The organism is Streptomyces sp. NPDC029138, assembly GCF_055564375.1.
In genome coordinates this window covers 1-54,470 of the sequence record NZ_JBVHWM010000070.1, presented here as the reverse complement: position 1 = coordinate 54,470, position 54,470 = coordinate 1, and the positions used below count along the sequence as shown (strand labels likewise).

The 54,470-nt window shown below is 69.7% G+C and carries 34 protein-coding genes and 3 pseudogenes; 16 read left to right on the top strand and 21 right to left on the bottom strand.

The window, feature by feature from the left end; translation table 11 throughout:
* Positions 1–92 precede the first annotated feature (92 nt).
* Positions 93–1,382 (top strand): ribonuclease D, encoded by a 1,290-nt coding sequence (locus ACZ4WH_RS36330; protein WP_468188925.1) that lies wholly within the window; start codon positions 93–95, stop codon positions 1,380–1,382.
* 6 nt (positions 1,383–1,388) lie between these two features.
* Here the strand turns inward: ACZ4WH_RS36330 and ACZ4WH_RS36325 are convergent.
* Positions 1,389–1,864 (bottom strand): annotated as a pseudogene (locus tag ACZ4WH_RS36325) (carbohydrate ABC transporter permease); the annotation flags it as partial.
* 344 nt (positions 1,865–2,208) lie between these two features.
* On the opposite strand from ACZ4WH_RS36325, the gene ACZ4WH_RS36320 reads away from it, so the two are divergent.
* Positions 2,209–3,426 carry a thiolase family protein gene (locus ACZ4WH_RS36320; protein WP_468188923.1) on the top strand — a complete coding sequence of 406 codons (1,218 nt, stop codon included), beginning with the start codon at positions 2,209–2,211 and terminating at the stop codon, positions 3,424–3,426.
* A complete protein-coding gene (locus ACZ4WH_RS36315; RefSeq protein WP_468188921.1) occupies positions 3,423–5,552 on the top strand; it encodes a 3-hydroxyacyl-CoA dehydrogenase NAD-binding domain-containing protein in 2,130 nt (709 codons plus the stop codon). The genes ACZ4WH_RS36320 and ACZ4WH_RS36315 overlap by 4 nt, the downstream gene beginning before the upstream one ends.
* Before the next feature lie 51 nt (positions 5,553–5,603).
* Here the strand turns inward: ACZ4WH_RS36315 and ACZ4WH_RS36310 are convergent, their stop codons facing one another.
* A complete protein-coding gene (locus ACZ4WH_RS36310; protein ID WP_468188919.1) occupies positions 5,604–6,620 on the bottom strand; it encodes a PLL family lectin in 1,017 nt (338 codons plus the stop codon).
* A gap of 73 nt (positions 6,621–6,693) precedes the next feature.
* On the opposite strand from ACZ4WH_RS36310, the gene ACZ4WH_RS36305 reads away from it, so the two are divergent.
* Complete coding sequence (locus ACZ4WH_RS36305; protein ID WP_468188917.1) at positions 6,694–7,089, top strand: PIN domain-containing protein; 396 nt, start codon at positions 6,694–6,696, stop codon at positions 7,087–7,089.
* Between the two features lie 482 nt (positions 7,090–7,571).
* Here ACZ4WH_RS36305 and ACZ4WH_RS36300 read toward each other — a convergent pair whose 3' ends face one another.
* From ACZ4WH_RS36300 to ngcE, 10 genes are all read right to left on the bottom strand, one after another.
* Complete coding sequence (locus ACZ4WH_RS36300; RefSeq protein WP_468188915.1) at positions 7,572–9,026, bottom strand: glycosyltransferase family 39 protein; 1,455 nt, start codon at positions 9,024–9,026, stop codon at positions 7,572–7,574.
* A 72-nt stretch (positions 9,027–9,098) separates the two neighbouring features.
* Positions 9,099–10,619: an amino acid permease gene (locus ACZ4WH_RS36295; RefSeq protein WP_468188914.1), complete on the bottom strand. Its 1,521-nt coding sequence runs from the start codon at positions 10,617–10,619 to the stop codon at positions 9,099–9,101.
* 138 nt (positions 10,620–10,757) lie between these two features.
* Positions 10,758–12,686, bottom strand: coding sequence for a 1-deoxy-D-xylulose-5-phosphate synthase (gene dxs / locus ACZ4WH_RS36290; protein WP_468188911.1), 1,929 nt, complete (start codon positions 12,684–12,686; stop codon positions 10,758–10,760).
* A gap of 193 nt (positions 12,687–12,879) precedes the next feature.
* Positions 12,880–14,160, bottom strand: a complete 1,281-nt coding sequence (locus ACZ4WH_RS36285) for a sugar ABC transporter permease (protein WP_468188908.1) — start codon at positions 14,158–14,160, stop codon at positions 12,880–12,882.
* On the bottom strand, positions 14,157–14,948 hold the full coding sequence (locus ACZ4WH_RS36280) for an ATP-binding cassette domain-containing protein (RefSeq protein WP_468188906.1): 792 nt from the start codon (positions 14,946–14,948) through the stop codon (positions 14,157–14,159). Before ACZ4WH_RS36280 ends, ACZ4WH_RS36285 begins: the two co-directional genes overlap by 4 nt.
* Before the next feature lie 200 nt (positions 14,949–15,148).
* Positions 15,149–16,222 (bottom strand): sugar ABC transporter substrate-binding protein, encoded by a 1,074-nt coding sequence (locus tag ACZ4WH_RS36275; RefSeq protein ID WP_468188904.1) that lies wholly within the window; start codon positions 16,220–16,222, stop codon positions 15,149–15,151.
* 169 nt (positions 16,223–16,391) lie between these two features.
* Positions 16,392–17,591, bottom strand: coding sequence for an ROK family transcriptional regulator (locus ACZ4WH_RS36270; RefSeq protein ID WP_468188901.1), 1,200 nt, complete (start codon positions 17,589–17,591; stop codon positions 16,392–16,394).
* 186 nt (positions 17,592–17,777) lie between these two features.
* Positions 17,778–18,701, bottom strand: a complete 924-nt coding sequence (locus tag ACZ4WH_RS36265; protein WP_468188897.1) for a carbohydrate ABC transporter permease — start codon at positions 18,699–18,701, stop codon at positions 17,778–17,780.
* Between the two features lie 14 nt (positions 18,702–18,715).
* Entirely contained in the window at positions 18,716–19,651 is a 936-nt protein-coding gene (locus ACZ4WH_RS36260; RefSeq protein ID WP_468188894.1) for a carbohydrate ABC transporter permease, read from the bottom strand.
* A gap of 141 nt (positions 19,652–19,792) precedes the next feature.
* Positions 19,793–21,235: an N-acetylglucosamine/diacetylchitobiose ABC transporter substrate-binding protein gene (gene ngcE, locus ACZ4WH_RS36255; RefSeq protein WP_468188892.1), complete on the bottom strand. Its 1,443-nt coding sequence runs from the start codon at positions 21,233–21,235 to the stop codon at positions 19,793–19,795.
* Positions 21,236–21,577: 342 nt separating this feature from the next.
* On the opposite strand from ngcE, the gene ACZ4WH_RS36250 reads away from it, so the two are divergent.
* Together ACZ4WH_RS36250 and ACZ4WH_RS36245 are read left to right on the top strand one after the other, a co-directional pair.
* On the top strand, positions 21,578–25,381 hold the full coding sequence (locus ACZ4WH_RS36250) for a GH92 family glycosyl hydrolase (protein WP_468188890.1): 3,804 nt from the start codon (positions 21,578–21,580) through the stop codon (positions 25,379–25,381).
* Between the two features lie 221 nt (positions 25,382–25,602).
* Positions 25,603–28,830: a tetratricopeptide repeat protein gene (locus tag ACZ4WH_RS36245; protein WP_468188888.1), complete on the top strand. Its 3,228-nt coding sequence runs from the start codon at positions 25,603–25,605 to the stop codon at positions 28,828–28,830.
* Between the two features lie 88 nt (positions 28,831–28,918).
* Here the strand turns inward: ACZ4WH_RS36245 and ACZ4WH_RS36240 are convergent, their stop codons facing one another.
* Positions 28,919–32,188, bottom strand: coding sequence for a GH92 family glycosyl hydrolase (locus ACZ4WH_RS36240; RefSeq protein WP_468188886.1), 3,270 nt, complete (start codon positions 32,186–32,188; stop codon positions 28,919–28,921).
* A gap of 413 nt (positions 32,189–32,601) precedes the next feature.
* Here ACZ4WH_RS36240 and ACZ4WH_RS36235 point away from each other — a divergent pair, with 413 nt between their 5' ends.
* The 5 genes from ACZ4WH_RS36235 (at position 32,602) to ACZ4WH_RS36215 (ending at position 39,064) form a co-directional block, all read left to right on the top strand.
* The gene (locus ACZ4WH_RS36235) at positions 32,602–33,006 is read left to right on the top strand and encodes a hypothetical protein (protein ID WP_468188884.1); all 405 of its coding nucleotides are present in this window, start codon (positions 32,602–32,604) and stop codon (positions 33,004–33,006) included.
* 74 nt (positions 33,007–33,080) lie between these two features.
* Positions 33,081–33,452: a J domain-containing protein gene (locus ACZ4WH_RS36230; protein ID WP_468188882.1), complete on the top strand. Its 372-nt coding sequence runs from the start codon at positions 33,081–33,083 to the stop codon at positions 33,450–33,452.
* Between the two features lie 35 nt (positions 33,453–33,487).
* On the top strand, positions 33,488–35,371 hold the full coding sequence (dnaK, locus tag ACZ4WH_RS36225) for a molecular chaperone DnaK (protein WP_468188879.1): 1,884 nt from the start codon (positions 33,488–33,490) through the stop codon (positions 35,369–35,371).
* A 2-nt stretch (positions 35,372–35,373) separates the two neighbouring features.
* Positions 35,374–35,823 (top strand): nucleotide exchange factor GrpE, encoded by a 450-nt coding sequence (grpE, locus tag ACZ4WH_RS36220; RefSeq protein WP_468188877.1) that lies wholly within the window; start codon positions 35,374–35,376, stop codon positions 35,821–35,823.
* A 502-nt stretch (positions 35,824–36,325) separates the two neighbouring features.
* On the top strand, positions 36,326–39,064 hold the full coding sequence (locus tag ACZ4WH_RS36215; protein ID WP_468188874.1) for a SpoIIE family protein phosphatase: 2,739 nt from the start codon (positions 36,326–36,328) through the stop codon (positions 39,062–39,064).
* A gap of 118 nt (positions 39,065–39,182) precedes the next feature.
* Here ACZ4WH_RS36215 and acnA read toward each other — a convergent pair whose 3' ends face one another.
* Entirely contained in the window at positions 39,183–41,900 is a 2,718-nt protein-coding gene (acnA, locus tag ACZ4WH_RS36210; RefSeq protein ID WP_468188872.1) for an aconitate hydratase AcnA, read from the bottom strand.
* A 369-nt stretch (positions 41,901–42,269) separates the two neighbouring features.
* On the opposite strand from acnA, the gene ACZ4WH_RS36205 reads away from it, so the two are divergent.
* Positions 42,270–43,799, top strand: a complete 1,530-nt coding sequence (locus ACZ4WH_RS36205) for a helix-turn-helix domain-containing protein (protein ID WP_468188870.1) — start codon at positions 42,270–42,272, stop codon at positions 43,797–43,799.
* A gap of 299 nt (positions 43,800–44,098) precedes the next feature.
* Here the strand turns inward: ACZ4WH_RS36205 and ACZ4WH_RS36200 are convergent, their stop codons facing one another.
* Both ACZ4WH_RS36200 and ACZ4WH_RS36195 read right to left on the bottom strand, forming a co-directional pair.
* Positions 44,099–44,542, bottom strand: a complete 444-nt coding sequence (locus ACZ4WH_RS36200; protein ID WP_103815990.1) for a PIN domain-containing protein — start codon at positions 44,540–44,542, stop codon at positions 44,099–44,101.
* Positions 44,539–44,799: a ribbon-helix-helix domain-containing protein gene (locus ACZ4WH_RS36195; protein ID WP_103815989.1), complete on the bottom strand. Its 261-nt coding sequence runs from the start codon at positions 44,797–44,799 to the stop codon at positions 44,539–44,541. The genes ACZ4WH_RS36200 and ACZ4WH_RS36195 overlap by 4 nt, the downstream gene beginning before the upstream one ends.
* 99 nt (positions 44,800–44,898) lie before the next feature.
* Here ACZ4WH_RS36195 and ACZ4WH_RS36190 point away from each other — a divergent pair.
* From ACZ4WH_RS36190 to ACZ4WH_RS36175, 4 genes and pseudogenes are all read left to right on the top strand, one after another.
* A pseudogene (locus ACZ4WH_RS36190) lies at positions 44,899–45,277 on the top strand (tyrosine-type recombinase/integrase); the annotation flags it as partial.
* Positions 45,273–45,827: pseudogene (locus ACZ4WH_RS36185) on the top strand (replication initiator); the annotation flags it as partial. The pseudogenes ACZ4WH_RS36190 and ACZ4WH_RS36185, both read left to right, overlap by 5 nt.
* On the top strand, positions 45,820–46,005 hold the full coding sequence (locus tag ACZ4WH_RS36180; protein WP_404041166.1) for a helix-turn-helix domain-containing protein: 186 nt from the start codon (positions 45,820–45,822) through the stop codon (positions 46,003–46,005). The pseudogene ACZ4WH_RS36185 and the gene ACZ4WH_RS36180, both read left to right, overlap by 8 nt.
* Positions 46,002–47,270 (top strand): tyrosine-type recombinase/integrase, encoded by a 1,269-nt coding sequence (locus ACZ4WH_RS36175; RefSeq protein WP_468188867.1) that lies wholly within the window; start codon positions 46,002–46,004, stop codon positions 47,268–47,270. Before ACZ4WH_RS36180 ends, ACZ4WH_RS36175 begins: the two co-directional genes overlap by 4 nt.
* 588 nt (positions 47,271–47,858) lie before the next feature.
* Here ACZ4WH_RS36175 and ACZ4WH_RS36170 read toward each other — a convergent pair.
* The 5 genes from ACZ4WH_RS36170 to ACZ4WH_RS36150 all read right to left on the bottom strand — a co-directional run bounded on the left by ACZ4WH_RS36170 (position 47,859) and on the right by ACZ4WH_RS36150 (position 54,084).
* Positions 47,859–48,155: a hypothetical protein gene (locus ACZ4WH_RS36170; protein WP_468188865.1), complete on the bottom strand. Its 297-nt coding sequence runs from the start codon at positions 48,153–48,155 to the stop codon at positions 47,859–47,861.
* An 11-nt stretch (positions 48,156–48,166) separates the two neighbouring features.
* Positions 48,167–48,952, bottom strand: a complete 786-nt coding sequence (locus ACZ4WH_RS36165) for a polymorphic toxin-type HINT domain-containing protein (RefSeq protein WP_468188863.1) — start codon at positions 48,950–48,952, stop codon at positions 48,167–48,169.
* Between the two features lie 13 nt (positions 48,953–48,965).
* On the bottom strand, positions 48,966–49,406 hold the full coding sequence (locus ACZ4WH_RS36160; protein ID WP_468188929.1) for an Imm26 family immunity protein: 441 nt from the start codon (positions 49,404–49,406) through the stop codon (positions 48,966–48,968).
* 51 nt (positions 49,407–49,457) lie between these two features.
* Entirely contained in the window at positions 49,458–51,731 is a 2,274-nt protein-coding gene (locus ACZ4WH_RS36155; protein WP_468188927.1) for an RHS repeat-associated core domain-containing protein, read from the bottom strand.
* 1,981 nt (positions 51,732–53,712) lie between these two features.
* The gene (locus ACZ4WH_RS36150) at positions 53,713–54,084 is read right to left on the bottom strand and encodes a beta family protein (protein WP_468188861.1); all 372 of its coding nucleotides are present in this window, start codon (positions 54,082–54,084) and stop codon (positions 53,713–53,715) included.
* Positions 54,085–54,470 lie beyond the last annotated feature (386 nt).

The following is a 54,470-nucleotide window of genomic DNA, read 5'->3' as shown; positions in this document are numbered from 1 at the left end:
CTCGCGGGGGGGTTTTCCCCCCCCCCCCCCCCCCCCCCCCCCGCCCCCCCCCCCCCCCCCCCCCCCGGTCCACACACGGATACCCTTGACAGGTGACCGACGCCCAAGACACCGCAGCAGACAGTTCCCTGCGCACCACCGGAGGCACCCCTCCGGACGACGCGGGTTCTTCTGTCATGGGGGCGCCGACTCCTTTGCTCGAACCGCGCGAGGGCATTCCGCCCGTGATCGCCGACGAGGCGGCCCTCGACCGGGTGATCGCCGCCTTCGCCGCCGGCACCGGCCCGGTCGCCGTGGACGCCGAGCGCGCCTCCGGCTACCGCTACGGCCAGCGCGCCTATCTGGTGCAGCTGCGCCGCGAGGGCGCCGGGACCGCGCTGATCGACCCTGTCGCCTGCCCGGACCTGTCCGGTCTCGGCGAGGCTCTGTCGGGCGTCGAGTGGGTGCTGCACGCGGCCACCCAGGACCTGCCGTGCCTGCGCGAGATAGGCATGATCCCGACCCGCCTGTTCGACACCGAGCTGGCCGGCCGGCTCGCGGGCTTCCCCCGGGTCGGTCTCGGCGCCATGGTGGAGGGCGTCCTCGGCTTCGTCCTGGAGAAGGGCCACTCCGCCGTCGACTGGTCGACGCGCCCGCTGCCCGAGCCCTGGCTGCGGTACGCGGCGCTCGACGTCGAGCTGCTCGTCGACCTGCGGGACGCCCTGGAGAAGGAGCTGGACCGGCAGGGCAAGCTGGAGTGGGCCCTCCAGGAGTTCGACGCGATCGCGGCCGCGCCGCCGGCCGAGCCGAGGAAGGACCCCTGGCGCCGGACGTCCGGGATGCACAAGGTGCGGCGGCGCCGGCAGCTCGCGGTCGTGCGCGAACTGTGGCAGACGCGGGACCGGATCGCGCAGCGGCGGGACGTGTCGCCGGGGAAGGTGCTGAGCGACGCGGCCATCGTGGAGGCGGCGCTGGCCCTGCCGGGCAATGTGCACGTCCTCGCCGGGCTGAACGGGTTCGGGCACCGGATGGGGCGGCGGCAGCTGGAGCAGTGGCAGGCCGCGGTGGACCGGGCCAAGGCCCTTCCCGACAGTGCGCTGCCGCAGCCGGGGCAGCCGGTGACCGGGCCGCCGCCGCCCCGTGCCTGGGCCGAAAAGGACCCGGCCGCGGCGGCTCGGCTGTCCGCGGCCCGGGCGGGGGTCTCCGCGCTGGCCGAGCGGCTCACCATGCCTCAGGAGAACGTGATCTCCCCGGACACGGTGCGGCGGATCTGCTGGGAGCCGCCCGCCTCTCCCGACGAGAGGTCCGTGGGTGCCGCGCTGGCCGGGTACGGCGCGCGGCCGTGGCAGATCGAGCTGGTCACGCCGGTGCTGGTGGACGCGCTGTCGGTGAAGGGCGCCTGAGAGACGTCACCTCGTCGCTCCTCGCACGAAGCCGTTGTGGATGAACCGCTGTAGTGCGAGGAAGACGACCAGGGTCGGCGGGATCACCAGGACCGTGCCTGCCGAGATGATCTCCCAGTGGGCGCCGTAGCGGCCGCGGAACCGGAAGAGGGACGTCGAGATCACGCCAAGATCCTGGGACGGCATGTAGAGGAGGGGACGTAGAAGTCGTTGTAGACGGCTATCCCCTTCACGGTCACCACCGTGGCGGTCGCCGGCTTCAGGAGCGGCAGGATGATCCGGCGGTAGACGGTGAACGCGTTCGCCCCGTCCAGCCGGGCCGCCTCGTCCAGGGAGACCGGGATCGAGCGCACGATCGGCGCCCAGCGGGTGTCGAAGAGCCCGAAGCCGGTCACGATCTGGAAGGTGGCCACCTGGGTGGTCACCCCCGGGACCAGCGCGGCCAGCAGGAACAGGGCCACCACCAGCTTCTTGAAGCGGAAGGACCGAGACACCGGCCAGCGAGGTGTTCGCGGAGAACGGCACACTGTTCGGCGCGATCACTGGGGACGGGCCGGGTTCGCACCCGGTCCCTACTCCGGTGCTGACGCCGAGGGGCTCGACGGCGCCGCCTCGGTGAGCACCGTTCGAGGCCGCCGCCGCGTCGGGGCCGGTCGCGCAGGGCCCCGCGCCCCTTTCGGGGCGGTCCACGGCCCGGCGTACGGGTGTGACGTTCACCGCTCCAGCTCAGAGGGCTGGGCAGTCACGTTACTCGTAAGTAGCATGGATCCTGAGCGCGCGCTCAGCGCAACGCAGCAGTGCCATCCCGCACAGGAGGAGAGCCATCGTGCCTCGTACCGTCAGGGACGTCGTCTTCGTCGACGGCGTCCGCACCCCGTTCGGCAAGGCGGGCCCGAAGGGCATCTACCACGAGACCCGCGCCGACGACCTTGTCGTGAAGGCGATCCGGGAGCTGCTGCGCCGCAACCCCGGCCTGGACCCGAAGAAGATCGACGAGGTCGCCATCGCCGCGACCACCCAGATCGGTGACCAGGGTCTGACCCTGGGCCGTACCGCCGGCATCCTCGCGGGTCTGCCGCAGTCCGTGCCCGGTTACTCCATCGACCGCATGTGCGCCGGCGCGCTGACCGCCGTGACGACCACCGCCGGTTCGATCGCCTTCGGTGCCTACGACGCCGTCATCGCCGGTGGCGTCGAGCACATGGGCCGCCACCCCATGGGCGAGGGCGTCGACCCGAACCCGCGGTTCGTGAGCGAGAAGCTGGTGGACGAGTCGGCCCTGTTCATGGGCATGACCGCGGAGAACCTGCACGACCGCTACCCGCACATCACCAAGCTGCGCGCCGACGAGTACGCCGTGCGCTCGCAGGAGAAGGCCGCCAAGGCGTACGCCAACGGCAAGATCCAGCAGGACCTGGTGCCGATCTCGGTGCGCCGGACCAGCCCGGAGGCCGGGGAGACCGGCTGGGGTCTGGTCACCGCCGACGAGCCGATGCGCCCGGGGACCACCCTGGAGAACCTGGCGAACCTCAAGACGCCGTTCCGCGTGCACGGCCGGGTCACCGCCGGTAACGCGGCCGGTCTGAACGACGGCGCCACCGCGTCGATCATCGCGAGCGAGGACTTCGCCCGCGAGAACGGCCTGCCGGTCAAGATGCGCCTGGTGTCGTACGCCTTCGCGGGCGTCGAGCCGGAGGTCATGGGCTACGGCCCGATCCCGGCCACGGAGAAGGCCCTCGCCAAGGCGGGCCTGTCCATCTCCGACATCGGCCTGTTCGAGATCAACGAGGCCTTCGCCGTACAGGTGCTGGCCTTCCTCGACCACTACGGCATCGCGGACGACGACGAGCGCGTCAACCAGTACGGCGGCGCCATCGCCTTCGGCCACCCGCTGGCCTCCTCCGGCGTCCGTCTGATGACGCAGCTGGCCCGCCAGTTCGAGGAGCAGCCGCACGTCCGCTACGGCCTGACCACCATGTGCGTCGGCTTCGGCATGGGCGCGACGGTCATCTGGGAGAACCCGCACTTCGAGGGGGACAAGTGAGCACCACCGCCGAGCTTCTGAAGCAGGCCTCGGACCTGTTCCCCGACGAGGTCGTCACCAGTGCGCACGTACGCCACTTCGACCTCCCCTTCGGCGCGGGCCGCTTCGCGCTGATCACGCTGGACAACGGCCTGGACCACACCAAGCCGACCACCTTCGGCCCCGCGTCGCTGGCGAACCTCGACGCCGCGATCGACCAGGTCGAGAAGGAGGCGGCCGAGGGTGAGATCGTCGGTGTCGGCATCACCGGCAAGCCGTTCATCTTCGCGGTCGGCGCCGACCTCAAGGGCGTCGAGCTGCTGAAGAAGCACGACGACGCGCTCGCCATCGGCAAGGGCGGCCACGAGGTCTTCAAGCGCCTCGCGGGGCTGGCCGTGCCGACCTTCGCCTACTACAACGGTGCCGCCATGGGCGGCGGCGTCGAGGTCGGTCTGCACTGCGCCTACCGGACCGTCTCCAAGGCGATCCCGGCGTTCTCGCTGCCCGAGGTCTTCCTCGGCCTGGTGCCCGGCTGGGGCGGCTGCACGCTGCTGCCGAACCTGATCGGCGCCGACAAGGCCGTCTCGGTCATCATCGAGAACTCGCTCAACCAGAACAAGCAGCTCAAGGGCCAGCAGGTCTTCGACCTCGGGATCGCCGACGCGATCTTCGAGGGCGCCGACTTCCTGGAGCAGTCGCTGATCTGGACCGCGCAGGTCCTCAAGGGCGACGTCAAGGTCGAGCGCCCGGTGATCGACCGCGGCGAGGCCTGGGACCAGGCCGTCGCCAAGGGCCGGTTCATCGCGGACTCCAAGGTGCACGGCGCGGCCCCGGCCGCCTACCGCGCCCTGGACATCATCGCCGCCGCCAAGAACGAGGACCTCCAGCAGGGCTTCGACGCCGAGGACCAGGCCCTCGCCGACCTGATCATGGGCGGCGAACTGCGCGCCGGCATCTACGCGTTCAACCTGGTGCAGAAGCGCGGCAAGCGTCCCGCCGGCGCCCCGGACAAGAACCTGGCGCGCCCGGTCACCAAGGTCGGCGTGGTCGGCGCGGGCCTCATGGCCTCGCAGCTGGCGCTTCTCTTCCTGCGCCGCCTGGAGGTGCCGGTCGTGCTGACCGACATCGACCAGGAGCGCGTCGACAAGGGTGTGGGCTACGTCCACGCCGAGATCGACAAGCTGCTCGGCAAGGGCCGGATCAACCAGGACAAGGCCAACCGCCTCAAGGCGCTGGTGACCGGTGTCCTGGACAAGGCGGAGGGCTTCTCCGACGCGGACTTCATCATCGAGGCCGTGTTCGAGGAGATCGGCGTCAAGCAGCAGGTGTTCGCGGAGGTCGAGGCGGTCGCCCCGGCCCACGCGATCCTCGCCACCAACACCTCGTCCCTGTCGGTGACGGAGATGGCGTCGAAGCTGAAGAACCCCGAGCGGGTCGTGGGCTTCCACTTCTTCAACCCGGTCGCCGTCCTCCCGCTGCTGGAGATCGTCCGCGGCGAGAAGACCGACGACGCCTCCCTCGCGACCGCGTTCGCCGTCGCCAAGAAGCTGAAGAAGACCGCGGTGCTGGTCAAGGACGCCCCGGCGTTCGTCGTCAACCGCATCCTGACCCGCTTCATGGGCGAGATCCAGAACGTCATCGACGAGGGCACCCCGGTCGAGGTCGCCGAGAAGGCCGTCGAGCCGCTCGGCCTGCCGATGTCCCCGCTGGTGCTGCTGGAGCTGGTCGGCCCCGCCATCGGTCTGCACGTCTCCGAGACGCTGCACGGCGCGTTCCCGGACCGCTTCAAGGTCTCCCCGAACCTCAAGGCGGTCGTGGAGGCGGGCAAGCGCGGCTTCTACGTCTACGACAGCGGCAAGCCGGAGCTGGACCCCGAGGTCGCCGCGCTGATGGAGCAGGGCGATGTCGTCCTGACCGAGGAGCAGGTGCGGGCGCGGGTGCTGGACGCGGTGGCGCAGGAGATCGGGCTCATGCTCGACGAGGGCGTCGTCGCGGAGGCCCAGGACATCGACCTGTGCCTGATCACGGGCGCCGGCTGGCCCTTCCACCTGGGCGGCATCACGCCGTACCTGGACCGTGAGGGCGTCAGCGAGCGCGTCAACGGCAAGCGGTTCCTGGCTCCGGGCCTGGCGAGCGTCCCGGCGTAACACCAGGTGATGTACGAAGGGCCCCCACCGCGGTGGGGGCCCTTCCGTGTGTCAGATCTCCCGCCACGCCTCCAGCGCCAGCCCCGGCTCGTCCTTGCGCCGGGTCAGCAGGAGCCGTCCGGTCGACGGGGACGACGTTGCCGCCACCACCCGGCCCTCCTCGTCCGTCGCGAGCGACACCAGCGCGTCCAGCGGGAGTTCGGGGCCCGACTCGGTCCACCAGGCGCCCGCCGACTCCCCCTCGGTCGGATAGGCGGCGAAGGCGACCCGGCGGCTCGCGGTCCGCTGGACGAGCAGGGTGCAGTCGTGGCCGTCCAGGTCACAGCGGACCGCCGACACCGGGCCGGGGCCGGCCGCGGGCAGCACGGTGACCGGCTTGCCGCCCGGACGCCAGGCGCACAGGTCGCCGGAGGTGTCGGTGTAGAAGACGGTCGTACGGTCCGGGGAGGTGGCCAGGGCGCGCAGGGTGCCCGGGCGGACCGGGGCCTGAAGCGCCTCCTGGAGCACGGGCTGGGCGCCCGGCTCCTCCTGACGCCAGTACAGCAGGCCCTGCGGGACGGCCGCGTACAGCTCGACCCTGCCGGACTCCCCCGTCACCGCCGCGAGTCCGTCCTGGACCTCCTTGCCCTTGAGGTCCCGCCAGGGGTCCCAGCCGCCCTTCTCCTTCTGGGCGAGCAGGCTCACACCGCCGCCCTTGTTGCGGACGAAGACATGGGCGCGGCCCTGGGCGTCCACGGCGACGGCGGGCGTGCCGGTGCGGTCGCCCTTCTTGTTCGGGTGGCCGATCGGATTCCAGTCCAGGGCCGCCAGATGCGGGCGGAAGTGCGTGGAGTGCACCAGTCCGGCCTCGCCCTTGACGGTGGGTCGCCAGGAGACCAGGTGGGCATAGCCGTCGGCGCCCTGGCCGACCGCCAGGACGGTGTGCAGTTTCTGCTCGCCGCCGACCTTGCGCGGGGCGGACCAGGGGCCGCCGGGGCCGCGCTCCGCCCGGCACAGGACGGCGTCGCCCGACAGCTGGTAGACACTGAGCCGGCCGTCTCGGCCGCGTAGGAGCCAGTCGCCGTTCACCGGTTCACTTTAAGCCGCTCGGGACCGGCACCGGGGCCGGCCCCCGGTCACGCGGCATGGGACCCTGGGGTCCATGACCGACCCCCTCGACCCCGTGAACTCCTCCCGCTCCCCTCTGCTCGTCGTGGTGGACGGCGCCAACGTCGTCGGTTCGCGGCCCGACGGCTGGTGGCGGGACCGCAGGGGAGCGGCCGAGCGGCTGCGGGACCGGCTGGCGAGCGAGGGCCTGCCCGGGCACGCGGGGCCCGTGGAGATCGTGCTCGTGGTGGAGGGCGCGGCCCGGGGCGTGGCGTCCGTGCCGGGCGTGCGGGTGGAGTCGGCGGCGGGCAGCGGGGACGACCGGATCGTGGAGCTGACCGCCGAGAACGCCGACCGGTCCCGCCTGGTGGTGACCGCCGACCGAGAACTGCGCCGCCGGGTGACGGACCTCGGCGCGGAGGTGACCGGCCCGCGCACGGTCCTGGACTGACCGGCCCTGCCCGCCCCCGGTGCTCCTGCCCGACCCCGGTGACAGGGAGGTCCACCCCTGTCCCACCGGCAGCCGGCACCCGGTCCTGGAGCCCACGAGACCACCGCTGCCCCGTCGGCACCCCGTCCGGGAGCCGGAAGGCCTCCACCAGCCCGTCGGCACCCCGCCCCAGACGCCAGCAGACCCCCACCAACCCATCGGCACCCCATCCCGGACGCCAGCAGACCCCCACCAACCCAACGGCACCCCGCCCCAGACGCCAGCAGACCCCCACCAACCCGTCAGCACCCCGCCCCAGACGCCAGCAGACCCCCACCAACCCAACGGCACCCCATCCCGGACGCCGGCAAGCCTCCGCCAGCCCGCGGTACCCCGCCACGGACGCCAGCAGATCCCCGCTACCCCGTCGGCACCCCATCCCAGACGCCAGCAAGCCCCCGCCAGCCCATCTGCACCCCGTCCCTGACGCCGGCAGGCCTCCGTCAGCCCGTCGGCGTGCGGGCGTACAGGACCGCGCCGTCGACTCTGGCCACCTCCGTGTAGCCCGCCGTCAGGAGGCGGTGCAGGGTGGGGAGGCGGTCAGGGGCGTACGGCTCGCCGCGGGAGTCGTCGACGACCAGGGCGGGGGCCTGTGCGGTCATCTCCCGCCGGAAGACGGGCCAGGCGCCGGCGACGGCGTACTTCTCGCCGACCTGGGGGCCGTCCCGGCCGCCGCTGTAGTTGGTGAGCAGGCCCGCGGTGAGGTAGCGGGTGGCGGGGGTGCGGCCGGCCAGCCAGTACGTCTCCGGGTGTATCCCCCAGACGAGGACCCGGTCGGCGGGTGCCGTGCGGTGCGCGAGGGCCGCCGCCAGCCGTTCGGCGTGGGCGAGTTCGGGGCGCGGGGCGAACAGGCCCCAGCCGACGAAGAGGGCGCAGCAGCAGGCCGAGGTGAGCACGGCGGCCACGTGCCCGTCCCGGGGCAGGACATGCAGCGCCGCGGTGGCCAGCAGGGCGAGCGGCGGGGTGAGTTGCAGGTAGTAGTGGCCGAAGAAGTGGCAGCCGAGGGCCACGGCGACGGCCGACGAGGCCAGCCACAGCCACAGCCACACCTCGGCCGCACCGGCGCGGGCGCCGCGCAGGGCCCGTACGACCGGCGGGATCAGCCCCGCCGACGCCACCGCCAGGATCGCGGCGTTGGTCAGCGCGCGGGCCAGGACGTGGAGTTCGGAGCCGGTGACGGAGGCGTAGGCGGCGGAGCCGGTCACCGTCCAGAACAGGAAACCGGCCGGGTCGGTCGCCAGGGCCGCGCCGAGCACGGGTGCGGCGCAGCCGGCCGCGAGCCACGGCAGGCCCGCGCGGGTGCCGCCCCGCTGGTGCAGCAGCCAGGCCACCGGCAGCAGGACCGCGCCGCCGGTCTGCTTGGTGAGGAACGCGGCGGCGACGGCGGCCCCGGCGGCTCCCCAGCGTCCCCGGTCGGCGCACCACAGGGCGGCGGCCGTCCAGGGCAGTATGAACACCTCGAAGGTGGCGGCCTGTGCGTCCTCGGGGTTGAGCCCGACGGAGACCAGCAGGTACAGCACCCCGGCGGTGCGCCCGGCGCGGTCGCCCCAGCGGCGGCGGGCCAGGGAGGCCAGCAGGGCGGCGGTGAGCAGCTGGGCGAGGACGGCGAGCACCCGCAGCGGGGTCAGGGAGCCGGAGCCGCAGAGCGCGAACGCGGCCTGGTAGAGCCAGGGCAGCAGCGGCGGTTTGCGGTCCACGACCGTGTCGTACAGCTCCCCGCCCTGGGCGAGCAGCCGTGCCTGTACGGCGAGGAAGCCCTCGTCGGGATTCCACAGCGGCCGGCGGAAGGAGGGCATCCGGGTGGCGCAGGCCAGGGCCGCCAGGAGGGGCAGCAGTCGCGCCCAGTACGCCGTCCGGGTGACCGTGGTCCGTGCGGGGGCGAGCGGGGCGGCGAGCATGGTCCGCACGCTATCCGGCCCCGCCGTCCCAGCCGAAGCGGGACATACGGGGCCGGGGCGCGAGTGTGCGGGCTACTCGGTTCCGTGCGGCGGGCGCATGACCTCGCTGACCGTGGTCTCCTCGTGCCGGCCGAGGCGGCTGTGCGAGCGGCCGTAGAGGAAGTAGACGAAGAAGCCGATGACCATCCAGATGGCGAACCGGATCCAGGTCTCGGCGGGCAGGTTGAGCATCAGCCACAGGGAGGCGCACACGGACAGGATCGGGACGATCGGGACCCACGGGGTGCGGAAGGCGCGGTGCAGGTCCGGGCGGGTCCTGCGCAGGATGATGACGCTGAGGGCGACGACGACGAACGCGAACAGCGTGCCGATGTTCACCAGTTCGGCGAGTTCGCTGAGGCTGGTGAAGCCCGCGACGATCGCGATGATCCCGCCGAGCAGGATGGTGGACCGGTACGGGGTGCGGAACCGCGGGTGGGTGTGCGAGAAGAAGCGGGGCAGCAGCCCGTCGCGGCTCATGGCGAAGAAGACCCGGGACTGGCCGAGCAGCAGGATCATGCACACCGTGGTCAGTCCGACGGCGGCGCCGAAGCTGATCAGGCCCGCGTACCACGGGTGCCCGGTGGCCTTGAACGCGTCGGCGAGGGGCGCCTTCACGGACAGCGCGCTGTACTTCTGCATGCCGGTGACGACGATCGCCACGGCGACGTACAGGGTGGTGCAGATGATCAGGGAGCCCAGGATGCCGCGCGGGACGTCGCGCTGCGGGTTGCGGGTCTCCTCGGCGGCGGTGGCGACGACGTCGAAGCCGATGAACGCGAAGAAGACCACGGACGCCGCGGTGAAGATTCCCATGACGCCGAAGTCGGAGGGTGCCCAGCCGAAGATCAACTGGATGAGGGGGGCGTTCAGGTTCCCGCTCGCCTGAGCGGGCTGCTCCTTCGGGATGAACGGCTCGTAGTTGCCGCCGTGCACGAAGAAGGCACCGGCGATGATCACGACGAGGACCACGGTCACCTTGACCGCGACGACGACGGAGGTGACCCGCGCGGACAGCTTCATACCGACGACGAGGATGGCGGTGAGCACCAGGACGAGGGCCGCGGCGAGGATGTCGAAGCCGAAGCCGGTGGCGCCGTCCCGGCCGGAGAGGGCCGCGGGCATGTGCCAGCCCACGTTGTCCAGCAGCGAGGCGATGTACCCGGACCATCCGACCGCCACCACCGCCGTGCCGAGCGCCAGTTCGAGGACGAGGTCCCAGCCGATGATCCAGGCGGGGAGTTCACCGAGCGAGGCGTAGGAGAAGGTGTAGGCGGAGCCCGCCACGGGGACGCTGGAGGCGAACTCGGCGTAGCAGAGGGCGGCGAGCGCGCAGACGACACCGGCCACGACGAAGGACAGGGCCACGGCGGGGCCGGCGGTGTTCTTCGCCGCCGTGCCGGTGAGGACGAAGATGCCGGTGCCGATGATGACACCGACGCCGAACACGGTCAGATCAAGGGCGGTCAGTGACTTCTTGAGCGAATGTTCGGGTTCCTCGGTGTCCAGGATGGACTGCTCGACGTTTTTCGTCCGGAACAGCGCGTTGCTCACGTACCTACCTCCCACGCTTGTCGTCCTCGACATGATCGAGAGGGCCGGGGTGCGTATTCCCCGGCACAGGCAGGTTCACGCAAACGGGCCGGTTCCGCCACCGGGGGAAGCGGCGGAACCGGCCCGTGGGGGCGTTTTCTAGTCGCGCGCGGGCTCCACGGAGTCCACGGCACCCGCCGTACGGTCGAAGCGGCCGTCCAGCTTGGAGACGAGCCCGGTGACCTGGCGGGCGATGTCGGGCGCGGTCAGCCCGATCTCGGTCATGACCTCGGCGCGAGAGGCGTGGTCGAGGAAGCGCGGCGGGATGCCGAAGTCGCGCAGCGGCACGTCCACGCCCGCGTCCCTCAGGGCCTGGGCGACGGCGGAGCCGACACCGCCGACGCGGCTGTTGTCCTCGACGGTGACGACGACCCGGTGCCGTTCGGCCAGCGGGGCCATGGCCTCGTCGACGGGCTTGACCCAGCGGGGGTCGACCACGGTGGTGGAGATGCCCTGCTTGTCCAGCAGCCCGGCGATCTCCAGGCACATCGGGGCGAGGGCGCCGACGGAGACCAGCAGCACGTCCGGCCGGTCGGTGCCCGGCTCCCGGAGCACGTCCATGCCCCCGATCCGGCCCACGGCGGGTACGGCGGGGCCGACGGCGCCCTTGGAGAAGCGCACCACGGTCGGCGCGTCCTCGACGGCGACGGCCTCGTGCAGCTGGGCCCGCACCTGGTCGGCGTCGCGCGGCGCGGCGAGCCGCAGCCCGGGCACGACCTGGAGGATCGACATGTCCCACATGCCGTTGTGCGAGGCGCCGTCGGTGCCGGTGATGCCGGCCCGGTCGAGCACGAAGGTGACGCCGCACTTGTGCAGGGCCACGTCCATGAGGACCTGGTCGAAGGCGCGGTTGAGGAAGGTGGCGTACACGGCGAAGACCGGGTGGAGCCCGGCGTACGCGAGGCCGGCGGCGGAGACGGCTCCGTGCTGCTCGGCGATGCCGACGTCGTACACCCGCTCGGGGAACCGCTTGGCGAACTTGTCCAGACCCACGGGCTGGAGCATGGCCGCCGTGATGGCGACGATGTCCTCGCGCTCCTCGCCGAGCTTGACCATCTCCTCGCCGAAGACGGAGGTCCAGTCGGCGCCGGAGGAGGCGATCGGCAGCCCGGTGTCCGGGTGGATCTTGCCGACGGCGTGGAACCGGTCGGCCTCGTCCTGGAGGGCGGGCTGGTAGCCACGGCCCTTCTCGGTCAGGCAGTGCACGATGACCGGGCCGCCGAACCGCTTGGCCCGGGCCAGCGCCGACTCCAGCGCCTCGATGTCGTGGCCGTCGATCGGGCCGACGTACTTCAGGCCGAGGTCCTCGAACATGCCCTGCGGGGCGATGAAGTCCTTCAGCCCCTTCTTGGCGCCGTGCAGGGTCTCGTACAGCGGCTTGCCGACGACCGGGGTGCGGTCGAGGATGTCCTTCGTCCGCGCCAGGAAGCGCTCGTACCCGTCGGTGGTCCGCAGGGTCGCCAGATGGTTGGCGAGCCCGCCGATGGTCGGGGCGTACGACCGCTCGTTGTCGTTGACGACGATGACCAGCGGCCGGTCCTTGGCCTCGGCGATGTTGTTGAGCGCCTCCCAGGCCATGCCGCCTGTCAGGGCCCCGTCACCGATGACGGCGACGACATGGCTGTCCCGCTCGCGCAGCTGGTTGGCCTTGGCGATGCCGTCGGCCCAGCCGAGCACCGTGGAGGCGTGGCTGTTCTCGATGACGTCGTGCTCGGACTCGGCCTGCGAGGGGTAGCCCGACAGGCCGCCCTTCATCTTCAGCTTCGAGAAGTCCTGCCGGCCGGTGAGCAGCTTGTGCACGTAGGACTGGTGGCCGGTGTCCCACAGCACCTTGTCCTTCGGGGACTCGAAGACCCGGTGCAGGGCGATGGTCAGCTCCACCACACCGAGGTTGGGGCCCAGGTGCCCGCCGGTCTTGGAGACCTCCTGGACGAGGAAGGTCCGGATCTCCTCCGCCAGCTGGTCCAGCTCCTCCAGGCTGAGCCGGTCCAGATCGCGCGGTCCCCTGATGCGGGTCAGCAGCGGCACCCGTGCCTCCTTGCAGTAGAGCTGATCGAGCTGTTGCCGGGCTTGGACGAGTCTAATGTTCCGTCCGCACGCCCGATGGCCGGGCGGGGGGTCATGACTCACGCGAACGGCTGTACCCTGCGGCCAGCCCGGACACGCCCTTGCCCGGCACCGTGGGACGGTGCCGGGCAAGGGCGTGGTGCGTCGGGCGCGCTCAGGCGCGGCCGGCCGACTTCTGGGTCTTGCGGGTGATCGAGTCGATGACGACCGTGGCGAGGAGCACGCCACCGGTGATCATGTACTGGATCGGGGTGGCGATGCCCTGGAGGGCGAGGCCGTACTGGATCGACGTGATCACGAGGACACCGAGCAGCGCGTTCCAGGTGCGGCCCCGGCCGCCGAAGAGGCTGGTGCCGCCGATGACGGCCGCGGCGATGACGTTCATCAGCAGGTCGCCGGAGCCGGCGCTCTGGTTGGCGGCAGCGATCTTGGAGGCCCAGAACAGACCGCCGACCGAGGCGAAGAGGCCCGCGATGGCGAAGACCGAGACGCGCACCATGGTGACGTTGATACCGGCGCGGCGGGACGCCTCCACGCTGCCGCCGAGCGCGAAGACCTTGCGACCGTACGCGGTGCGGCGCAGCAGGAAGTCGCTGCCGACCAGGACGATCGCGAAGAGCAGCACCGCGAGCGGCAGACCCTTGTACTGGTTGAACATGACCGCGACGGCGAACGCGGCGACCGCGAGCAGCACGGTGCGCAGCACGATGTCGCTGAGCGGGCGGGACGGGATGCCCGCGAGCGCGCGGCGGCGGTTGCCGAGGAAGGCCGACAGGAAGTATCCGGCGACCGCGACGAAGGCCAGGAGGTAGGCGGCGGCCACGTCCGAGAAGTAGTACGTGGTGAGCTTGCCGACCACGCCGTCGCCGTCGAGGTTGATCGTGCCGTTCGAGCCCAGGATCTGGAGCATGAAGCCGTTCCAGAACAGCAGACCGGCCAGGGTCACCGCGAACGCGGGGGCGCCGATCCGGGCGAAGAAGAAGCCGTGCAGGGCACCGATGGCCGCGCCGGCCGCGAGGGCGGTGAGGACGGCGAGCCACTCGTTGACGCCGTGCGTGACGCTCATCACGGCGGTGATCGCCGAGGAGACGCCGGAGACGGAGCCGACGGAGAGGTCGATCTCGCCGAGCAGCAGCACGAAGATGATGCCGACCGACATCATGCCGGTGGCCACCATGGCGACGAAGATGTTGTTGAGGTTCTCCGCGCCGAGGAAGGCGGAGTTCAGGCTCTGGAAGATCGCGCAGATGGCGATGAGGCCGACCACGACCGGCAGGGCGCCGAGGTCGCCGGCGCGCATCTTGCGCTTGAACTCGACGACATAGCCCGCGAAGCCCTGTTCACGCACGAGCAGGCGGGGGTCGACGGCGGGGGCGGCGTCGGCGGCGACGGCGGGCGCGTCGACGGGCTCGGCCTGGGTCTTGTCGATGCTCACTTGTGAGCCTCCGCGGTGGTGCGCGCCGCACGACGGGTCACGGCGTTGTCCGTGGCGCCGGTGATGGCGGAGATGATCTCTTCCTGCGAGGTGGTCTTGACCTCGAACACGCCGTTGTTGCGACCGAGCCGCAGAACGGCGACCTTGTCGGCGACGGCCTTCACGTCAGCCATGTTGTGGCTGATGAGGATGACCGCGAGGCCGCGCTCGCGCAGCCGCTCGACGAGGTCGAGGACCTGGGCGGTCTGCTCGACGCCGAGGGCGGCGGTCGGCTCGTCGAGGATGACCAGCTTGGGCTCGCCGAGCATGGAGCGGGCGATGGCCACGACCTGGCGCTGACCGCCGGAGAGCGACGCGATCGGGATGCGCACGCTGGGGATGCGGATGGAGAGCGTCTGGAGCAGCTCGCGCGAGCGGCGCTCCATCTCCACCTCGTCCAGGACACCGCGCCGCTTGATCTCACGGCCGAGGAACAGGTTGCCGACGACGTCGATGTTGTCGCACAGGGCGAGGTCCTGGTAGACCGTCGCGATGCCCAGGTTCTGAGCGTCGTGCGGCCGGTTGACCGTGACGGGGCTGCCCTCCCACTCGATGACACCGTCATCGATGGGGTGCACACCCGCGATCGTCTTGACAAGGGTGGACTTGCCGGCGCCGTTGTCGCCTACGAGGGCAACCACCTCTCCGGCGTGGACCTCCAGCTCTACGTCGGTGAGCGCCTGAACGGCACCGAATCGCTTGGAGACCCCGCGCAACGCCAGCACGGGCGTAGCGGACACGTGAACCATCTCCTTCGCCGCCCGAGCCTGACCCCGGCGGGAGGTTGAACATGAAGAGTGAGGGGCGTTCCGTCCGGCGCCCCGCCGTTGTGCTGCGGGGCTGTCGGCGGCGAGGCGCCGGACGTGCCGGCACGGGGCGCGCGGACAGTGGGCGCGCGCCTCCCGTGCAGGCCGGTGGGACCGCCTGCCGAGGCGGCCCCCTGGGGGTGTTACTTCAGGCCGATCTTGGCGCAGGCGGCCTTGTACTTGCCCGCGCAGATCTCGTTGACCGTGTAGTAACCCTGCTTGACGACCGTGTCCTTGATGTTGTCCTTCGTCAGCGAGACTACCGGGACGATGACGGCCGGGATGCCCTTCTCGGTGCCGCTGTCGACGGTGCTGGCGCCGAGCGAGCTGTCGACCTTGCCGGTCTTGGCGATCGAGACGGCCATCTTGGCGACGGTCTCGGCCTCCTGCGGGTACGACTTGAAGACGCTCATGTACTGCTCGCCCGTCACGATGCGCTGCACGCCCGCGAGCTCGGCGTCCTGGCCGGTGACCGGGGGAAGCGTCTTGAGGCCCGCGCCCTTGAGCGCGGTGATGACGCCGCCCGCCATGCCGTCGTTGGCGGAGTAGACGCCGACGATCTTGTCCTTGCCGAGGGCGGAGATGGCGCCCTCCATGTTGGCGTTGGCGTTCTCCGGCTTCCACTCCTTGGTGTCGTACTCCTTGCCGATGTTCACCTTGCCGTCGAGGACGTCGTGCGCGCCCTTCTTGAACTGCGCGGCGTTCGGGTCGGTCACGGAGCCGTTCATCATGACGATCTTGCCGGACTTGGCCTTGCCGCCCAGGGCCTTCAGCAGGGCCTCACCCTGCGTCTTGCCGACCTCGACGTTGTCGAAGGAGGTGTAGGCGGAGATGGGGCCCTCGGCGAGACGGTCGTAGGCGACGACCGGGATGCCCGCGTCCTTGGCCTTCTTGACGCCCTGCGCGACCGCCTTGTAGTCGACCGCGTCCAGGATCAGCACGTCGACCTTCTTGGTGATCATCGTGTCGATCTGCTGCGACTGGAGGGTCGCGTCCTGCTTGGCGTTGAGGTAGTCGACCTTGCCCTTGCCGTTCGTCAGCTCCGAGATCTGCTTCTCGATGATGGGCTTGTCGAACTTCTCGTAGCGGGCGGTCTGGTTCTCCGGCAGGAGCAGACCGACGGTGATGTCGTCACCCTTGTGGGTGGCCGTCTTACCGCTGTCACCGTTGCCGCCGGACTCCTTCGCGCTGCCGCAAGCGGCGAGCGAGACGGTCATTGCGGTGGCACAGAAAGCAAAGGCAGCACGACGCATGCGCTTGTTCACTCTTCAAACCTCCCTGACGAGGCCGCGTCGTTGCGGCCGAGGTGGCTGGAAGTCAACTCGGCCACACGTGCGACGTCAAGAAGTAAATCCTTAACGAGATGGCAACGGTGCCATCCGTTCTCTAAGTGAAGGCAGGGGTCGCCACGGGGAGTGCACCCTCCAAAAGGGTTGAATCGCCCATCTCGCTGAGGGCGAGGGCGAGCGCTCCGAGCACCTCCGCGCGGCCCCCAAGTGCCCCCGGAAGAACGGACAGTTGGCGCGCCGCGCTCGGAATGGCGTAGCGGCCGACGGACTCCCTGATCGGCCCGAGCACCAGCTCACCGGCCTCGGCGAGATCACCACCGAGGACCACCCGGCTCGGGTTCAGCAGATTGCAGAGATTGGCCACTCCACTGCCGATGTGGCGGCCGACGTCGGCGATCACCCGACGACAGCCCGGGTCACCGTCCCTGGCCAGCCGTACGACGCCTTCCATCGTCAGGTCGGGACCGTGGCTGGGCTGGAGCAGCGGGAGCACATAGCGCGCCGCAGCGAACGTCTCCAGGCAGCCGCGGTTTCCGCAGCGGCAGACCGGGCCGGATTCATCGAGTGTAATATGCCCGATTTCGCCCGCTGTGCCGCCGGGGCCGCGATAGATCTTCCCGTCGATCACCAGACCGGCGCCGACACCGCTCGCGACCTTGATGTACGCCAGGTCCCGGACGCCCTTGCCACTGCCCCAGACCAGCTCACCGAGGGCGCCGAGGTTGGCGTCGTTGTCCACGTGCACCGGCACGCCGAGCCGTTCGCGCAGCTCCTCGGCGGGCTTGGTGCCGCCCCAGCCGGGCAGGATCGCGGTCGAGCCGAGCGTGCCCGACTCGACGTCGATCGGACCCGGCACGCCGAGCCCCACGCCGGCCACCTTGGCCCGGTCCACGCCCGTCGCCGCGATCAGCCGGTTGACCAGCTGTTCGGCCCGGTCGAAGCCCTGGTCGGCGGAGGCGTCCACGTCCAGCGGCTCGGCCTCCTCGGCCAGCACCTGATGGGCGAGGTTGCCGACCGCGACCCGCAGATGGGTGTGCCCGAAGTCGACCCCGATCACGATGCCGGCGTCCCCGCTCAGGCTGACGCTGCGGGCTCGCCGCCCGCCCGCCGACGTGGGCGTGACCTCGACGGTTCCGCCGTCCTTCAGCTCCCGCACGATGTTGGAGACGGTCGCGGCGGACAGCCCGGTGGTCCGGGCGATCTCCGCCTGCGTAAGAGACCCGGCCAGGCGTACGGCCCGGACGACCCGCTCCAGGTTGGCTCGGTGCAGTGACGACTGCGACCCTGGAGTCTCCACGACGACCTCCTGAGCGCGGGGCCGCTTCGGCGAGGCCCCGTGTATGTCCAACTAGTGAACTCTAAGCTGAGCCGTTCGGGGTGACTCCCGTCAAGAGGTTGAACCGTTTCCGGGTACATGGACACACGCGCGCACGCCGCTCCGGAAGCCGGGAGCGGCGTGCGCACGGACGGTCGCGGAGCGCGGTTACTTCAGTGTGGCGGAGGTCAGACCGGCCTGCACCTGGCGCTGGAAGGACAGGTACACGACCAGCATCGGGATCATGGCGATGGTCACACCCGCGAAGAGAACGGGCAGGTCGGAGGCGTATCCCTGCTGCTGTTGCAGCTGGATCAGGCCCTGTGTGAGGACGTACCGCTCGGGGTCCGAGCCGCTCTGCGGCTGCATCAGGACCGTGGGCAGGATGAACTGGTTCCACTGACCCAACGTGTTGAAGATGCCCACGCTGATCAGTCCGGGTTTCGCCATCGGCAGCATCACCTGGAAGAAGGTCCTGGTGTGCGAGGCGCCGTCCAGGATCGCCGCCTCGAAGACCGCCGTGGGCAGCGTCCGGAAGAAGGCGTGCATGAAGAACACCGTGAACGGCATCGAGTAGGCGACGTAGACCAGGATCAGCCCCTGGTAGGTGTTCAGCATGTCCAGCCGCTTGACCATGAAGAACAGCGGGACCAGGGCCAGGAACACCGGGAACATCGCGCCGGCCACGAAGAAGTAGTACAGCAGCCGGTTGCCCCAGAACCGGTACCGCGCCAGCACGTACGCGGCCATCGACCCGAACAGCATGGTCAGCGGGACGGAGAACACCAGTACGATCACGGTGTTCAGGAAGTAGTCGCCGATGCCCTTGTCCCAGGCGCGGCGGAAGACGTCGACGGTCCAGTTCTCCGGCCAGCCGAGGGCCGAGCCGCCGATCTGGGCGTCGGTCTTGAAGGAGCTGAGCACCAGCCACAGCAGCGGCAGCACGATCAGCAGGGCCCACAGCGCGAGGAAGCCGTGGGAGAAGACGTTCAGGACCACGCCCTCGCCGCGCCGGTCACCGGGCCGGGCGGGGACCTTGGCCACCGCCCGCCCGGCGGGCGCGGGGGCGGTCTCCTTGATGGGTGCGCTCATCGACGTGACTCCGCTCAGAACTCGATGCGGTCGCGGCGGGTGGCGCGCAGCGTGACCACGGACAGGACCAGCGTGAGCAGCAGCATGACCACGCCCATGGCGCAGGCGTAGCCGCTCTTGCCGTAGTAGAGGAAGTTCCGCATCATCACCGTCGACATCACGTCGCTGTGGTGGTCGGGGCCACCGCCGTACGCGCCCATGTTCTGGGTCATCGACGAGACCAGGACGAACATGTCCATGGCGACGATGCCGAGGTAGACCCAGGCGGTCTGCACGGAGTCCCACAGCAGCGGCAGGGTGATGCGGAAGAAGGACTGGCCACGGCTCGCCCCGTCGATCAGGGCGGCCTCGTAGATGTCCCTCGGGACGGACTGCATGGCGGCCGAGAACAGCACCAGGTAGAAGCCGACGCCGTGCCAGACCACGACCAGCATCAGCGCCCACAGGACCACGTTCGGCTCGTTGAGCCACTCCACCGGATCGGCGGCGTCGACCAGGCCGAGCTTGATCAGGAGGCCGTTGAGCAGACCGCCGCCGTCACTGCGGTACACCGCGTTGAACAGCACCGCGAGGATGGCCAGCGACAGCACCTGCGGAAAGAAGTAGAGGATCTTGTAGAGCCTCGCCCCGGCGACCCCCTGGACACCGCCGGCCCGGCCGCGCCCGCCCGCGTTCAGCATGAAGGCGAAGAACAGGGCGAGCAGAATCGTGATCACCGGGATGAAGACGAGGAAGAGGATGTTGTGCCAGATGGCTTCGAGGAAGACATCGTCCTGGAACAGCGCCCTGTAATTGTCCAGACCAACGAACCGGAAGGTCTGCGACTGCCCCTTCCAGTCGGTCAGCGAATAGCCGAAGGTCTGGATGTACGGCCAGATCACGAAGATCACATAAAGCGCCACGGGTACGAGGAGAAACCCCGCGACGAACCGGTACTGCCCTTTGCGCATGGCCTTTTTCCTGCCCTGTGGTGGAGCGCCCCGAAGGGGCACGGGGCTGTGCCGATATGCGGCTCCGCCGCGTGGCCGCGAGAGACCACGACGAACCGGCACCCGCGAACGCACCCCGCACCCCTACGGCGCCCAGGCGAACTAATCCCGGTGATTCTTCTTCGACGCAGGGTCCTTGGCCTGCTTGTCCACGGCCGCCTGACACCTCTTCAGCCACTCCTTCGGCTGAATCCGCTTGGCCATCAGCTCATTGGAGGCCGCCTCGATGGCGGTCCCCATCTCGCCGTACCACTCGGTGTACAGGTACCGGAAGGTGTTGCCGCCGGCCGCCTTCGACGCCTCGACCGTGGACTGCGTACCCGGCCGCAGCTGGACGCCGGGATCGACGCCGTCCTTGAGGATCGTCAGCGAGTTGGCCTGCTTCGCGAAGAGCGTCGACCACTCCTTGGACAGCATGCGCCGCATGAACTCCTTGGCCGCGGGCAGGTTCTTCGCCTTCGCCGGGATGATGAAGGGCTCGCCCGAGCCGGCCCGGATCGCCTCGAACGGCAGCTTGCTGCCGGGCAGCAGCGGCATCGGCAGGAACTTCATGTCGAAGTCGGTCGGCGTCTGCTTGAGCTGCTCGTTCTCCAGCCAGGAGCCGGAGGTGATGAACACGGCCTTGTACTGGTTCCAGCGGGTCTGCGACTCGGTGTGCGTCAGGCCGTTCGTGCCGGGCATGAGATAGCCCTTCTCGACCACCTCGTAGATCGCCTCGATGGCGTCCTGCGCCGCCTCGGAGCCGACGAACGCCTTGGGGTCGAGGTTGTCGATCGCCTTCATGGCGTCCAGGCCGCCCTTCTTGGCGATCAGGTCCATGATGGCGACGTTGATGTAGTACGGGTACTTGCCCTGGTGCGCTAGGCCGCCGATGCCCTCCGACTTGGCGTCCTTGCAGATGGCGAGGAAGTCGGCCCAGGTCTTGGGCTCCTCCCAGCCCTTCTCCTTGAAGAGCTTGCCCGAGTACCACAGCCCCCAGACCGTGTAGATGTAGTTCAGCGCGACGATCTTGCCCTCCTGGAGGCCCGGGTCGAGCGTGCCGGGGATCAGGGTGTCGCGGACCTTCTTGGCCGGGTCGTCCACCGAGGGCGCGTCCAGCACCTCGGCGAGGTCCAGCAGCTGACCGTTCTTGTACAGGACGTCGATATTGATCTTCTGGGCGCCGGAGTCGTCCACGATGTCCGGCGGGTTGCCCGCGTTGAACCGCGGCTGGAGCTTGCCGGTGATCTCCTGGGTGCCGGTGTGGGTGGAGGTGATGCCGAGCTTCTTGCCGAAGTCGGCCTCCCACGCCTTGGCGTAATCGTCGCCGTATCCGCCCTTGAAGACGACGACGTCGAGCTTGCCGCCCTTCTGGGCGCCGAACGGGTTGTCCTTGGACGTCTTGCCCTGGGCGCCGCCCTCGTCCGAGTCGTCGCTGCCGCCGCCGCTGGCGCAGGCGGACAGCAGGCCCATTCCCGGGGCCGCGACCAGACCGAGTGCCGCGGACCGCTTGATCAGATCACGACGTCCTACACCTTCGGCACCGTGGTGCGCAGTGGATCCCATGCTCAAGTCCTCGCCTTCTCCAGGACTCAGGCGGTGAACCGGATCCTCCCCGGCACCGCTGTCGGGTAGTGCTGGGTCGTGCTGGAAACGCCGACAGGTATAGTCCACTTTCCGCCAGCGGAGCAAGATCGAATGCAGGGTTGGCGTTGGGTCTTTTCCGAGTTGAGACCTCGCGGAAATATGAAGGCCCGCGGAACGGCCCGCCGGAAAAAGTCGCGACATAACTCCCTGAATGCCACGGTCAACACCCTTGACATCACGGGCCACTTGACCACCTACTGGTTCCTGCGCCCCGTAGTTGACAACGTTGTCCGGAGGGGGCGCAGGAGGGGAAGTCGGTAGATGCAGCGGAGAACGCGGCACAGATGGGGTCCGGCGGCCGTCCTCACGGCCGCCTTTGTCATGGCCGTCGGCGCGCAGGGCGCGGCGGTCGCCCTGCCGGCCAAGGCTCCGGCGGCCGACCGGGAGTTCGCATCCTCGTTCGAGGCGGGCGACCCGGCGCCGGACTGGCTGAACACCGTCGACACCGGACGGGACGGCACCAAGCGCGCCTCGGGCGTCGACGGCGGTTACAGCACCGGCATTCCGGGCAATGTCACCGACCATGTCACCGAAGTCCGGGCCAGCGGCGAGAACACCGGCGCCGGCGAGGTCAAGGAGAACCTCGTCGACGGCGAGCCCGGCACCAAGTGGCTGACCTTCGAGCCCACCGGCTGGGTGGAGTTCGACCTGGACAAGCCCGTCAAGATAACGACGTACGCGCTCACCTCGGCCAATGACTTCGGTGAGCGCGACCCCAAGGACTGGACCCTCAAGGGCTCCACCGACGGCAAGGACTGGAAGACGGTCGACACCCGCTCGGGCGAGACCTTCGCCGAGCGGTTCCAGACGAAGTCGTACGACCTCGGCGAACCGGCCGAATACCAGCACTTCCGGCTGGAGGTGACGAAGAACGACGGCGCCCCGGACATCCTCCAGCTCGCCGATGTGCAGTTCTCCACCGGCAGCGGCGGCGGCCCGGTGCCGCAGGACATGCTGACCCTGGTCGACAAGGGCCCGAGCGGCTCCCCGACCGCCAAGGCGCGGGCCGGGTTCACCGGAAAGCGTGCCCTGCGCTACGCCGGCCGGCACACGGCGTCCGGCCGGGCCTACTCGTACAACAAGGTCTTCGACGTGAACGTGAAGGTCGGCGGCGACACCCAGCTGTCGTACCGCGTCTTCCCGTCGATGGCCGACGGCGACCGCGACTACGACGCCACGAACGTCTCCGTCGACCTGGCCTTCACCGACGGCACCTATCTGAGCGGCCTGAACGCGCTGGACCAGCACGGCTTCCCGCTCACCCCGCGCGGGCAGGGCGCGTCGAAGGCGCTGTACGTCAACCAGTGGAACAACGTGGCCGCGCGGATCGGCTCGGTCGCGGCCGGCAAGACCGTCGACCGCATCCTGGTGGCGTACGACTCCCCCGACGGCCCGGCGAAGTTCCGCGGCTGGCTGGACGACGTGACCCTCAAGCCGGTCGCGCCCGAGAAGCCGAAGGCGCATCTGTCGGACTACGCGCTGACCACCCGCGGCACCAACTCCAGCGGCAGCTTCTCGCGCGGCAACAACTTCCCGGCGACGGCCCTGCCGCACGGCTTCAACTTCTGGACCCCGGTGACCAACGCGTCCTCGCTGAGCTGGCTGTACGAGTACGCACGCGCGAACAACGCGGACAATCTGCCGACGATCCAGGCGTTCAGCGCGAGTCACGAGCCGAGCCCGTGGATGGGTGACCGGCAGACCTTCCAGCTGATGCCGTCGGCCGCGTCCGGCACCCCGGACACCGGCCGCGAGGCGCGGGAGCTGCCCTTCCGGCACGAGAACGAGACCGCGCGGCCGTACTACTACGGCGTCCGGTTCGAGAACGGCCTCAAGGCCGAGATGGCCCCGACCGACCACGCGGCCGCCCTCCGCTTCACCTATCCCGGTGACGACGCGAGCGTGGTGTTCGACAACGTCACCGAGCAGGCCGGCCTCACGCTCGACAAGGAGCACGGGACCGTCACCGGTTACTCGGACGTGAAGTCGGGCCTGTCCACGGGCGCGACCCGGCTGTTCGTGTACGGCGAGTTCGACAAGCCGGTCACCGACGGCTCCTCCAGCGGGGTGAAGGGCTTCCTGCGCTTCGACGCGGGCGCCGACCGCACCGTCACCCTGCGCCTGGCGACCTCGCTGATCAGCGTCGACCAGGCGAAGGACAACCTGCGCCAGGAGATCCCGGACGGCACCTCCTTCGACACGGTCAAGGACCACGCCCAGCGGGTCTGGGACAAGCTGCTCGGCAAGGTCGAGGTGGAGGGCGCGACCCCGGACCAGCTGACCACGCTGTACTCCGGCCTGTACCGGCTGTACCTGTACCCCAACTCCGGTTTCGAGCGGGTCGACGGCAAGGACCGGTACGCCTCGCCGTTCTCACCCATGCCGGGTCCGGACACCCCGACGCACACCGGCGCGAAGATCGTGGACGGCAAGGTGTACGTCAACAACGGCTTCTGGGACACCTACCGGACCACCTGGCCCGCGTACTCGTTCCTGACGCCGTCCCAGGCGGGCGAGATGGTCGACGGGTTCGTGCAGCAGTACAAGGACGGCGGCTGGACCTCCCGCTGGTCCTCCCCCGGCTACGCCGACCTGATGACCGGCACCTCCTCGGACGTGGCGTTCGCCGACGCCTACGTCAAGGGCGTGAAGTTCGACGCGAAGGCGGCGTACGACGCGGCCGTGAAGAACGCGACCGTGGTCCCGCCGACGTCCGGCGTGGGCCGCAAGGGCATGTCCACCTCGCCGTTCCTCGGCTACACCTCGACCGACACGCACGAGGGCCTGTCGTGGGCGATGGAGGGCTACGTCAACGACTACGGCATCGCGAAGATGGGCGAGGCGCTCTACAAGAAGACGGGCGAGAAGCGCTACCAGGAGGAGTCGGAGTACTTCCTCAACCGGGCCCGGGACTATGTGAACCTGTTCGACGCCAAGGCCGGCTTCTTCCAGGGCCGGGACGACAAGGGCGCCTGGCGCGTGGACTCCGCGAAGTACGACCCGCGCGTGTGGGGCTACGACTACACGGAGACCAACGGCTGGGGCTACGCCTTCACCGCCCCGCAGGACAGCCGGGGCCTGGCCAACCTGTACGGCGGCCGGCAGGGCCTCGCCGACAAGCTGGACGAGTACTTCGCCACCCCGGAGACGGCCTCCCCCGACCATGTCGGCTCCTACGGCGGTGTCATCCACGAGATGACCGAGGCGCGGGACGTCCGGATGGGCATGTACGGCCACTCCAACCAGGTCGCCCACCACGTCATCTACATGTACGACGCGGCCGGCGAACCGTGGAAGGCGCAGGCGTCCGTCCGCGAGGCGCTCTCCCGGCTCTACACCGGCAGTGAGATCGGGCAGGGCTACCACGGCGACGAGGACAACGGCGAGCAGTCGGCCTGGTTCCTCTTCTCCTCGCTCGGCTTCTACCCACTGGTCATGGGCAGCGGCGAGTACTCCATCGGCTCCCCGCTGTTCAAGAAGGTCACCGTGCATCTGGAGAACGGCCGGGACCTCGTGGTGCGGGCGCCGGGGAACAGCGCGAAGAACGTCTACGTCCAGGGCGTGATGTTCAACGGCCGCCCCTGGAAGTCGACGTCGCTCCCGCACTCGCTGCTGTCCAAGGGCGGGGTGCTGGACTTCTTCATGGGCTCCAAGCCGTCGGCGTGGGGCACCGGGAAGGACGCGGCGCCGGTCTCGGTCACCCAGGACGACAAGGTGCCGACGCCCCGCGCGGACGTCCTGAAGGGTGACGGCCCGCTCTTCGACGACACCTCGGCGACGAGCGCGACGCTCACCTCGGCGGACCTGCCGGCCAAGGGTGACGTACGGCCGGTCCAGTACACGCTGACCTCGGGAGCCGACCGCACGAAGGCGCCGACCGGCTGGACCCTGGAGGGCTCCACCGACGGCACCACCTGGCGGACCCTGGACCACCGCTCCGGCGAATCGTTCACCTGGGACCGCCAGACCCGCGCCTTCACCATCGCCGCACCGGGCACGTACACGAAGTACCGCCTGGTCCTGGACGGCGAGTCGACCCTGGCGGAGGTGGAACTGCTGGGCTGAACAGCGGCTCGCCCGCGATGACATGAGGCCCCGGGGGTCGCCGCACACGAGGCGTCCCCGGGGCCGTACGACGTCGTCCTCGGGCTCGGTGGTCGACGGTCGGCGCACCCGGGACGTGCCCACACGCCAGGGTGATCCGGTCGGCTCCGCCCACCTCTGTCGGTGCGCCGAGGCAGAATCGACTCCTGTCACGCACCGCGTACGACGAGGGGGGTCGACCGATGCACGCTCCCGTGGACATCGGTGAGTTGGTGCGCTTCGCGCTGCACACGATGGGCGAGCGCAACGCGCACCACGAGTTCGAGCGGCTCTGCCTGGAGGTCGCCCGCCGGCGTCTGGTCAGCAACCTGCTGCTGGCCACCGGGCCGGTGAGCAGCGGGGGCGACCAGGGACGGGACGGCGAGAGCTTCTGGACGGCCCTGGTCCACCCGCCGCATACCCCGGCCTCGGAGTTCGCCGCTCTCGCGTCGCCGCAGCGGGTCGTCCTGGCCTGCACCATCCAGAGGACCAACGTCCCGGCCAAGGTCAGGAGGGATCTGGCAGCGATCAACGGACAGGGCGGCGCCGTGGACCGTGTCCTGTTCTTCACCGTCGCCGCCGTGCCGGTGGCCACCCGGCACGCGCTGCAACGTGAGGCACGGGAGGTCCACGACGTCGAGCTGGACCTCTTCGACGCGGTCGCCCTCACCGACTTCCTCACCGCGCCGGACCTGATCCACCTGGCCCAGCGGCACCTGGGGCTGCCCTCGCTCCCGGGCATGGGCGGTGAGCCCGCGGGAGACCTGTCGGTCGCAGTGCCCGAGGACGCGATCGAACACCACGTCCGTGGCCGGGACGCGCTGCTGGCCGAGTTGGCGGAGCAGATGACGCGTGGCGGCGACCGGGTGGTGCTGTGCGGGGTCGGCGGCTGTGGCAAGAGCACGGTGGCGCTGGCGCTCGCCCGCCGGGGCCGCGCCGCCGGGTTGCAGGTGTGGTGGGTCGACGCGGCGACCCGCAGCACCTTCGAGGAGGGGTTGCGCGAGGTCGCCGTGCAGGCGGGCGTGTCCCGCGTGGAGGCCCGCGAGGTGTGGACACGGCGGGAGGCCGCCCGGGACGTACTGTGGCGTGCGCTGGACGACCCGGGTAGGAGGCGGTGGCTGCTGGTCGTCGACAACGCCGACGACCCGTCGGTGGTGCGCGACTGGATCAGGGCACCCCGGCCGGGGAGCACCGTGTTGGTCACCAGCCGGGAGCAACGGCCCGCCGCCTGGTGGAGGCAGGCGACCGTGCACGCCGTCGACCCGATCGGCGAGGCGCACGGCGCCGCGATGCTCCGGGAACTCGCCCCGCGGGCCGGCACGGAGGAAGAGGCACGGAGCCTGTCCCGGCGGCTCGGCGGACTGCCGCTCGCCCTGTTACTGGTGGGCAGGTATCTCGCCATGACCAGCGACGACCCGGTGCTTCCGGAGTCGCACACGCCGCGCTCGTTCGCCGCGTACCAGGCGGCGCTCGACCGGGAGTTCCCCGAAACCGTCTCGGCCCTGCCGCACGACCCGTCCGGTCCGCTCACGCTGACCTGGGAGATGTCCCTGGATCTGCTGGAGGCGAAAGGGGCCGCCGTCGCACGGCCGCTGTTCCGGCTCATCTCCTTCTTCTCGCCCGACCCCCTGCCGGTCGTGCTGCTCATCGGCAGCGTGCTGGGGCGGGCGAGCGTGTTCGCCGGGCTGTCGGCGACCGGCCTGGAGGAGGCGGTGCGCGGCCTCCTCGGCTGCGGACTGCTGAACCGCCGCCGGATCGAGGCGGACGGTACGACGGTGGACACCCTGGTCGTCCACCCGCTCGTCCGTGAGATCACGCGCATGCAGCCGGACGCCGTCGCGGGCGCGCCCGAGTACACGACACTGTCCGTCGTGCTGCTGGCGAAGGTGGCCGGCGGGCTGCCGAGCGACGACACGTCGACCTGGCCACTGTGGCGTCTGCTCGCACCGCACTGCACGTGGGTCGCGTCGGAGACCTCCCACGCGGCCGGGGAGGACTGGATGGTCCGCGGTGACCTCGCCGCGCGGACCGCCGCGTACGCCCACACGGCCGGTGTGTGGTCGCTTGCGGAGGAGCAGCTCCGCCACGCGTTGGACGCCCTCGGGCACTGCCTTCCCGCGGACGCGCCGCGCATCGTGGCGACACGGCACAACCTGGCCTACCTCCGGCACGATCAGGGGCGTTATGACGAGGCCGAGGCGGAGTTCGCCCACGTCCTGGAATCGGCGCTGAGGACCCTCGGCCCGGATCACCGGACCACCCTGGCGGCACGCCATGAACTGGCCCGGCTCCGTCTGGACCGCGGGGACGTCGCCTACGCCCATGCCGAGCTGTCCGTCGTCGTCTCCCGCACGGTGGCGGTGCTGGGGCCGGACCACCCGGTCACCTTGGCGGCTCGGCACGAGCTCGGCCGCACTCTGCGCGCCCGAGGCGACCTCGCCGGGGCCCGGTCCCTGTTCGAGCAGGTGGTCAGCGTCAAGACGGACTCCCTGGGCGAGGCGGCACTGCCGACGCTCGCGACCCGTCATGAACTCGCTGACCTGCTCCTCGAGCTCGGCGAGGTGGAACAGGCCCATGCCGCCTTCACGGAGGTCCTGGCGCTGGAAGACCGCAGCCAGGGTCCCGACCATCCCAGCACCCTGGTCACCAGGAACAACCTCAGCCGCGCCCTCGTCGAACTGGGACGGCTCGACGAGGCGGAGGCGGAGCTGTGCGAGACGCTCGCCGCGTGGGACCGCATCGGTGAAGGGACTCACCCCATGGCAATCGTCACGCGCGGGGCCCTCGGTGGTCTGCTCGCCACGACCGGCCGGGCGGCCGAGGGGGAGAAGCTGCTGCGGACAGCGGCCCTCGCGCTGGAGCAGATCTTCGGCGCCGGCCATCGCGAGACCGTCGACGCCCGGCTCAATCATGCGGAGTCCCTGCACCGGCTGAACCGGCACGCGGACGCGGAAGCCTTGCTCCGTGCCGTCGTGGGGGCCCTGGTGGATACGGCCGACGGCGAGGGGACCCGCGTCCTCGCGGCTCGCCGGAAACTGGCCGACATCTACTTCGAGCTGGGCCGGGACGCCGAGGCGGAGGACGAACTCCGCCGGATCGTCGCCGCGAAGAGCCGGGACCTGGGGGCCGACCACGCGGAGACCCTCCAGGTCCGCCAGGCTCTGGCGGCCGTCCTGCTGCGCCAGGGACACACGGCCCTCGCTGCCAGACAACTCGTGGCGCTCGTCGATCCGTTGGACGCCACCCTGGGCCGGAACCACCGGGACTCCCTGATCGCGCGATCGAATCTGGCCTTCGCCCAGTCGCAGCTCGATGCCGACGCGGCAGCGAGACGGCAGCTTCGACGCGTTGTGGCGGTGTACGAGGAGGACGGACTCGTGCCGGACGAGTTGCTCGCCACCGTGCGGGAACTGCTCCACCAGCTGGGGTGAGGCGAGCCGCCGACCATGGCCGTGACGAAGGTGCACCGGCACGGTGCGGAGCGCGGAGTCCGTGTGGATGCGCCCCGCACCGCCGGGGTCAGCGCACCGCGAGGGTGAACACGTGGAGGTCCGCGTTGTGCGGGAGCGTGACGGTCTTGATCTGCTTGCCCGCCGGGGCCTGGTACGGCTTGGTGGCGAAGACGTACGTGGCCACCGGGTCCTTGTCCGCGCCGGCGACGTTGCGGTACGCGGTCTTGGCGACGACCTCGTTGCCGTACTGGACGGTGCCGCCACCGCCGCCCACGGTCCAGTCGGTGAAGGACAGGTCGACGGTGTCGGTGGTGCCGTCGGTGTAGGTGACGGTCGCCTTGGTCTGCTGGTTGCCGTTGACCGCGCTGCCGATGAAGGACAACGCGCCCGCCGGGGAGGCCAGGTGGATGGTCTGGCCGGACGCCGAGGCGTTGTCGGGGCGGCCGGCGGGTGAGGCGGGCCAGGTGAAGGTGAGCCCGCCGACCGTGGCCTGCTCGCCCGGAGTGAGGCCTGCTGCCGCGAGGGCCTGCCGGGAGTAGCTCCAGCCGCCGCCGTCGTAGTCGGCCTCGGCGTGGTCGCCGTCGTCGTCGGAGACGCCGGTGCTGTTGTAGGCGGCGAGCAGGGTGCCCGGGGCGGCCACGGTGAGCGCCACCGGCTGCTCGTAGGAGGAGTCGCCCGAGGTGACCGTGACCCGGACGTCGGCGAAGCCCTGCTCGGCGTCACGCGCCGCCGTGAGGGTGATCTCCTGGGCGCCGTCGGTGACCGTGCCCTCGGCGGGCGTGGCCGTCACCCCGGCCGGGGTCTCCACCCGGAACCGCACCTCGGGACCGGTGCCGCCGGTCAGCGACAGCGCGCGGATGCCGATCTTCGTGCTGTCACCGGGGGCGAGGGTGGCCGTGGTGGGCCCGACACCGATCTGGTACGGCTGCTCGCCCTTCCGGAAGGACGGCGGCGGGCTGCCCGCGCCCCAGTCGCGGTCCGGGGTCGCGGACAGCGTGTAGTCGAGCCGGCCGCCGTCGCGGACGAAGGACGCGGGCAGCCACGGCCGGTCGCTGGTGCGGCCGTTCACCTTCAGGGACCGGACGTAGGGCGCGTCGGCCGCCGCTCCGGTGGCGCGGACGGAGATGTCGTTGCCGTGCGGCCGGTCGATCTCGATCCGCTCGAACAGCGGTGAGGCGAGGACCAGTTCGGCGCGGGACGGCACCTGCGGGTACATGCCGAGGGCGGAGAAGACGTACCAGGCGGACATCGCGCCGAGGTCGTCGTTGCCCGGGATGCCGCCGGGCTCGGTGGACCACAGCTGCCGCATCGCCGCGCGGACGGTCTCCTGCGTCTTGTAGGGGGCGCCGGCGTAGTCGTACAGGTAGGGGACGTTGATCGACGGCTCGTTGTCCAGCTCGGACTTGGCGCCGCCGTTGCCGGTGAAGGCCCAGCCGCCGTCGGCGTCGTGGAAGAAGTCGTCCAGCCGGGCGAGCGCCGCCTCCCGGCCGCCGAGCGCGGCGAAGAGGCCCGCCGGGTCGTGCGGGACCATCCAGGTGTACTGGGCCGCCGTGCCCTCGACGAAGCCGTTGCCCGTGTCCGGGGTGAAGCCCGTGACCCAGCTGCCGTCGGCCTTGCGGTTCGCGATGTAGCCGCCGTCCGGCGCGGCCGCGATGTTGAAGTTGTTCTGCCACCACTGGGCCCGGTGCGCGAAGGTGTCCGCCGTGCCCTTGTCCCCCGCCGCGTGGGCGAGTTGGGAGATCGCGAAGTCCGCGGTGGACATCTCCAGGGTCTCGGCGGCACCGCCCCAGGCGTTGGACACGCTCGGCATGTAGTGCAGCTTGAGGTACTTGTCGAGGGAGGGGCGCTGGCCCGCCGACAGCACGGGCTTGCCGGCCGGGGACAGGTCCTGCGGTGTGGGCACGGTCGCCGCCCGCACGAGGGACTTCAGGGCGCCCTTGAGGTCGAAGTCCGTGCCGCCGAAGGCGCGGATGCCGGCCAGCGCGGCCGGCGAGGGGTCGCCGTTCATGACGTGGGTGCCGCTCGCGCCGTGCAGCCAGCGGTCCCAGACGCCGTTGTTCTGCCGGGCCAGCTCGTACAGGGACTGCGCGATGTCCGAGCCCGTGCGCGGGTCGAGCAGCGTCAGCAGCTGGACCTGGTCGCGGTAGACGTCCCAGCCGGAGAAGGTGCCGTACTGGGCGTGCCGGCGACGGTCGACCGTGTGCACGCGCCCGTCGGCACCCCGGTATCTGCCGTCGGCGTCGCTGATGACGTTGGGGTGCAGCAGCGCGTGGTACAGCGCGGTGTAGAAGGTGGTGCGCTCGGCGTCCGTGCCGCCGCCGACCCGGATGGCGCCCAGCCGCTCCCGCCAGGCCCGCCGGGCCGCCTCCCGGACCGCGTCGAAGGACCGCCCCGGTGGGTTCTCGGCGGCCAGGTTGGCCTCGGCGGCCTCCCGGCTGACGTAGGAGATGCCGACCTTGACGTTGACCGGGCCGTCGCCGGGCGCGAACTGGACGTACCCGCCCGCGCCCTTCCCTGCGACCGGCCGCCCGCCGTGCGAGAAGCCGCCGGTGCCGCCGGACGCCTCCCGGGAGCCGGGGTCGAGCCGGTCGTCGTGCCAGGTGCCGGTGGCCTGGAAGGCACGGTCGAAGCGGGCGGTGAAGTAGAGGGTGTAGTAGGCGCGTTGCCCTTCCGGGTCGAGGTAGCCGCAGAAGTTGCCGGAGGTGACGGAGCCGGAGATCGTCCGGGTGTCCGGGTCGATCGTGACCGTCGAGTCCTCCGAGCCCACCTCGGAGTTGGCGGTGCGCACGAGCAGGGAGGCGGGCTTGCCGGCCGGGTAGGTGAAGCGGGCCGAGCCGGTGCGCGCCGTGGCGGTGAGGTCGGCGGTGACACCGGAGGCCAGGCCGACCTTGTAGTGGCCGGGCTCGGCGGTCTCGTCGGCGTGGTGGAAGTCCGAGGCGTAGACGGCGTCCTTGGTGTCGCTCGCCGGGGAGGAGGTGACCTCACCGGCGTACGGGAAGAACGGGATGTCCCCGCTGCCGCCCGCGCAGCCGGTGCCGGACATGTGGGTGAGGCTGAAGCCGCGGACGCGGGTGGCGTCGTACTGGTAGCCGCCGGGGGCGGCGGTTCTCGTGGCGTCGCCGCGCGTGTTCTCCGGGCTCCAGGAGAGCATGCCGAACGGCACGACGGCGCCCGGGAAGACGTCGCCCCCGTTCTTGGTGCCGATCAGCGGATCGACGTACGGGGTCGGGTCCTTGACGAGGCCGGGGGGAGCGGCGGTCGCCGCCAGGGCGGGAGTTGCGGTGCCGGCGGTCGCGAGGAGCGCGGCCAGCAGCAGGGACGTGGGTCTCAAACGCATGACGCGGCCCTTCCTCCTAACGGACGGGTCGCGCACCACAGGTCGCACAAGCCGCAGGGACAGTAGCGTGCGCCACCGGTACCACGGAAGACCGCGTACGCGCGGGGAGGCGCACGCCCCTGTCACCCGGTCGGGCCAGCCAAGTGGCTTGACATCGTTGTCCGTCGAGGCGGTAGAGTCATGTGCACGACGATTGACAACGATGTCGCGCGTCACACCGCCGCACAAGCCACGCGGTTCCAGGCCATTTCCCTCCGGACAGGCAGCCCACCCCCCTCGCCTGCCCGGCTCGCGGACCCGGTGCCCAAGCCACCGGGTCCGCCCAGAGCGACCCGACCGAGCCGTCAGGGCGAGCCGGGAGCGGGGAACCCGACGGAGAGAGAAGTCGGAGTTCCGCTCTCGGGAGGTCTCCCGTGGCACGGCTGCTGATCGACGGGGACGACCTCGTGGTGCGGCTGTCCTGGGGCGAGCGGCTCCGGGCGCGGCGCCGGGAGGTCCGGCTGCCGGACGCGGTGATCAGGGACGCGCGGATCGAGCGCGACTGGTGGCGCGCGCTGCGCGGGACGCCGGAGCACGGCCGGCGACGGCCCGCCCGCTGTCTGGGCGAGTGGCGGCATCCGGGCGGACGGGACTTCGTCGCGCTGCGGAGTGGGTACCCGGCTGTTCTCGTCGACCTGTGGCCCACCCCCTCCACGGCGCCTCTCTCACGGGTCGCGGTCTCGGTGCCGCCCGAGGAGGCCGACGAGGTGCTCGGGGACCTGCGGCGACGGAGGGTGCCGGAGCGGCCGGCCCCGCCTCCGGCGGCCGGCCACCCTTGACACGGGTCCACTCAAGTTTTATTCCGATTGATAGGCAATTCGGTTCGAACGCGCAGCTCGCGGTGGGTGAGGAGGTGACCCGCACGGTGCAGCCGGACCTGTACGCGGTGCTCGGTGTGGCGCCCTCCGCCACGGCCGAGGTGATCACCTCCGCCTTCCGCCGCAGGGCATGGGAACTGCGGCCGGACACCCAGGTGGACGCGGTCACCGCGGCCCGGTTCGGCGAGGTGCGCGCGGCGTACGAGACGCTCCGCGACCCCGTGCGGCGCGCGGCCTACGACCGGGCGCACGAGCGGTCGTCCCGGCGCCGCCGCGCCCCGTCCGGCGCCGCCGCCGCGGCGAGCCCGCTGTCCCGCCTCCGGTACCTCTTCGTGCCGGGCGGCACGGCCCCCGAGCCGCCGCTGCGCGCGGGACCGGTGCACTGGGAACCCGGTGAGCGGCCGTAGGGCACTCGGGCCGAAGAGGAAGAGGGAGCACGCAGATGGCGCGTCCGGTCGGAATCGATCTCGGTACGACGAACTCGGTGGTCTCCGTCCTGGAGGGCGGCGAGCCCACCGTCATCACCAATACGGAAGGCGCACGGACCACTCCGTCGGTCGTCGCGTTCGCCAAGAACGGCGAGGTGCTGGTCGGCGAGGTCGCCAAGCGGCAGGCCGTGACGAACGTGGAGCGCACCGCGCGCTCGGTCAAGCGGCACGTGGGGGACCACGCGTGGCGGTTCCCGGACCAGGGAGACATCGACGGCAAGCGGTACACCGCGCAGGAGATCTCCGCGCGCGTGTTGCAGAAGCTGAAGCGGGACGCGGAGGCGTACCTCGGTGAGGACGTCACCGACGCGGTGATCACCGTGCCCGCGTACTTCGACGACGCCCAGCGTCAGGCCACCAAGGAGGCCGGTGAGATCGCGGGCCTGAACGTCCTGCGGATCATCAACGAGCCGACGGCGGCGGCGCTGGCGTACGGGCTGGACAAGGGCGAAGAGCAGACGGTCCTCGTCTTCGACCTGGGCGGCGGCACCTTCGACGTGTCGCTGCTGGAGATGGGCGAGGGCGTCATCGAGGTGAAGGCCACCAACGGTGACACGCGTCTCGGCGGCGACGACTGGGACCAGCGGGTCGTGGACCACCTGGTCACGCAGTTCAAGAACAACTACGGCGTCGACCTGGCCAAGGACAAGATGGCCGTGCAGCGGCTGCGGGAGGCGGCGGAGCGGGCGAAGATCGAGCTGTCGTCCTCCAGCGAGACCTCGATCAACCTGCCGTACATCACCGCGTCCGCCGAGGGCCCGCTGCACCTGGACGAGAAGCTGACGCGCGCCCAGTTCCAGCAGCTGACCGCGGATCTGCTGGAGCGCTGCAAGGCGCCGTTCCACAACGCGATCAAGGACGCCGGGATCAAGGTGTCCGACATCGACCACGTGGTCCTGGTGGGCGGCTCGACGCGGATGCCGGCCGTCACGGAGCTGGTGAAGGAGCTGACCGGCAAGGAGCCGCACAAGGGCGTGAACCCGGACGAGGTGGTGGCCGTCGGCGCCAGCCTCCAGGCCGGTGTGCTCAAGGGCGAGGTCAAGGACGTCCTGCTGCTCGACGTCACCCCGCTGTCGCTGGGCATCGAGACCAAGGGTGGCATCATGACCAAGCTCATCGAGCGGAACACGACGATCCCGACCCGGCGCGCGGAGATCTTCACGACGGCCGAGGACAACCAGCCCTCGGTGACCGTGCAGGTCTACCAGGGCGAGCGGGAGATCGCCGCGTACAACAAGAAGCTCGGCATGTTCGAGCTGACCGGGATCGCGCCCGCGCCGCGCGGGGTGCCGCAGATCGAGGTGGCGTTCGACATCGACGCCAACGGCATCATGCACGTCTCGGCGAAGGACCTCGGCACCGGCAAGGAACAGAAGATGACGGTGACCGGTGGTTCGGCGCTGCCCCGAGACGACATCGACCGGATGGTCCGGGAGGCGGAGCAGCACGCGGAGGAGGACCGGCAGCGGCGCGAGGCCGCGGAGACGCGGAACCAGGCCGAGCAGCTCGTCTACTCCACCGAGAAGCTGATCAAGGACAACGGTGACAAGATCCCGGCCGATGCGAAGTCCGAGACGGAGACGGCGCTGGCCGACCTGAAGGAGAAGCTGAAGTCGGAGGACACGGCGGCGATCCGGCAGGCCCTGGACCGTGCCGCGCAGGCCGCGCAGAAGATCGGTACGGCGCTGTACGAACGGTCGCGGAGCGAGCAGGCTGGGCAGACCGGGCAAGCCGGACAGACCGGGCAGGCCGGTGCCGGTGGTACGGCAGCCTCCGGCGGGGACGACGAGGTGGTGGACGCCGAGATCGTCGACGACGACAAGCCGGAGGCGGGCTGACGATGGACGGGGCGCGGACGCGGAACTCGGACGAGGTGGACCGCCTGCTGCGGGAGCGCACCGCCGATCTCCAGCGGGTGAAGGCGGAGTACGACAACTACCGCAAGCGGGTGCGGCGGGACCGGATGGCCGTGCGGGAGATCGCCGTCGCCAACGTGCTGACGGCTCTCCTGCCGGTGGTGGACGCCGTGGACCGGGCGTGCGCGCACGAGCCGCTGACCCCCGGCCTGAAGGACATCGCCGACACGCTGCGGACCCAGCTGGGCTCGCTGGGGCTCCAGGCGTTCGGGGAGGAGGGCGAGCCGTTCGACCCGGCGTGCCACGAGGCGATCGTGCACCACGCGGCACCGGGCACGGACCGGCTGACCTGTACGGAGATCCTGCGCCCCGGCTACCGAATCGGCGACCGTTTGCTCCGCCCCGCACATGTGACGGTGACCGGGCCGCCGTGACTGGGGGGCGGGGGGCCCGGCGGGGGCGGCCCGAACACGGGGCCCGGACGCGGGGGCCCGGACGCGGGGGCCCGAACCCGGAGGCCCGAACCCGGAGGCCCGGACGCGGGGCGGGCGGCCCGGACGGCGCGCGGCGGGCGGGGCTGGGCTCACCGTGCGCTCGGGGGCGGACCCGGCCCCGCCGACGGACCTCGGAGCCGCCCATCCGCCCGTGCACGGAATCCGGCCCAGCCGACGGACAGCGGGCCCGCCGCATCCACCCGCGCACGCTCCCGGCCCGGCCCACGGGCCACGGACTGCCGTATCCACCCGTGCAAGGACCCGGCCCCGCCGACGGACCACAGGGCCCCCGTAGCACCCGTGGACGGAACCACGCCCAGCTGACAGGCCACGGACCCGTCGTAGCCAGCCGTGGGCGGTCCACGGCAGGTCGGAGGCTGTCCTTGTCCATCCCGTGGACGGACCATAGCCACCCGGCGGAACGCGGTGCTACAAATGCCGCATGTCGGACGCATCTGCCCGATTCAGGCGCCTCGCATGGCGCACTGTGATCGGTAAGAGCCCCCGCAGCGTCGCCGGACAGGTCTTCCTGCTCCAGGTGGCGCTGGTGGTGCTGCTCGTGCTCTGCGCCGTCGTCGCTCTCGTCCTACAGTCCAAGCGGGACACCGGCGAGGAGGCCAGGCGCCGGTCCATAGCCGTCGCGGAGACCTTCGCCCACGCCCCGGGCCTGCTGCGCGCCCTGGAGAGCCCCGACCCCTCCCGCGTCCTCCAGCCGCTGACCGAGGCGGGACGCAAGTCGGCGGGCGTGGACTTCATCGTGGTCATGGACACCCACGGCATCCGCTACACCCACCCCATTCCCAGCCGGATCGGCGAGCGGTTCGTGGGCACCATAGGCCCGTCGCTGGCCGGGAAGGTCTACACCGAGAGCGTCCACGGCCCGCTGGGCCACGAGGTCCAGGCCACCGTGCCGGTGGACGACACCCGCGGCAAGGTGGTCGCTCTCGTGTCCGCCGGACTGAAGGTCAAACACGTCACCAGCGAGCTGAACCGGCAGCTGCCGATCATCCTGGCCGCCGGAGGCGGCGCGCTCTTCGTGTCGACCGGCGGCACGGCCCTGGTGGGCCGCAGGTTGCGGCGGCAGACCCACAGCCTGGGTCCGGACGAGATGGCCCGCATGTACGAGCACCACGACGCGGTCCTGCACTCGGTGCGGGAGGGCGTCCTCATCATCGGTGCCGACGGCCGGCTGCTGCTCGCCAACGACGAGGCCCGCCGCCTGCTGGAGCTGCCCCCCGACGCCGAGGGCCGCACGGTGCGGGAGCTGCCGGATCTCGACCCGGCGACGGTGGAACTGCTCGCCTCCGGCCGCGAGGCCAACGACGAGGTGCACTTCGCCAAAGGGCGTCTGCTGGCGGTCAACCAGCGGCCGACGGAGTGCGCGGGCGGCCCCCGGGGCACCGTCGTGACGCTCCGCGACTCCACCGAACTCCAGGCGGTGTCCGGCCGGGCCGAGGCCGCCCGGGAGCGGCTGGAGCTGCTGTACGACGCGGGGCTGTGCATCGGCAGCACCCTGGACGTGATCCGCACGGCCGACGAGCTGGCACGGGTCGCCGTCCCCCGGTTCGCCGACTTCGTCACCGTGGACCTGGCCGAAGCCGTCCTGCACGGCGAGGAGCCGGCTCCGACGGCGCAGGACATCCGCCGGGTCGCCGTGACCGGCATCCAGGACGACCATCCCCTCTACGAACTGGGCCGGCTGATCGACTTCCTCCCCTCCACCCCGCAGGCGCGCGGCTACGACGCCGGACGCTCCGAGCTGGTGACCGACCTGTCGAAGGCCGAGGGCTGGAAGGCGCAGGACCCGGAGCGGACCCGGAGCATCCTGGACTACGGAATCCACTCGCTCATCGCCGCTCCGATCCGGGCGCGCGGTGTCGTCCTCGGCATGGCCAACTTCTGGCGGGCCAAGCGGGAGCCCTTCGACGCGGAGGAGCTGACCCTGGCGGAGGAGCTGGTGGCCCGGGCCGCGGTCAGCATCGACAACGCCCGCCGGTACACCCGCGAGCACGCCCTCGCGGTCACTTTGCAGCGCAGTCTGCTGCCCCGGGCCCTGCCGGAGCAGAGCGCCCTCGACGTCGGCTACCGCTATCTGCCGGCGCAGTCCGGGGTGAGCGGGGACTGGTTCGACGTGATCCCGCTGCCGGGCAGCCGGGTGGCGCTTGCCGTCGGTGACGTGGTGGGGCACGGTCTGCACGCCGCCGCGACGATGGGCCGGCTGCGGACCGCGGTGCACAACTTCTCCACGCTCGACCTGCCGCCCGACGAGCTGCTCCAGCATCTGGACGACCTGGTGGGCCGCCTCGACCAGGACGAACCCTGCCCGGAGAAGTCCGGCGAGATCGTCGGCGCCACCTGTCTGTACGCGATCTACGACCCGGTGACGCGGCGCTGTGTGATGGCCCGGGCCGGCCATCTCGCGCCCGCGCTGGTCGACCCGGACGGCAGCGTCACCTACCCCGACGTGCCGGCCGGGCCGCCGCTGGGCCTGGGCGGCCTGCCGTTCCAGACGGCCGAGCTGGAGCTGGCCGAGGGCAGCCAGCTCGTCCTGTACACCGACGGTCTGATCGAGGACCGCAGGCGTGACCTGGACGAGGGCATGGAGCTGCTGCGCCGGGCCCTGGCGGGGCACCCCGGCCGGTCGCCGGAGGAGAGCTGCCGGGCGGTGCTGGAGCAGCTGCTGCCCGAGCGTCCCGGGGACGACGTCGCCCTGCTCGTCGCACGCACCCGGGCCCTGCCCGCCGACCGAGTCGCCGACTGGGACGTGCCGCGCGACCCGGCCGCCGTGTCGGGGATGCGCGCCGCGGTCTCGGCCAAGCTGACCGAGTGGGGGCTGTCCGAGCTGGGCTTCGGGATGGAGCTGGTGCTGAGCGAGCTGATCACCAATGCCATCCGGTACGGCTCCGACCCGGTCCATGTGCGGCTCATCCATGACCGCAAGCTGATCTGCGAGGTGGCCGACGGCAGCAGCACCTCACCGCATCTGCGGTACGCGGCGACGACCGACGAGGGCGGCCGGGGTCTGTTCCTGGTCTCGCAGCTGGCCGAGCGCTGGGGCACCCGCTACACGCCCCAGGGCAAGGTGATCTGGGCGGAGCTAACGGCACCGAATCCCGCGAAGCTGCTCGGGGACTTCGGGAATCTCGGAGACCTGGGGGACCTGGCGGACCTCGGGGACTGACGGTTCGGCGGAGCCTGGCGGGCGGCCTGGAGGCCGTGCGCGGGGTGGTCGGCGGTACGGCGAAGGGCCGCATCCCCGGCGCCGGGGATGCGGCCCTGAACGGCTGTGCCGCGGTCGTTTACTTCCGGATCAGGCTGCGCAGCACGTACTGCATGATGCCGCCGTTGCGGTAGTAGTCGGCCTCACCGGGGGTGTCGATGCGGACGACCGCGTCGAACTCGACACCGGTGTCGGTGGTGACCTTGACCGTGCGCGGCGTGCGGCCCTCGTTCAGCTCGGTGACGCCGGAGATGGAGAAGGTCTCCTCACCGGTCAGGCCGAGGGACTGGGCCGACGCGCCCTCCGGGAACTGGAGCGGGAGCACGCCCATGCCGATGAGGTTCGAGCGGTGGATGCGCTCGTACGACTCGGCGATGACGGCCTTGACGCCGAGCAGCGCGGTGCCCTTGGCCGCCCAGTCGCGGGACGAGCCGGAGCCGTACTCCTTGCCGGCCAGGACGACCAGCGGGATGCCGGCGGCCTGGTAGTTCTGCGAGGCGTCGTAGATGAAGGAGACCGGGCCGCCGTCCTGCGTGAAGTCGCGGGTGTAGCCGCCCTCGGTGCCCGGCGCGATCTGGTTGCGCAGGCGGATGTTGGCGAAGGTGCCGCGGATCATGACCTCGTGGTTGCCTCGGCGGGAGCCGTAGGAGTTGAAGTCACGACGCTCCACACCGTGCTCGGTGAGGTACTTGCCGGCCGGGGTGTCGGCCTTGATGGCGCCGGCCGGGGAGATGTGGTCGGTGGTGACCGAGTCGCCGAGCTTCGCGAGGACCCGGGCGCCGGAGATGTCGGTGACGGGCTCCGGGTCCATCTGCATGCCCTCGAAGTACGGGGGCTTGCGGACGTAGGTGGACTGCGGGTCCCACTCGAAGGTGTTGCCGGTCGGGACCGGGAGGGACTGCCACTGGGCGTCGCCCGCGAAGACGTCGCTGTAGGACTTGGCGAACATGTCCTCGCCGATGGCGCTGGCGACGACCTCGTTGACCTCGGCCTCGGTGGGCCAGATGTCCTTCAGGTGGACCGGGTTGCCGTCCTGGTCGATGCCGAGGGCCTCACGGGTGATGTCCACCTTCATGGAGCCAGCGATGGCGTACGCGACGACCAGCGGCGGGGACGCCAGGTAGTTCATCTTGACGTCGGGGTTGATGCGGCCCTCGAAGTTCCGGTTGCCGGAGAGGACCGAGGTGACGGCGAGGTCGTGGTCGTTGACGGCCTTGGAGACCTCCTCCGGCAGCGGGCCGGAGTTGCCGATGCAGGTGGTGCAGCCGTAGCCGACGAGGTTGAAGCCCAGCTTGTCCAGGTACGGGGTGAGGCCGGCCTTCTCGAAGTAGTCGGTGACGACCTTCGAACCCGGGGCGAGGGTGGACTTGACCCACGGCTTGCGGGTCAGGCCCTTCTCGACCGCCTTCTTGGCGACCAGGGCGGCGCCGATCATGACGTACGGGTTCGAGGTGTTGGTGCAGGAGGTGATGGCCGCGACCGTCACCGCACCGTGGTCCAGCTCGTAGGTGGTGCCGTCGGGGGCGGTCACCGGGACCGGGTTGCTCGGGAAGCCGTTCGGGGCGACGGCCGGGGCGTCGGAGGCCGGGAAGGACTCCTTGCCCGCCTCGTCGACGTCGTCGACGTAGTTGCGGACGTCCAGCTTGAACTGCTCGGCGGCGTTCGCGAGGACGATGCGGTCCTGCGGGCGCTTCGGGCCGGCGATGGACGGGACGACGGTGGAGAGGTCCAGCTCCAGCTTCTCGGAGAAGTCGGGCTCGGCCGCCGGGTCCAGCCAGAGGCCCTGCTCCTTGGCGTAGGCCTCGACCAGGGCGACCTGCTGCGCGGAGCGGCCGGTCAGGCGCAGGTAGTTCAGGGTCTCGTCGTCGATCGGGAAGATCGCGGCGGTGGAGCCGAACTCCGGCGACATGTTGCCGATGGTGGCGCGGTTGGCCAGGGAGGTGGCGGCCACACCCTCGCCGTAGAACTCGACGAACTTGCCGACGACGCCGTGCTTGCGCAGCATCTCGGTGATGGTGAGCACGAGGTCGGTGGCGGTGGTGCCGGGCTGGAGCTCACCGGTGAGCTTGAAGCCGACGACGCGCGGGATGAGCATGGAGACCGGCTGGCCGAGCATGGCGGCCTCGGCCTCGATGCCGCCGACGCCCCAGCCGAGGACGCCGAGGCCGTTGACCATGGTGGTGTGCGAGTCGGTGCCGACCAGGGTGTCCGGGTAGGCCTTGCCGTCGCGGACCATCACGACACGGGCCAGGTGCTCGATGTTCACCTGGTGGACGATGCCGGTGCCCGGGGGGACGACCTTGAACTCGTCGAAGGCGGTCTGGCCCCAGCGCAGGAACTGGTAGCGCTCCTTGTTGCGGCCGTACTCCAGCTCGACGTTCTGCTTGAAGGCGTCGTTGGTGCCGAACTTGTCGGCGATGACGGAGTGGTCGATGACCAGCTCGGCCGGCGCCAGCGGGTTGATCTTGGCCGGGTCGCCGCCCAGCTCCTTGACGGCCTCACGCATCGTGGCGAGGTCCACGACACAGGGCACGCCGGTGAAGTCCTGCATGATCACGCGGGCGGGCGTGAACTGGATCTCCTGGCTGGGCTGGGCCTGGGAGTCCCAGCCGCCCAGGGCGCGGATGTGGTCGGCGGTGATGTTAGCGCCGTCCTCGGTGCGGAGCAGGTTCTCCAGCAGCACCTTCAGGCTGTACGGAAGGCGAGCCGAGCCTTCCACCTTGTCCAGCCGGAAGATCTCGTACGACTCGTCGCCCACCTGCAGCGTGCTGCGGGCGTCGAAGCTGTTCGCCGACACGACAGTCTCCTTCATTGATGTGCGCGTACCACCGTCAATCGTGCCGCCACGCCGGCTTGGCCGAACCAGTAAGGTCAGGCTAAGTTAGGCATGCCTTACTGGAGTGGCGGCTACGGTGCGCCTCGGCAGATATCTCGATGTCGAGATAACTCTAGTACATGGGCGCGGTCCGGTCATGCCCAACCCGGTCCCGATGTGCCCCCACGTCACGCGCCGCGCTCGGACGTCAAACGACATCGGTGGATTTGTCCCGACCTTTCCGGGCGCACAGCGCGCATTCGGCCAAGCGGTCCTGACGGAACGTCACCGGCGTCACCCGAATGGACCCCCTGACGGGCGCCATCTCATATCTGAGATAGCCTCAGCCTCATGTCAGACGACTACCTCGTACGCATCGGCAAGCTCATCCGTGACGCCCGGCAACACCGGGGCTGGACACAGGCGCAGCTCGCGGAGGCGCTCGGAACCAGCCAGAGCGCGGTCAACCGCATCGAGCGCGGCAACCAGAACATCAGCCTTGAGATGATCGCCCGAATCGGTGAAGCCCTGGACAGCGAGATCGTGTCGCTGGGCTACGCGGGTCCGATGCATCTGCGCGTGGTCGGCGGCCGCCGTCTGTCCGGCGCCATCGACGTCAAGACCAGCAAGAACGCGGGCGTGGCCCTGCTGTGCGCCTCGCTGCTGAACAAGGGGCGCACGGTGCTGCGCCGGGTGGCGCGGATCGAGGAGGTGTACCGCCTTCTGGAGGTGCTCAACTCCATCGGCGTGCGCACCCGCTGGATCAACGACGGCGTCGACCTCGAACTCGTCCCGCCCGCCGAGCTGGAGATGGGCGCGATCGACGCGGAGGCCGCCGTCCGCACCCGCTCGATCATCATGTTCCTGGGTCCGCTGCTGCACCGCATGGACCACTTCAAGCTGCCGTACGCCGGCGGCTGCGACCTGGGCACGCGGACCATCGAGCCGCACATGATCGCGCTGCGCCGGTTCGGCCTGGAGATCGCGGCCACCGAGGGCCAGTACCACGCCCGGGTGGACCGCTCCGTCCGTCCCGACCGGCCGATCGTGCTGACCGAACGCGGCGACACGGTGACCGAGAACGCGCTGCTGGCCGCCGCCCGGCACGACGGCGTCACGGTCATCCGCAACGCCTCCTCCAACTACATGGTTCAGGACCTGTGTTTCTTCCTTGAGGCGCTGGGCGTCAAGGTGGAGGGCATCGGCACCACCACGCTCACCGTGCACGGCGTGCCGAACATCGACGCCGACGTCGACTACTCCCCCTCCGAGGACCCGGTCGAGGCGATGAGCCTGCTGGCCGCCGCCGTGGTCACCGAGTCTGAGCTGACGGTGCGCCGGGTGCCCATCGAGTTCCTGGAGATCGAGCTGGCGGTCCTGGAGGAGATGGGCCTCGACCACGACCGGTCGCCGGAGTACTTCGCGGACAACGGCCGCACCCGCCTGGTCGACCTCACGGTCCGCCCCTCCAAGCTGGAGGCGCCGATCGACAAGATCCACCCGATGCCGTTCCCCGGCCTGAACATCGACAACGTCCCGTTCTTCGCGGCCATCGCCGCGTCGGCGCAGGGTCAGACCCTCATCCACGACTGGGTGTACGACAACCGGGCCATCTACCTGACCGACCTCAACCGCCTCGGCGGGCGGCTCCAGTTGCTGGACCCGCACCGGGTGCTGGTCGAGGGCCCGACCCGCTGGCGCGCCGCCGAGATGATGTGCCCGCCGGCCCTGCGGCCCGCGGTGGTGGTCCTGCTGGCGATGATGGCGGCCGAGGGCACGTCGGTACTGCGCAACGTGTACGTCATCAACCGCGGCTACGAGGACCTGGCCGAGCGCCTGAACTCGATCGGGGCGCAGATCGAGATCTTCCGGGACATCTGAACGCCTTACGAAAAACTGCCGCCTAACCCCCTCTGACCTGCACAAATGCGGCGTGAGAGGGGAGGTGGTGGCGCCCCTGGGACTTCTCAGGGACTTTGAGTCGGCCCCGACGCCTTCCGATCGCTACACACTCCACACGATGCGTCATGGGAAAGGTGTCGGCGGGAACCGCATCCGAGAAACCGCAGGTCAGATAGGGTTCCCTACCGCGCCAGGGGAGCCCGCGAAGGTCGCGAGCGTCATATGAGCGTCACGACCGGTGGAATCCAACGGAAGACACAGCCAGGCGCCATCCGACATCAGATCGGAAGGTCGTCGGGCAGCACCCGGAACACCTTGTGCCGGCCCAATGGGCGGACAGCCCGGAAATCGCGCCGGTCGAGCGTGAGTACAGCGTCGGTGTCGTACTCAGCGGCAAGGGCCACGTTCACCGCGTCCGCGAGGTCCAGGTCCAAGTCGCGATAGCGCGCACGCACTGACTGGGCGACACCCAGATGGTCCTCCGTGATCTCGGGCAGAACGACACGGCCTCGTCGCACCCAGTGGCGGATGTCGTCGACCGCGCTGAGCGCCGCTTCACGGCCCAGCTCGCGCGTGGCGACGTGGTCGATCTCCGCGAGCAGCAGCGGGGACATCACCAGGAGCCCAGCAGCCATGATGGCTTCGTTCGACGCCTGGTGCTCGGGGTGGGCGGAGTCGAGCGCCGCAAGCAGCCCGGAGGTGTCCGCGATGACGACGATCACGCAGCGGTCCCGGGCTCGGCCTCGCGGCGCACCGCATCGGCAACAGCGTCACGCACGTCCTGCTTGCCGGGAGTGCGTCCCGCTCCCCGGAAGGTGCGGGAGAAAAGAGGCTCGTCCCATACACGGTTGGCCATGGCCGCGAGATGGATGCCCTGGCGGATGATCTCTGCCTCGCTGATACCGCGCCGCTTCGCAGCCTCTTTGATGATCGCGAGATCTTCCGGGTCAGCGTAGACGTTGGTGCGCTTCATCGACATGTACCAAGAGTAGCGTATGTACCATGATGATGTATGCGCATGACTCGGGGCGCTCCATGATCGATGCTTCCCGACGGGGCAGCAGACGGTCGTATCCCCGACGCGGGTACCGCCGCCATCTGCCGCACACTCCAGCGCACCAGCACTGGCGGACTCACCACGCTGCCCACCAAAAACGCGGGCCTCCGAGCGCCGCCTCCCCACCCGCTGCGTCCAGTCGCTGAAGCTCCGCCACGAGCAGCAGCAGCGCGAGCGTGAGGCCGCGGGCACGACGTGGCGGCACGACGGGCACGTGTTCACCACCGCGCAGGGCCGACCGATCGACCCGACCAACCTCACCCGCTCCTTCACCACGCTCCTCCGCGAGGCCGGCCTCCGCCGCATCCGCTTCCACGACCTCCGCCACTCGACCGCCACCCTCCTTCTGGAACAGGGCGTCGAACTCGTCGTCATCAAGGAACTCCTCGGCCACGCCCATCGACGGGCCTGAGGTCAACGGCCGCGCTCGCTCCTTCGCCTTCGGCGAGCAGATCGTCACCAGGGTCATCCGGTCCGCCGCCTTCCAGGGCGGGACCACGATCACCGAGGGAAAGGTTGCCGGATACGTCGCCAAGTACGCCACCAAGGGCACCGAAGCCGCGACCGGCACCCTCGACCACTGGCTGAAGAGGATCACCGACCTCTGGTTCGAGTCCATACCTGAGCACGCCGCCCGGATGATCCGCACCGCCTGGGCCCTCGGCGCCCGCGACGACCTCAAGCACCTGAACCTGCGCAAGTGGGCCCACATGCTCGGATTCCGCGGCCACTTCTCCACCAAGACCCGCGCCTACTCCACCACCCTCGGCGCCCTCCGCGCCGCCCGGGCCGCCCGGCAACGCCGCCACGCCCCTCCGCCCTCACAGACGACCCTCGTGCTCGCTCACTGGGCCTACGACGGCACCGGCCTCACCCCCGACCTCGAACGCCTCGCCACCCTCATCGGCGGCGGCCCTACACGAGCAGAGGCGGTGACAGCCGATGCATGACGACGAACTCCTCACCGTCCCCCAGGCCATGGCCCGCCTCAAGATCGGCCGCTCCGCCCTCTACGACCTCCTGCGCACCCGCCGCCTCGCCTCGCTGACTATCGGCCGCGCCCGCCGCATCCCCGCCCACGCCCTCGCTGACTACGTCCAGCGCCACCTGGAAGAGGCCGCCCGATGACTGCCCCCAAGCGCAAGAAGGCCCGCGCCAACGGCGAAGGCACCATCTACCAACGCAAGGACGGCCGCTGGGAAGCCGCCGGCTACGTCCTCGCCGCCAACGGGACCCGCAAACGAGTCCGCGTCTACGGCACCACCCGCAGAGAAGCCGCCGACAGACTCGCCGAGAAGATCGCCGACAGCAACCGCGGCCTCCCCGTCGCCACCGCCGACAGCACCATCGCCGACTACCTCACCTACTGGCTGGGCAACGTCGCCGTCCACCGGCTCCGCGAGAACACCCACACCCGCTACACCACCTGCATCCGCCTCCACCTCATCCCCGGCCTCGGCACCAAGAAGATCGCCCGCCTCACCGCCAAGGACGTCCGCAGCTTCCTCGACCGCCTCCGCACCACATGCCAGTGCTGCACCCAGGGACTCGACACCGAACGGAAGCAGTGCTGCGCGATCGGCGAGTGCTGCCAGAAGCGGCTGTCCCCACTGACCGTGACCTACGTGCACTCGGTCCTCAAATCCGCTCTCGAACACGCCGTCCGCGAAGACGAACTGCCCCGCAACGTCGCCCGGAACGTCAAGACCACCGCACCCCGGCCCAGGCGCTTCCAGCCCCTCACCTCGACCGAAGCTCGCCAGTTCCTCGACGCCGCCCACGCCGACCGGCTCCACGCGCTGTACGAACTCGCCCTCCGTACCGGCCTCCGCAAAGGTGAACTCCTCGGCCTCCACTGGGAAGACCTCGACCTCAACGCCGGAACGGCCACCATTCGCCACTCGCTCCAGCGCACTCGCACCAGCGGCCTCACCCGTCTTCCAACCAAGACCCGGGCGTCCGAACGCCGTATCGCACTCCCGACAGAATGCATCCACTCCCTCAAGAAGCACCAGGAACGGCAGGACAAGGAGCGCGAGACCGCAGAGTCAGCCTGGCAGGACAGCGGCCACGTCTTCACCACGCCCGCAGGACGGCCTCTCTACCCGGCCAACCTCACCCGCCGCTTCCGCACCTTCCTCAACCGGGCCGGCCTCCGATGCATCCGCTTCCACGACCTCCGCCACTCGACCGCCACCCTGCTCCTGGAACAAGGCGTCGACCTCGTCGTGATCAAAGAACTGTTGGGCCACGCCCACATCGGCGTCACCGCCGGCGTCTACGCCCAGGTACGACTCCGACTCCAACGCCAAGCCATCGACACCCTCGGCAACGCCCTCGCTGCCCAGGACGACGACCCTGACGCCCCGCCCGCCGCAGCCGTCGTCCGCTGACGTTGCCGTCACCGTTGCCGTCAAACGCCCAAGAAGCCCCGCCGGAACGAAATCCGGCGAGGCCTGCGCTCCGAGAGGGGGCGATTCACCGCTACGCAAAGACGAAGGTCGTCACGCAGAGATGAGAAGTTATCATGCCGTCCGACTTGCCGGATAGAGCCCCTCCGTCAGAGCTTGTGGAATCACCACGACTCATCGCCCGTCAGAACGATGACTACCTCATCAGGCTCATCGGTTCCGTCTCCGTAGACATCGACCCGATTCTCTACATTCGGAACGGGAATCAGCAGTCTCACCGATTCATTTGGATCCGAAATTTCGAGGGACGCCTTGGGGAGAGTCGGGTTCCCTGAGTACACAAGCACCTTTCCACTCGGCTAGTAAGGCCCCTGCACACATTGGACTGACACCGGGCCACTGGCGGCTTGCTGCACCGCGATGAACAAGGAGTCCGGACCACCGTGCACTATGTCAGCAGCAGCGTCCCAGCCTGCGTGGTCGTCGACACTCCCCGCGCGGCAGCAACAACCAGACCGTGCGCGAATCTTATCGTGCACGAGGCGAAAAGCATCCAAAATCGGGAGATAATCAATCTTCATACTCCCAGGGGCTGATTTCCCAAGGATCTGAAGCCGACTCCCGAGTGGCTGCGTATCCGGTCGGAATGGTCAACGCCTCGGCCACCGTCTCATCCCAGCTAAGAACGTGGCTCAGGTGATAAATCCCGCAAGCCTCCTCCTCATTTGGATCATTTACACCATCTCCGATGAGCCAGTCCCCTTCGTCGTCGTGTACTACAATCAACGCAGGCATTTCACCTTTGATGATGGTGCGTTGTACAACACCAGCTACATCAGGCACAGCAGAGGCACCTTCATCACTCATGTGCCCGACCCCTAACTACCCGGTATTCCGCCATTCGGTAATGTCCCCATCTCTTCCCACAGCTCAGAATAGGTTTGGTCGTTCTTGACCTCACTATTGCATACCCGGCACAGCACACTGCCGTTGCTGGGATCCCCGGAGCCACCTCGCGATTGAGGTTCGACGTGATCAACTGCACCTTCGTTGGAGGGAGGCGTCACGCCGCTGCGTGATTGTTGCGGCCTAACAAGCGGCTCGCCACACAGGTCGCATTTCGCCACACCACCGTTCGCGGCCTCATTAGCGTCCCAGACTTTCTTCTTACCTGCTCGGGTAAAGGGCTTACCTGGACGACTTCCAGGAGTCCCGCCAGCAACCCTCGGACAGTTATGGACCAGTACCGGCGCGGCCCCGGCGAGCACATAGTACGTGTGCAGTGTGCCGACGGTGAGGTCGTAGGTGGTGTGGTGCTGGTGGAAGTTGTGGGCCTTGGTGACCAGCACGGCGGTGCCGTCGGGCTGGCGCAGTTCCGTGCCGGGAGTGAGGTCGTGGGCGTCGGTCCAGCGGTGGTGGGTGGTGTCCCAGAAGGGGTGGTGCCAGGTGGTGGTGAGGGTTTCGGTGTGGTGCTTGGTGTGGTGGGGCGGGCCGCGGGTGGGGGCCGTGTCGAGGGTGAGGGTGGTGAAGTCCTTGTCGGTCGTGGTGACGATGACCTGCTGGACCTTCTCGGGTGCCGTGACACCGGTCTGCGGGTCGGTGGCCAGGACGGTGTCGTATCGCGCCCCATGCCGAGACAACGATCGCCCCACCACGTAGGACACGGTCTTTAGAGCTTCACAGCTTTACTTTCATCGACTCCACGAACACATTCGGGCGCCCGGCATAATGGTCTGCGATACGACTTTCGATGTGCTCAGCGGACCAAACAGCACTACGCTCCAAGCCTACGCACGCCTCAGGCGCTACCTTCGTTTCCACTCCGCCAGTATCAACAACGACACAGTCGGCAAGATCGAGGACGTTCTGCCGAAAAAACGCAGGCACCGGCGGAAGATTTCCTTTGAGGATACGACCAACAATCGACCCCCATCGGCCTTTCGAATAGGTCGAAGTATGAACAGCTACAATGAACAATGGATCTTTTTCGAAGCTGGTCGGCTTGTCGGCAACTACAGCCGTGTCCTCATAAAAAGCCATGTAAGGACGCGTGGCCAGCATCACCCCGTACGCGGCCCCCCCATCGGGCAACGGCATTCTGAGGACGCCTCCAGGCATAAATCTTACAGACATCCTCAGATGCTCCTATCCTCGCAAGTGTTTACGGGGCTACGGCTCACCGAACGCTTCCGCAGCGGCATTCATATAGGTCTCTCGGAGAGAGTTATCTTCCGCCACGCCGCGAATGGCATTACCTGACGTGCCGCCAGCACTTTGCGCACCACCGAAGGCATCGATCAGTTGTTGCTCACGGCCACGAATGGCCTGATACGCCGGATCGCTGTGTCGCTCGGCAACACTCTTGGTCGCCACTGCGGACTTGTCAAGAACAGCAGGGCCGAACCCCTTCGCGGTCATATGGTGGCCCGCGTCACGGGCCGCAACGATCTGTTCCGGCGTCCCGATTCCCCGAGACCGACCAGTGTAAACGGCGCCCGTCTCCGGATTCGTCTTCGTGTACGTCACGTAAGTGACATTGCAGTTGTGGACGAGGACCGGAGTGGCTCCCGCCAGCACAAAGTACGTGTGCAGTGTGCCGACGGTGAGGTCGTAGGTGGTGTGGTGCTGGTGGAAGTTGTGGACCTTGGTGACCAGCACGGCGGTGCCGTCGGGCTGGCGCAGTTCCGTGCCGGGAGTGAGGTCGTGGGCGTCGGTCCAGCGGTGGTGGGTGGTGTCCCAGAAGGGGTGGTGCCAGGTGGTGGTGAGGGTTTCGGTGTGGTGCTTGGTGTGGTGGGGCGGGCCGCGGGTGGGTGCCGTGTCGAGGGTGAGGGTGGTGAAGTCCTTGTCGGTCGTGGTGACGATGACCTGCTGGACCTTCTCGGGTGCCGTGACACCGGTCTGCGGGTCGGTGGCCAGGACGGTGTCGCCGGGTTTGATGTCGCTGATGGGTTTGGAGGTTCCGTCGGCGAGTCGTACCGCGGTGGCGGCTACGAAGCTGTGGACGGCGCAGGCCACGCCTTCTGCGGCGGCGGTGCCGGCGCTTTCCGCGACTCTGGCCTCTTCGACGGCGTGTTCGGCCTTGAGGGCGTCCTCGGCGAGCCTGGCGGCTTCTTCGGCGTCCTTGACTGCGGTGTAGGCGCGGTCGAGGGCGCGCCAGATCGCCAGGGCCTCGATGCCCACCTTGATGGCTTTGAAGACCTTGCCCCACGGAACCGCGGTGAGGGCTGTGTTGATACAGCCCATGACGTCGCCCTTGGTGAAGCAGTTGTAGGCGTCCGTTACGCCGATGACGTCGGCGACCATGTTCAGCAAGCGGTGCTTGAGGCCGCCGGCCTGCTTCTTGGCCGCCGCGACGGTGGCGTCGGCCGTGGCCTTGGCGCGGGCGACCGCGCGGGACTCGGCCTGGGGGTCGTAGGTCTTCTTGCTGATGTTGCCGCCGCTGTAGCCGATGGAGTGGCCGTCGGAGCAGTGGCCGTGGTGGCAGACGGCGCTGTTGTGGCCGGCGCCGCCGGGGTCGACGGGGCCGGTGTCGACGTAGCGCTTGGGGTTGCTCTTGCTGGTGCCGGTCCCGCCGATGGGGTAGCCGATGCCGCACTGGTCGGCCATGCACAGACCCGAGGGGTCCGACTCGGTGACCGGGGAGTCGCCGGCGTAGTCGTAGGCGTTCCAGGTCTGTGGTGAGCCGGGGTCCAGCAGGGGGTCGGGGCTGAGGAAGCGGCCGATGGCGGGGTCGTATTCGCGGGCGCCGAGGTTGGTCAGGCCGGTGTTGTCGTCCTGGGTGCCGCCGACGTAACCGCGCTGGCCCGCTGTCCAGGTGCCGGACTGGTCGCGGGACTCGCCGAAGGGCTTGTACTGGCGGCGGGTGACCGCCTGGCTCTGGGAGTCGACGGCCAGGGTGCTGGTGCCCTGCCGGTCGGGGATCAGATAGGTGACGTGGCCGTCGGAGGAGTGGGTCGCGACCGTTTCCCCCGCGAGGGAGATGTAGCGGATGCCGTCACAGCTGGTGGCGTCCTTTTTGAGGGTGATCTCCTCGTCGCCGGTGTAGAGGGTGGTGGCGTCGGAGCTACGGCGGATCAGAAGGCTGCCGTCGGCGTCGTACAGGTACGTCGTGTCGCCCGCGCTGCCGGTGGAGGACAGACCGGACAGCCGGCCCTCGTCGTTGTAGGTGAAGGTGTCGGTGCCCGAGCGGGTGGTGCGGGTGTGGACGTTGCCGTCCTCGTCGTAGGTGTAGGCGTTGGTGGTGTCGGACGCCGAGTCGCCCGGTACCACCTTGTCCACCTGGGACACGGCGTGGGCAGGGCCCTTGCCCGCGGCGAACGGGGTGTAGCTCGACGTCGCGTCGTGGCTGGTGTCGCCGGCGGTGTCGTGGTCGACCTGGGTGGCCCGGGCGCCGGTGGCGTCGTAGGTCCAGGACTGCCAGTACGGTGACGGGCCGCCCACCATGGGAGAGGCTCCGGGGGCGGGAGAGGCCGCGCATGCGTCGGTGGCTGTCCAGGCGGACTGGAGGCGCTGCGCCCAGTCGTAGGTGAAGCACTGGGTGTCGGTCTGGCCGGTCTCCAGCTTGTCCGTGATCTTGGTGACGTTCCCGGATGGCTGGTAGGCGTAGGAGGTCTGGTCGGCTATCGCGGCGCCCGACTGGGTCACGGTGGTGGAGCCGGTGAGCCGGTGGGTCTGGTCGTCGTAGGTAAGGGTTTGCTGGGCGAAGTTGCCCGTGGTGCCGTAGGTGAACTGGTAGGGCTCGGCGAACTCGGTGTAGGTGAGCTTGTTGACGTACTGCCAGCCGTTGACCCCGCCGACGGCGACCGGGCGACCGAAGGCGTCGTAGGTGTAGGCGACCGTCTCCTGAGGGAGGTTGACGGTGGTCGGGTCCTGGTCGGTGTAGCTGGAGAGGGTGCCTGTCAGGTTGTAGTGGTTCTGGTGGATGTAGTTCCCGGCCAGGGCGCCCTCGGTGGACGGGACGACGAGTTCGGTGGCCTGGACCCAGCCGTGGCTGTCGTAGCCGAGGATCTTGTCCGTGTAGGCGGCGCCGGTGGTGCCGCCAACGTAGCGGGTGGAGGAGGTCGGCTCGCCCTTCTTGAGCGTGTCGTAGGTCCACGACGCCAGTTCGTTGGCCGTCGACGGCTGGGCGCCGCCGGTGATGTCGTACTCGGCCTTCTTGCGGCCCATCTCGTCGTAGGTGTACGCGATGGTCTTGCCGCGGTTGTCGGTGGTGCTGAGCAGCTGGCCGGCGTTGTCGTAGGCGGAGGACGAGGTGCCGGTGTCGGGGTCCGTCTGGGAGGTGCGGCGGCCGAGCAGGTCGTAGCCGCTGCTCCAGGTGTGTCCCTGGTGGTCGTCCTGGCCTATCTGGTGGCCTGCCGCGTCGTAGGTGTAGCTGACGGTGTCCGCCGTACCGGTGGGTGCGGTGCCGTGGTAGCGGAGCAGCTTGACGAGCTGACCGCGTGCGTCGGTGTAGGTGGTGGTGGGAGTGGCGCCTTCCGGCGGGGTGACGTCGACGCGGTCGGAGCCGGGGTAGGCGGTGGTGGTCCGCCAGGTCTCAGACGCGAAGTGGTAGGCGATCGACGCGGTCACGCGGCCTGCGCCGTCGTAGACGGTGCCGGTCTGCGAGGGGGTCTGGTTGTCGGGCGCGTCGACCAGGGTCGCGGAGGGGGCACCGGAGTTGTAGTAGGCGTCGGAGGTGCTGACCGGCCATCCGTGGCTGTCGTAGACGGTGTCGGTGATGGTGCGGCCGCCGTCGACGGTCGCGGTCTGGGTCTCCCTCGGCCGCAGCATCGAGTCGTAGATGGCGATGGAGGTGCGGTAGGTGTTGTCGTCGTCGAGGGTCTGGGTGGTGACCGAGGACGTGGTGTCGGGGGTGAGGTTGTAGCTGTACTTGGTGTTGGGGTTGTTGGAGGTGGAGAAGCCCGGCTTCCAGACGGCGGTGAGACGGCCCAGCGGGTCGTAGGCGCTGGTGGTGGACAAGCCGGCCGCGTCGGTGGTCTTCAGGTCGAGACCGCGGGCCGGGTCCAGGGTGGTCGTGGTGGTGAAGCCGGTGGTCTGTCCGGTGACCTTGGGCTTGGTGACCGTGACGGAGGTCGGGGCCGCTCCGGTGGCCGGGCTGTAGGCGGTGGTCGTGGTGCGGTTGTCGCCGTCGGTCTCGGTCAGCTCGCGGCCGTAGGCGTCGTAGGTGTTCTTCAGGGCGGTGATGTAGTGGACGGTGCCGTCGGCCGCCACCGAATCGGCCTTCTGCACCATCGTCACGTCGCCCTTGGTGGGGACCGCCGTGTTGTCGGTGGCGTTGTCGAAGAAGGTCAGATCGTCACTGACCAGGTCCTGCGGGTAGGCCGGGGTGGCCGAGCAGCCGACCGAGACCTCCTGGACCCGGCGCGGCATGGGCAGCGTGACGCCGGCGGAGTCCTTGGCGTACCAGGTGCGGGTGCAGGTCTCGTCACCCGGCGTGTCGGTGTCGCCCTTGTCCTCCACGGCCGTCGGCAGGCCGGTGGTGTCGTCGAGGGTGCGGCCCAGTGACCGGCCGCAGCCGTCCCAACTCGCAGTAGACGAGCAGCGCTTCGGCGAGGGCGGCGATCTGGGCCTCCTCCCCGAAGGGAGCGTCGATCCATCCACCGTGTCGGCTCACGGCACTCACCGGATCGACGTACGTGCCGACCACCGTGGCCAGCGTCTCCGGGGCCACGCCGGGCAACGGAGGGAGGTTCCACAGCGGCCTGATCGCGGCCCTGACTTCCGGCCAGAGCCGCCGGAAAGCCCCGGTCGCGTGCGGCTTCGTCGGCAGAACGGGAACATAGAGCGATCCGGACATCGCGACTCCCCCTCGGCACCGTCCGTGCGCATCCCTTCGCGTCAGGGTCCGTTCATCTCGCAGCAGTTGAAAAGAGGGCGATTTCAGCCCGCATGGCAGATGTGGGCAGGTGCCTGGGAGGGTATGACGCGAGTTGCACGCTTCGTGATGCTCGTTGGCCCAGACACTCCAAGTGCAGGGGAACTGAGGGCATTCAGCGGCACGTGTCAGGGCCGTGGGCCGGACGGTTCGCTGACCGGGCGTGAGCGCCCGCCCGTTCCACCATGGGCGCGAAGCATGAACCACCGGACACTAGGCCGTTTCCTTCAGATCATCGGATCGTTGGTCTGGTGTGTCGTTGACTGACGCCCAGTGGGCACGCATTGAGCCGTTGCTGCCGGACCGGA

Coding starts and splice junctions, on each gene's coding strand:
- ACZ4WH_RS36170 (WP_468188865.1), bottom strand. CDS start 48,155: ATGAGTGATGAAGGTGCCTCTGCTGTGCCTGATGTAGCTGGTGTTGTA.
- dnaK (WP_468188879.1), top strand. CDS start 33,488: ATGGCGCGTCCGGTCGGAATCGATCTCGGTACGACGAACTCGGTGGTC.
- ACZ4WH_RS36260 (WP_468188894.1), bottom strand. CDS start 19,651: ATGCGCAAAGGGCAGTACCGGTTCGTCGCGGGGTTTCTCCTCGTACCC.
- ACZ4WH_RS36215 (WP_468188874.1), top strand. CDS start 36,326: ATGTCGGACGCATCTGCCCGATTCAGGCGCCTCGCATGGCGCACTGTG.
- ACZ4WH_RS36160 (WP_468188929.1), bottom strand. CDS start 49,406: ATGCCTGGAGGCGTCCTCAGAATGCCGTTGCCCGATGGGGGGGCCGCG.
- ACZ4WH_RS36250 (WP_468188890.1), top strand. CDS start 21,578: ATGCAGCGGAGAACGCGGCACAGATGGGGTCCGGCGGCCGTCCTCACG.
- ACZ4WH_RS36155 (WP_468188927.1), bottom strand. CDS start 51,731: ATGGTGGGCGGCCCGTCACCGTACTGGCAGTCCTGGACCTACGACGCC.
- ACZ4WH_RS36245 (WP_468188888.1), top strand. CDS start 25,603: ATGCACGCTCCCGTGGACATCGGTGAGTTGGTGCGCTTCGCGCTGCAC.
- ngcE (WP_468188892.1), bottom strand. CDS start 21,235: ATGGGATCCACTGCGCACCACGGTGCCGAAGGTGTAGGACGTCGTGAT.
- ACZ4WH_RS36305 (WP_468188917.1), top strand. CDS start 6,694: ATGACCGACCCCCTCGACCCCGTGAACTCCTCCCGCTCCCCTCTGCTC.
- ACZ4WH_RS36240 (WP_468188886.1), bottom strand. CDS start 32,188: ATGCGTTTGAGACCCACGTCCCTGCTGCTGGCCGCGCTCCTCGCGACC.
- ACZ4WH_RS36205 (WP_468188870.1), top strand. CDS start 42,270: ATGTCAGACGACTACCTCGTACGCATCGGCAAGCTCATCCGTGACGCC.
- ACZ4WH_RS36265 (WP_468188897.1), bottom strand. CDS start 18,701: ATGAGCGCACCCATCAAGGAGACCGCCCCCGCGCCCGCCGGGCGGGCG.
- ACZ4WH_RS36180 (WP_404041166.1), top strand. CDS start 45,820: ATGCATGACGACGAACTCCTCACCGTCCCCCAGGCCATGGCCCGCCTC.
- ACZ4WH_RS36275 (WP_468188904.1), bottom strand. CDS start 16,222: ATGACCGTCTCGCTCGCCGCTTGCGGCAGCGCGAAGGAGTCCGGCGGC.
- ACZ4WH_RS36150 (WP_468188861.1), bottom strand. CDS start 54,084: ATGTCCGGATCGCTCTATGTTCCCGTTCTGCCGACGAAGCCGCACGCG.
- ACZ4WH_RS36175 (WP_468188867.1), top strand. CDS start 46,002: ATGACTGCCCCCAAGCGCAAGAAGGCCCGCGCCAACGGCGAAGGCACC.
- ACZ4WH_RS36195 (WP_103815989.1), bottom strand. CDS start 44,799: ATGTCGATGAAGCGCACCAACGTCTACGCTGACCCGGAAGATCTCGCG.
- ACZ4WH_RS36280 (WP_468188906.1), bottom strand. CDS start 14,948: ATGGTTCACGTGTCCGCTACGCCCGTGCTGGCGTTGCGCGGGGTCTCC.
- grpE (WP_468188877.1), top strand. CDS start 35,374: ATGGACGGGGCGCGGACGCGGAACTCGGACGAGGTGGACCGCCTGCTG.
- ACZ4WH_RS36300 (WP_468188915.1), bottom strand. CDS start 9,026: ATGCTCGCCGCCCCGCTCGCCCCCGCACGGACCACGGTCACCCGGACG.